Origin of the sequence: Paenibacillus sp. LjRoot56, assembly GCF_964253335.1 — a bacterium.
GTDB lineage: Bacteria > Bacillota > Bacilli > Paenibacillales > NBRC-103111 > Paenibacillus_E > Paenibacillus_E allorhizoplanae.
Genome location: NZ_CAXURV020000001.1, coordinates 805,001 through 862,671 on the forward strand (window position 1 = coordinate 805,001; position 57,671 = coordinate 862,671).

Annotated in this window: 48 protein-coding genes, 12 tRNA genes, 2 rRNA genes and 1 pseudogene (2 of these 63 running past the window's edge); 53 read left to right on the forward strand and 10 right to left on the reverse strand. The window is 44.7% G+C overall.

The genetic code is table 11. The features are described from left to right. The 23 genes from ACSQ8O_RS03695 to ACSQ8O_RS03805 form a co-directional block, all read left to right on the forward strand. A 23S ribosomal RNA gene (locus ACSQ8O_RS03695) occupies window positions 1-2,835 on the forward strand (it extends 80 nt beyond the left edge of the window). Window positions 2,836-2,906: 71 nt separating this feature from the next. Further along, a 5S ribosomal RNA gene (gene rrf / locus ACSQ8O_RS03700) occupies window positions 2,907-3,023 on the forward strand. A 5-nt stretch (window positions 3,024-3,028) separates the two neighbouring features. Next, window positions 3,029-3,104: transfer RNA gene (locus tag ACSQ8O_RS03705), tRNA-Asn, on the forward strand. 2 nt (window positions 3,105-3,106) lie between these two features. Continuing rightward, a tRNA-Thr gene (locus ACSQ8O_RS03710) sits at window positions 3,107-3,182 on the forward strand. A gap of 16 nt (window positions 3,183-3,198) precedes the next feature. Beyond that, window positions 3,199-3,273, forward strand: a tRNA-Glu gene (locus ACSQ8O_RS03715). Between the two features lie 14 nt (window positions 3,274-3,287). Then, window positions 3,288-3,363, forward strand: a tRNA-Val gene (locus ACSQ8O_RS03720). Between the two features lie 12 nt (window positions 3,364-3,375). Next, a tRNA-Thr gene (locus ACSQ8O_RS03725) sits at window positions 3,376-3,448 on the forward strand. Between the two features lie 9 nt (window positions 3,449-3,457). Continuing rightward, window positions 3,458-3,532 (forward strand) — tRNA-Gln (locus ACSQ8O_RS03730). Between the two features lie 16 nt (window positions 3,533-3,548). Further along, window positions 3,549-3,624: transfer RNA gene (locus ACSQ8O_RS03735), tRNA-Lys, on the forward strand. Between the two features lie 19 nt (window positions 3,625-3,643). Continuing rightward, window positions 3,644-3,723: transfer RNA gene (locus ACSQ8O_RS03740), tRNA-Leu, on the forward strand. 38 nt (window positions 3,724-3,761) lie between these two features. Further along, a tRNA-Gly gene (locus ACSQ8O_RS03745) sits at window positions 3,762-3,836 on the forward strand. A gap of 9 nt (window positions 3,837-3,845) precedes the next feature. After that, a tRNA-Arg gene (locus tag ACSQ8O_RS03750) sits at window positions 3,846-3,922 on the forward strand. Window positions 3,923-3,948: 26 nt separating this feature from the next. Beyond that, window positions 3,949-4,022: transfer RNA gene (locus ACSQ8O_RS03755), tRNA-Pro, on the forward strand. Between the two features lie 19 nt (window positions 4,023-4,041). Next, window positions 4,042-4,112, forward strand: a tRNA-Gly gene (locus ACSQ8O_RS03760). Between the two features lie 336 nt (window positions 4,113-4,448). Next, window positions 4,449-7,235: a phosphoenolpyruvate carboxylase gene (ppc, locus tag ACSQ8O_RS03765; protein ID WP_436240476.1), complete on the forward strand. Its 2,787-nt coding sequence runs from the start codon at window positions 4,449-4,451 to the stop codon at window positions 7,233-7,235. 118 nt (window positions 7,236-7,353) lie between these two features. Then, window positions 7,354-8,223 carry a DMT family transporter gene (locus ACSQ8O_RS03770; RefSeq protein WP_436240477.1) on the forward strand — a complete coding sequence of 290 codons (870 nt, stop codon included), beginning with the start codon at window positions 7,354-7,356 and terminating at the stop codon, window positions 8,221-8,223. Window positions 8,224-8,303: 80 nt separating this feature from the next. Next, window positions 8,304-8,900: an RNA polymerase sigma factor SigW gene (sigW, locus tag ACSQ8O_RS03775; RefSeq protein WP_436240478.1), complete on the forward strand. Its 597-nt coding sequence runs from the start codon at window positions 8,304-8,306 to the stop codon at window positions 8,898-8,900. 73 nt (window positions 8,901-8,973) lie between these two features. Further along, a complete protein-coding gene (locus ACSQ8O_RS03780; protein ID WP_056618184.1) occupies window positions 8,974-9,579 on the forward strand; it encodes a zf-HC2 domain-containing protein in 606 nt (201 codons plus the stop codon). A gap of 168 nt (window positions 9,580-9,747) precedes the next feature. Next, window positions 9,748-10,569, forward strand: a complete 822-nt coding sequence (gene cdaA, locus ACSQ8O_RS03785; RefSeq protein WP_056618181.1) for a diadenylate cyclase CdaA — start codon at window positions 9,748-9,750, stop codon at window positions 10,567-10,569. Further along, entirely contained in the window at window positions 10,562-11,806 is a 1,245-nt protein-coding gene (locus tag ACSQ8O_RS03790; protein WP_056618178.1) for a CdaR family protein, read from the forward strand. The genes cdaA and ACSQ8O_RS03790 overlap by 8 nt, the downstream gene beginning before the upstream one ends. A 30-nt stretch (window positions 11,807-11,836) precedes the next feature. Then, entirely contained in the window at window positions 11,837-13,177 is a 1,341-nt protein-coding gene (glmM, locus tag ACSQ8O_RS03795) for a phosphoglucosamine mutase (RefSeq protein ID WP_436240479.1), read from the forward strand. Window positions 13,178-13,639: 462 nt separating this feature from the next. Next, window positions 13,640-15,469: a glutamine--fructose-6-phosphate transaminase (isomerizing) gene (gene glmS, locus ACSQ8O_RS03800; protein ID WP_436240480.1), complete on the forward strand. Its 1,830-nt coding sequence runs from the start codon at window positions 13,640-13,642 to the stop codon at window positions 15,467-15,469. A 167-nt stretch (window positions 15,470-15,636) separates the two neighbouring features. Next, window positions 15,637-15,783, forward strand: a complete 147-nt coding sequence (locus ACSQ8O_RS03805) for a helix-turn-helix domain-containing protein (protein ID WP_436240481.1) — start codon at window positions 15,637-15,639, stop codon at window positions 15,781-15,783. Window positions 15,784-16,186: 403 nt separating this feature from the next. Here ACSQ8O_RS03805 and ACSQ8O_RS03810 read toward each other — a convergent pair whose 3' ends face one another. Both ACSQ8O_RS03810 and ACSQ8O_RS03815 read right to left on the reverse strand, forming a co-directional pair. After that, window positions 16,187-17,023: an alpha/beta fold hydrolase gene (locus ACSQ8O_RS03810; RefSeq protein WP_436240482.1), complete on the reverse strand. Its 837-nt coding sequence runs from the start codon at window positions 17,021-17,023 to the stop codon at window positions 16,187-16,189. 76 nt (window positions 17,024-17,099) lie between these two features. Beyond that, window positions 17,100-17,738 (reverse strand): hydrolase, encoded by a 639-nt coding sequence (locus ACSQ8O_RS03815; RefSeq protein ID WP_436240483.1) that lies wholly within the window; start codon window positions 17,736-17,738, stop codon window positions 17,100-17,102. A 310-nt stretch (window positions 17,739-18,048) separates the two neighbouring features. Here ACSQ8O_RS03815 and ACSQ8O_RS03820 point away from each other — a divergent pair, with 310 nt between their 5' ends. From ACSQ8O_RS03820 to ACSQ8O_RS03840, 5 genes are all read left to right on the forward strand, one after another. Beyond that, entirely contained in the window at window positions 18,049-18,210 is a 162-nt protein-coding gene (locus tag ACSQ8O_RS03820) for a DUF1427 family protein (RefSeq protein ID WP_436240484.1), read from the forward strand. Window positions 18,211-18,303: 93 nt separating this feature from the next. After that, entirely contained in the window at window positions 18,304-20,136 is a 1,833-nt protein-coding gene (locus ACSQ8O_RS03825; protein WP_436240485.1) for an amidohydrolase, read from the forward strand. Window positions 20,137-20,177: 41 nt separating this feature from the next. Then, window positions 20,178-20,372 (forward strand): CDGSH iron-sulfur domain-containing protein, encoded by a 195-nt coding sequence (locus ACSQ8O_RS03830; RefSeq protein WP_436234198.1) that lies wholly within the window; start codon window positions 20,178-20,180, stop codon window positions 20,370-20,372. Window positions 20,373-20,444: 72 nt separating this feature from the next. Further along, window positions 20,445-20,882 carry a Dps family protein gene (locus ACSQ8O_RS03835; protein ID WP_436240486.1) on the forward strand — a complete coding sequence of 146 codons (438 nt, stop codon included), beginning with the start codon at window positions 20,445-20,447 and terminating at the stop codon, window positions 20,880-20,882. Between the two features lie 124 nt (window positions 20,883-21,006). Next, window positions 21,007-21,231: a DUF896 domain-containing protein gene (locus ACSQ8O_RS03840; protein WP_436240487.1), complete on the forward strand. Its 225-nt coding sequence runs from the start codon at window positions 21,007-21,009 to the stop codon at window positions 21,229-21,231. 93 nt (window positions 21,232-21,324) lie between these two features. Here the strand turns inward: ACSQ8O_RS03840 and katA are convergent, their stop codons facing one another. The 3 genes from katA to ACSQ8O_RS03855 form a co-directional block, all read right to left on the reverse strand. After that, complete coding sequence (gene katA / locus ACSQ8O_RS03845; RefSeq protein WP_436240488.1) at window positions 21,325-22,782, reverse strand: catalase KatA; 1,458 nt, start codon at window positions 22,780-22,782, stop codon at window positions 21,325-21,327. Between the two features lie 67 nt (window positions 22,783-22,849). Next, window positions 22,850-24,076, reverse strand: a complete 1,227-nt coding sequence (locus ACSQ8O_RS03850; protein ID WP_436240489.1) for an MFS transporter — start codon at window positions 24,074-24,076, stop codon at window positions 22,850-22,852. Window positions 24,077-24,199: 123 nt separating this feature from the next. Then, window positions 24,200-24,610: a hypothetical protein gene (locus ACSQ8O_RS03855; protein ID WP_436240490.1), complete on the reverse strand. Its 411-nt coding sequence runs from the start codon at window positions 24,608-24,610 to the stop codon at window positions 24,200-24,202. Between the two features lie 293 nt (window positions 24,611-24,903). On the opposite strand from ACSQ8O_RS03855, the gene ACSQ8O_RS03860 reads away from it, so the two are divergent. The 8 genes from ACSQ8O_RS03860 (at window position 24,904) to ACSQ8O_RS03895 (ending at window position 35,049) form a co-directional block, all read left to right on the forward strand. Continuing rightward, window positions 24,904-25,851: a ring-cleaving dioxygenase gene (locus ACSQ8O_RS03860; protein ID WP_436240491.1), complete on the forward strand. Its 948-nt coding sequence runs from the start codon at window positions 24,904-24,906 to the stop codon at window positions 25,849-25,851. Beyond that, window positions 25,848-26,459: an alpha/beta hydrolase gene (locus ACSQ8O_RS03865; RefSeq protein ID WP_436240492.1), complete on the forward strand. Its 612-nt coding sequence runs from the start codon at window positions 25,848-25,850 to the stop codon at window positions 26,457-26,459. Before ACSQ8O_RS03860 ends, ACSQ8O_RS03865 begins: the two co-directional genes overlap by 4 nt. 37 nt (window positions 26,460-26,496) lie before the next feature. Further along, a complete protein-coding gene (locus ACSQ8O_RS03870) occupies window positions 26,497-27,108 on the forward strand; it encodes a flavin reductase family protein (protein ID WP_436240493.1) in 612 nt (203 codons plus the stop codon). A 304-nt stretch (window positions 27,109-27,412) separates the two neighbouring features. After that, window positions 27,413-28,357, forward strand: a complete 945-nt coding sequence (locus tag ACSQ8O_RS03875; protein ID WP_436240494.1) for a LysR family transcriptional regulator — start codon at window positions 27,413-27,415, stop codon at window positions 28,355-28,357. Window positions 28,358-28,622: 265 nt separating this feature from the next. Next, window positions 28,623-30,302 (forward strand): extracellular solute-binding protein, encoded by a 1,680-nt coding sequence (locus ACSQ8O_RS03880; protein WP_436240495.1) that lies wholly within the window; start codon window positions 28,623-28,625, stop codon window positions 30,300-30,302. Window positions 30,303-30,340: 38 nt separating this feature from the next. Next, the gene (locus ACSQ8O_RS03885; protein WP_436240496.1) at window positions 30,341-32,239 is read left to right on the forward strand and encodes a sensor histidine kinase; all 1,899 of its coding nucleotides are present in this window, start codon (window positions 30,341-30,343) and stop codon (window positions 32,237-32,239) included. Between the two features lie 6 nt (window positions 32,240-32,245). Next, the gene (locus ACSQ8O_RS03890) at window positions 32,246-33,811 is read left to right on the forward strand and encodes a response regulator transcription factor (RefSeq protein ID WP_436240497.1); all 1,566 of its coding nucleotides are present in this window, start codon (window positions 32,246-32,248) and stop codon (window positions 33,809-33,811) included. A 341-nt stretch (window positions 33,812-34,152) separates the two neighbouring features. Next, entirely contained in the window at window positions 34,153-35,049 is an 897-nt protein-coding gene (locus ACSQ8O_RS03895) for a LysR family transcriptional regulator (protein ID WP_436240498.1), read from the forward strand. Between the two features lie 322 nt (window positions 35,050-35,371). On the opposite strand, the gene ACSQ8O_RS03900 is transcribed toward ACSQ8O_RS03895, so the two are convergent. Next, the gene (locus ACSQ8O_RS03900) at window positions 35,372-35,962 is read right to left on the reverse strand and encodes a hydrolase (RefSeq protein ID WP_436241935.1); all 591 of its coding nucleotides are present in this window, start codon (window positions 35,960-35,962) and stop codon (window positions 35,372-35,374) included. A 915-nt stretch (window positions 35,963-36,877) separates the two neighbouring features. Between ACSQ8O_RS03900 and ACSQ8O_RS03905 the strand changes: the two genes are divergently transcribed. The 6 genes and pseudogenes from ACSQ8O_RS03905 to ACSQ8O_RS03930 form a co-directional block, all read left to right on the forward strand. Next, window positions 36,878-37,816, forward strand: coding sequence for a ring-cleaving dioxygenase (locus tag ACSQ8O_RS03905; protein WP_436240499.1), 939 nt, complete (start codon window positions 36,878-36,880; stop codon window positions 37,814-37,816). Between the two features lie 37 nt (window positions 37,817-37,853). Next, window positions 37,854-38,480 carry a nitroreductase family protein gene (locus tag ACSQ8O_RS03910; RefSeq protein ID WP_436240500.1) on the forward strand — a complete coding sequence of 209 codons (627 nt, stop codon included), beginning with the start codon at window positions 37,854-37,856 and terminating at the stop codon, window positions 38,478-38,480. Between the two features lie 26 nt (window positions 38,481-38,506). Then, on the forward strand, window positions 38,507-39,205 hold the full coding sequence (locus tag ACSQ8O_RS03915; RefSeq protein ID WP_436240501.1) for a pirin family protein: 699 nt from the start codon (window positions 38,507-38,509) through the stop codon (window positions 39,203-39,205). A 20-nt stretch (window positions 39,206-39,225) separates the two neighbouring features. After that, on the forward strand, window positions 39,226-39,552 hold the full coding sequence (locus ACSQ8O_RS03920; RefSeq protein ID WP_436240502.1) for a hypothetical protein: 327 nt from the start codon (window positions 39,226-39,228) through the stop codon (window positions 39,550-39,552). A 54-nt stretch (window positions 39,553-39,606) separates the two neighbouring features. Beyond that, window positions 39,607-40,605, forward strand: a complete 999-nt coding sequence (locus ACSQ8O_RS03925; protein ID WP_436240503.1) for a type I glyceraldehyde-3-phosphate dehydrogenase — start codon at window positions 39,607-39,609, stop codon at window positions 40,603-40,605. Between the two features lie 106 nt (window positions 40,606-40,711). After that, window positions 40,712-41,139 (forward strand): annotated as a pseudogene (locus ACSQ8O_RS03930) (low temperature requirement protein A); the annotation flags it as partial. Window positions 41,140-41,336: 197 nt separating this feature from the next. On the opposite strand, the gene ACSQ8O_RS03935 reads toward ACSQ8O_RS03930, so the two are convergent. Then, a complete protein-coding gene (locus tag ACSQ8O_RS03935; protein ID WP_436240504.1) occupies window positions 41,337-42,533 on the reverse strand; it encodes an MFS transporter in 1,197 nt (398 codons plus the stop codon). 187 nt (window positions 42,534-42,720) lie between these two features. On the opposite strand from ACSQ8O_RS03935, the gene ACSQ8O_RS03940 reads away from it, so the two are divergent. From ACSQ8O_RS03940 to ACSQ8O_RS03960, 5 genes are all read left to right on the forward strand, one after another. Then, complete coding sequence (locus ACSQ8O_RS03940) at window positions 42,721-43,299, forward strand: TetR/AcrR family transcriptional regulator (RefSeq protein ID WP_436240505.1); 579 nt, start codon at window positions 42,721-42,723, stop codon at window positions 43,297-43,299. 456 nt (window positions 43,300-43,755) lie between these two features. Next, on the forward strand, window positions 43,756-44,340 hold the full coding sequence (locus tag ACSQ8O_RS03945; protein ID WP_436240506.1) for a TetR/AcrR family transcriptional regulator: 585 nt from the start codon (window positions 43,756-43,758) through the stop codon (window positions 44,338-44,340). A gap of 317 nt (window positions 44,341-44,657) precedes the next feature. Then, window positions 44,658-45,368: an SDR family oxidoreductase gene (locus ACSQ8O_RS03950; protein WP_436240507.1), complete on the forward strand. Its 711-nt coding sequence runs from the start codon at window positions 44,658-44,660 to the stop codon at window positions 45,366-45,368. A gap of 60 nt (window positions 45,369-45,428) precedes the next feature. Beyond that, window positions 45,429-46,634, forward strand: a complete 1,206-nt coding sequence (locus ACSQ8O_RS03955; RefSeq protein ID WP_436240508.1) for an MFS transporter — start codon at window positions 45,429-45,431, stop codon at window positions 46,632-46,634. A gap of 349 nt (window positions 46,635-46,983) precedes the next feature. After that, window positions 46,984-47,307, forward strand: a complete 324-nt coding sequence (locus tag ACSQ8O_RS03960; protein ID WP_056618141.1) for a metal-sensitive transcriptional regulator — start codon at window positions 46,984-46,986, stop codon at window positions 47,305-47,307. 83 nt (window positions 47,308-47,390) lie between these two features. Here ACSQ8O_RS03960 and ACSQ8O_RS03965 read toward each other — a convergent pair whose 3' ends face one another. Then, window positions 47,391-47,549 (reverse strand): hypothetical protein, encoded by a 159-nt coding sequence (locus ACSQ8O_RS03965; protein WP_436240509.1) that lies wholly within the window; start codon window positions 47,547-47,549, stop codon window positions 47,391-47,393. A 415-nt stretch (window positions 47,550-47,964) separates the two neighbouring features. On the opposite strand from ACSQ8O_RS03965, the gene ACSQ8O_RS03970 reads away from it, so the two are divergent. The 3 genes from ACSQ8O_RS03970 to ACSQ8O_RS03980 are packed head-to-tail and all read left to right on the forward strand — an operon-like array spanning window position 47,965 to window position 51,522. Beyond that, on the forward strand, window positions 47,965-48,165 hold the full coding sequence (locus ACSQ8O_RS03970; protein ID WP_056618135.1) for a copper ion binding protein: 201 nt from the start codon (window positions 47,965-47,967) through the stop codon (window positions 48,163-48,165). 11 nt (window positions 48,166-48,176) lie between these two features. Then, window positions 48,177-50,627, forward strand: a complete 2,451-nt coding sequence (locus tag ACSQ8O_RS03975; protein ID WP_436240510.1) for a heavy metal translocating P-type ATPase — start codon at window positions 48,177-48,179, stop codon at window positions 50,625-50,627. 25 nt (window positions 50,628-50,652) lie between these two features. Continuing rightward, window positions 50,653-51,522, forward strand: coding sequence for a hypothetical protein (locus tag ACSQ8O_RS03980; protein ID WP_436240511.1), 870 nt, complete (start codon window positions 50,653-50,655; stop codon window positions 51,520-51,522). Between the two features lie 91 nt (window positions 51,523-51,613). Here the strand turns inward: ACSQ8O_RS03980 and ACSQ8O_RS03985 are convergent, their stop codons facing one another. After that, window positions 51,614-52,855, reverse strand: coding sequence for a BNR-4 repeat-containing protein (locus ACSQ8O_RS03985; protein ID WP_436240512.1), 1,242 nt, complete (start codon window positions 52,853-52,855; stop codon window positions 51,614-51,616). 188 nt (window positions 52,856-53,043) lie between these two features. On the opposite strand from ACSQ8O_RS03985, the gene ACSQ8O_RS03990 reads away from it, so the two are divergent. From ACSQ8O_RS03990 to ACSQ8O_RS04000, 3 genes are all read left to right on the forward strand, one after another. After that, a complete protein-coding gene (locus tag ACSQ8O_RS03990; protein ID WP_436240513.1) occupies window positions 53,044-54,054 on the forward strand; it encodes an aldo/keto reductase in 1,011 nt (336 codons plus the stop codon). A 71-nt stretch (window positions 54,055-54,125) separates the two neighbouring features. After that, the gene (locus tag ACSQ8O_RS03995; protein WP_436240514.1) at window positions 54,126-54,764 is read left to right on the forward strand and encodes an SGNH/GDSL hydrolase family protein; all 639 of its coding nucleotides are present in this window, start codon (window positions 54,126-54,128) and stop codon (window positions 54,762-54,764) included. A 26-nt stretch (window positions 54,765-54,790) separates the two neighbouring features. After that, complete coding sequence (locus ACSQ8O_RS04000) at window positions 54,791-57,634, forward strand: family 78 glycoside hydrolase catalytic domain (protein WP_436240515.1); 2,844 nt, start codon at window positions 54,791-54,793, stop codon at window positions 57,632-57,634. 33 nt (window positions 57,635-57,667) lie between these two features. Here the strand turns inward: ACSQ8O_RS04000 and ACSQ8O_RS04005 are convergent, their stop codons facing one another. Next, window positions 57,668-57,671, reverse strand: partial view of an AraC family transcriptional regulator gene (locus tag ACSQ8O_RS04005; RefSeq protein ID WP_436240516.1) — the final stretch only. 881 nt of this gene lie beyond the right edge of the window; 4 of the gene's 885 nt are visible here — the last part of the coding sequence; the start codon falls outside the window, past its right edge; it ends in the stop codon at window positions 57,668-57,670.

A 57,671-nucleotide genomic window follows, 5' to 3' on the forward strand; every position in this document is an offset into this window, starting at 1 on the left:
GGGAGCCGTAAGCAGGCTTTGATCCGGGGATGTCCGAATGGGGGAACCCAGCTGTGGTAATGCGCAGTTACTCTAAAGTGAATACATAGCTTTAGTAGAGGCAGACCCAGGGAACTGAAACATCTAAGTACCTGGAGGAAAAGAAAACAAAAGTGATTCCGTCAGTAGCGGCGAGCGAAAGCGGAATAGCCCAAACCAAGGAGCTTGCTCCTTGGGGTTGTAGGACCTCGTTATGGGGTTAGTTTGGTAGGCGAAGTGATCTGGAAAGATCCGGCATAGAAGGTAAAAGCCCTGTAGCCCAAACTGAACGAATCCCCTAGAGGTATCCTGAGTACGGCGGGTCACGTGAAACCCCGTCGGAATCCGGCAGGACCATCTGCCAAGGCTAAATACTCCCTAGTGACCGATAGTGAAGCAGTACCGTGAGGGAAAGGTGAAAAGCACCGCGGAAGCGGAGTGAAAAAGAACCTGAAACCGTGTGCTTACAAAAAGTCAGAGCCCTCTATATGGGTGATGGCGTGCCTTTTGTAGAATGAACCGGCGAGTTACGTTCCCGTGCGAGGTTAAGTTGAAAAGACGGAGCCGCAGCGAAAGCGAGTCTGAATAGGGCGCTTTAGTACGTGGACGTAGACCCGAAACCGTGTGATCTACCCCTGTCCAGGGTGAAGGTGAGGTAACACTCACTGGAGGCCCGAACCCACGAATGTTGAAAAATTCGGGGATGAGGTGGGGGTAGCGGAGAAATTCCAATCGAACTCGGAGATAGCTGGTTCTCCCCGAAATAGCTTTAGGGCTAGCCTCGGATGTTGAGTTGTGGAGGTAAAGCACTGATTGGGTGCGGGGCCCGCCAAGGGTTACCAAGTCCAGTCAAACTCTGAATGCCACAAACTTAAATCCGGGAGTCAGACAGTGAGTGCTAAGATCCATTGTCAAAAGGGAAACAGCCCAGACCATCAGCTAAGGTCCCCAAGTGTGTGTTAAGTGGGAAAGGATGTGGAGTTGCACAGACAACCAGGATGTTGGCTTAGAAGCAGCCACCATTGAAAGAGTGCGTAATAGCTCACTGGTCGAGTGACTCTGCGCCGAAAATGTAACGGGGCTAAACACGCCACCGAAGCTATGGCTTGCACGTATGTGCATGGGTAGGGGAGCGTTGTATGTACGTTGAATTCTGACCGTAAGGACAGGTGGAGCGCATACAAGTGAGAATGCCGGTATAAGTAACGAAAAGATCAGTGAGAATCTGATCCGCCGAAAACCTAAGGGTTCCTGAGGAAGGCTCGTCCGCTCAGGGTAAGTCGGGACCTAAGGCGAGGCCGAAAGGCGTAGTCGATGGACAACAGGTGGAAATTCCTGTACCACCGTAGCCGTTATGAGCAATGGAGTGACGCAGAAGGATAGTGACGCGAGCTGATGGATGCTCGTCCAAGCAGTGAGGCTGATGTGTAGGCAAATCCGCACATCGTAAGGCTGGGCTGTGATGGGGAGGGAAATTTAAGTACCGAAGGTCATGAGTTCACACTGCCAAGAAAAGCTTCTAGCCAGGCGAAGGTGCCCGTACCGCAAACCGACACAGGTGGGTGAGAAGAGAATTCTAAGGCGCGCGGAAGAACTCTCGTTAAGGAACTCGGCAAAATGACCCCGTAACTTCGGGAGAAGGGGTGCCTCGGTAGGGTGAATAGCCCGAGGGGGCCGCAGTGAAAAGGCCCAAGCGACTGTTTAGCAAAAACACAGGTCTGTGCGAAGCCGCAAGGCGAAGTATACGGGCTGACGCCTGCCCGGTGCTGGAAGGTTAAGAGGAGTGGTTAGGGGCAACCCGAAGCTATGAATTGAAGCCCCAGTAAACGGCGGCCGTAACTATAACGGTCCTAAGGTAGCGAAATTCCTTGTCAGGTAAATTCTGACCCGCACGAATGGCGTAACGACTTGGGCGCTGTCTCAACGAGAGATCCGGTGAAATTTTAATACCTGTGAAGATGCAGGTTACCCGCGACAAGACGGAAAGACCCCATGGAGCTTTACTGCAGCTTGATATTGGACTTTGGTACGATCTGTACAGGATAGGTGGGAGCCTTTGAAGCCTGAGCGCCAGCTTGGGTGGAGGCATCGTTGGGATACCACCCTGATCGTATCGGAGTTCTAACCTAGTACCGTGATCCGGTATGGGGACAGTGTCAGGTGGGCAGTTTGACTGGGGCGGTCGCCTCCTAAAATGTAACGGAGGCGTTTAAAGGTTCCCTCAGAATGGTTGGAAATCATTCGCAGAGTGCAAAGGCATAAGGGAGCTTGACTGCGAGACCTACAAGTCGAGCAGGGACGAAAGTCGGACTTAGTGATCCGGTGGTACCGAATGGAAGGGCCATCGCTCAACGGATAAAAGCTACCCTGGGGATAACAGGCTTATCTCCCCCAAGAGTCCACATCGACGGGGAGGTTTGGCACCTCGATGTCGGCTCATCGCATCCTGGGGCTGAAGTAGGTCCCAAGGGTTGGGCTGTTCGCCCATTAAAGCGGTACGCGAGCTGGGTTCAGAACGTCGTGAGACAGTTCGGTCCCTATCTGTCGCGGGCGTAGGAAATTTGAGAGGAGCTGTCCTTAGTACGAGAGGACCGGGATGGACGTACCGCTGGTGTACCAGTTGTCTCGCCAGAGGCATCGCTGGGTAGCTATGTACGGAGGGGATAAGCGCTGAAAGCATCTAAGCGCGAAGCCCCCCTCAAGATGAGATTTCCCAGTATGTAAGACCCCTTGTAGACGACGAGGTTGATAGGTTCGAGGTGGAAGTGCGGCAACGTATGCAGCTGACGAATACTAATCGGTCGAGGGCTTAACCAAAATTCCTAAGTAAGTACTTTACGTTGAAGTTTCGTATCTAGTTTTCAAGGCGCAAACAAACGCTTTGACTGTTTGGTGATGATGGCGGAGGGGACCCACGCGTTCCCATCTCGAACACGACCGTTAAGCCCTCCAGCGTCGATGGTACTTGAACCGCAGGGTTCTGGGAGAGTAGAACGTTGCCAAGCATTGTTCCCTGATAGCTCAGTTGGTAGAGCACTCGACTGTTAATCGAGTTGTCACAGGTTCGAGTCCTGTTCGGGGAGCCATTGCTTCCATAGCTCAGTCGGTAGAGTGCATCCATGGTAAGGATGAGGTCACCGGTTCGATTCCGGTTGGAAGCTCCAGTAATTTTTTAAGTAAGGCCCGTTGGTCAAGTGGTTAAGACACCTCCCTTTCACGGAGGTAACAGGGGTTCGAGTCCCCTACGGGTCACCATTTTCAGATCCCATGGAGGCTTAGCTCAGCTGGGAGAGCATCTGCCTTACAAGCAGAGGGTCGGCGGTTCGATCCCGTCAGCCTCCACCATTAACTTTATATGCCGTTGTAGCTCAACTGGTAGAGCAACTGACTTGTAATCAGTAGGTTGGGGGTTCAAGTCCTCTCGACGGCATGTTTATATTGGGGATTAGCCAAGCGGTAAGGCAACGGACTTTGACTCCGTCATGCCAAGGTTCAAATCCTTGATCCCCAGCCATTTTTTCACAACACATGAGTCATTAGCTCAGTTGGTAGAGCACCTGACTTTTAATCAGGGTGTCGTAGGTTCGAATCCTACATGACTCACCATTTGCCTTATTTACAACATGCGCGTATGGCGGAATTGGCAGACGCACTAGACTTAGGATCTAGCGGGTGACCGTGGGGGTTCAAGTCCCTCTACGCGCATTAAATCCTCACTTGTATTCATACAATTGAGGTACCCTGCGGAAGTGGCTCAGCGGTAGAGCATCGCCTTGCCAAGGCGAGGGTCGCGGGTTCGATCCCCGTCTTCCGCTCCAAAGTTTTATGCGCCCTTAGCTCAGCTGGATAGAGTATTTGACTACGAATCAAAAGGTCGGGAGTTCGAATCTCTCAGGGCGCGCCATTCTTCATTATAAGTTATAAACGTATCGGGACGTAGCTCAGCTTGGTAGAGCACCTGCTTTGGGAGCAGGGGGTCGCATGTTCAAATCGTGTCGTCCCGATCATTTTTTTCTAAACTACGCGGGCGTAGTTTAATGGTAGAACTTCAGCCTTCCAAGCTGATCGCGCGGGTTCGATTCCCGCCGCCCGCTTATAAGAAAAGGACCACCTTCGGGTGGTTTTTTTCTTTTATCAAGAGACAGTAACAAAAAGATCGGCACCGAGTGAATACCAATGGTATTTCGCACATTGAATGAGCGTCTAAATATACCGTCTAACTCCTTCTAATTAGGAAATAATACAAATCAAAGCATCGCAGAATCTTACCAATACATTAATTACCACCGAAAAACGTACGGTTTTTTTATTTTAATACTATGTGTAGCGGTTAGATTGTGGTAAAATATTCTGAAATGAGTTTTTATAGCGACTAGCTTTTGCAGAGAGAAGCATTAATGCATCATAGTGAATAGATGGGGTGGAGAGTCATGGTAGAGAGTGAGATCGTCCAACAAAAACAAAGTACGAATAACCTGCTGCGTAGAGATATTCGGTTTCTTGGACACATACTAGGTGAAGTTCTTGTACATCAGGGCGGAAATGATCTGCTGGATGTCGTTGAACGAATTCGCGAAATGAGCAAGTCGTTAAGAGCACACTATGTTATTGAGATCTATGATGAGTTTAAGAAAACGATATCTTCACTAGATCCGGAAATTCGCCATCAAGTGATACGCGCCTTCGCTATATACTTCCAGCTAGTTAATATTGCAGAACAAAACCATCGTATTCGCCGTAAACGTGACTACGAGCGCTCTTCAGGGGAATCTGTACAACCAGGTTCGATTGAAAGCATCGTACAAGAGCTGAAGAATACGAATATTCCTTATTCCGAGGTACAAGAAATACTTAAAGCGATCTCTCTTGAGCTCGTAATGACGGCTCATCCAACGGAGGCTATGCGTCGTGCAGTGCTCGATATTAATTTGCGCATTTCTGACGATATGATGAAGCTGGACAACCCTAATTTAACGTACCGTGAGCGTGAGCAATTGCGCGAGAAGCTTGTGGGTGAAGTGCTTAATTTGTGGCAAACCGATGAGCTGCGTGATCGTAAACCGACGGTAATCGACGAAGTGCGTAACGGATTGTACTATTTTGACGAGACATTATTTGACGTATTGCCAGAAGTTTACCACGAGCTTGAGCGTTGTTTAAATAAATACTACCCAGAAGACAAATGGCATGTGCCATCCTTCTTGAAATTTGGATCTTGGATCGGCGGAGATCGTGACGGAAATCCATCTGTAAGAGCGAATGTGACATGGGAGACGCTTGGTCTGCACCGTCAATTGGCTTTGCAAAAGTATGAGGAAATCCTGAGAGAATCTTTAGCACACATGAGCTTTAGCAAGAACATTGTGAATGTGAGCAAAGCTCTGATCGAATCGATCCAATGTGATCGTGAAGCGATGGGGAATGTTCAGGATGTTTGGCGTAATGAGAAGGAACCATACCGCATCAAGACGACTTATATGATCGAGAAGATTCATAATACGGGCAATGCAAATGTATCTTCTACGCAGAAGTACAATAGCCCTGAAGAGTTTATTCAAGATTTGCAAGTTATGGAAGCTAGTTTGCGTGCGCACTTTGCAGATTATGTCGCGGATAAATATATTAAGAAGCTAATTCGTCAAGTTGAACTCTTCGGCTTCCACTTAGCTGCTCTGGATATCAGACAGCATAGTAAAGAGCATGAGAATGCGATGACGGAAATTTTGGCGAAAATGGGTATTACGCCGGATTACAGCAAGCTTTCGGAAGATGAGAAAATTTCATTGCTCACGAATGTCTTGAACGATCCACGTCCTATCACGTCTACGTACTTGGACTACACGGAAGGTACGAAAGAATGCTTAGACGTTTATCGTACAGTTGGTAAAGCGCAGAAGGAATTCGGACGTAATTGTATTAACAGTTACTTGATTTCGATGACGCAAGGTGCAAGTGACATGCTTGAAGTTGTTGTATTTGCCAAAGAGGCGGGCCTATACCGCAGAGAGAGCGACGGAACTGTTACGAGTACTGTTCAGTCTGTTCCGCTTTTTGAAACGATTGACGACCTTCACGCGGCGCCTGGTATCATGAGCACGTTGTTAGCGATTCCTGCTTACCGATTAAGCCTTGATCCAGAAACACAAATGCACGAAATTATGCTAGGCTATTCCGACAGTAATAAAGACGGTGGTGTGATAACAGCGAACTGGGAGCTGCGCATGGCGCTTCAAGATATCACAGAAGCGGCGAAGAAATTTGGCGTGAAGTTGAAGTTCTTCCATGGTCGTGGTGGGGCATTGGGTCGTGGCGGTATGCCATTGAACCGAAGCATTCTAGCTCAACCTGTTGAAACACTTGGTGGCGGCATTAAGATTACGGAGCAAGGTGAAGTTCTTTCTTCGCGTTATTCCTTGCAAGGTATTGCTTACCGCAGCTTAGAGCAAGCGACGTTTGCGTTGATTACAGCTTCCAAGCTGTCCCGTTCACCACAAAGACACCCGCTTGAAGATAAGTGGGAAAATATTATGCGTGGTATTTCGGAGCAAGCACAGACGAAGTATCAGGATCTTATTTTCAGAGACGAAGACTTCTTAACGTTCTTCAAAGAATCTACACCGCTGCCGGAAATTGGCGAGTTGAATATCGGCTCCCGCCCATCCAAGCGTAAAAATAGCGATAAGTTCGAAGATTTGCGTGCGATTCCATGGGTATTCTCATGGACGCAAACGAGATACCTGCTACCAGCATGGTATGCTGCAGGTACAGGCTTGCAAAGCTTTGCTCAAGGTAATGAAAGCAACCTAGCAGTCCTCAAAGAGATGTATGAGGATTGGTCCTTCTTCCGCACGATGATTGATAATCTGCAAATGGCTTTGGCAAAGGCAGATCTTCTTATCGCGAAGGAGTATGGCAGCTTGGTGAAGGAATCCGCGATTGCAGAGCGTATTTTCAATCTGATCAAAGACGAGTATGAGTTGACGTCTTCGATTATTTTGCAAATTACAGGTCAGCAAGAGATTCTGGATAATGTTCCTGTCATTCAAGAATCGATCAAATTGCGTAATCCATACGTGGATCCGCTTAGCTACATGCAGGTTGAGTTGCTTACAGAGCTACGCGCACTAAGAGAAAACAATGAAGATGATGCGATTCTGCTTCGTGAAGTACTACTTACAATCAACGGGATTGCTGCGGGACTTCGGAATACGGGCTGATCCTTTCGACAACATAAGAAAACAACAGGATGACAAAGTCGAGGGCTTGCAGCAATGCAGGCAGCTCGGCTTTTTCTGTAATTACGGGAATTGCCCAAGTCAGGAGGTGCGCGGCAGCATGGGGCGATGGTTGGCAATAGTTCTTGTCCTTATTGGGGCTTCAAGCTACGGCTTGCTTTCTTCATTTATTAAAATGGCCTATGATCAAGGTTTCACAGATGGACAAATTACACCTGCTCAGATGACGATGGGGACCGTATTCGTATGGGGTTTGATTCTTTTTCACAAAAAGTCGTGGATAAATCCGTTTAGGGGTCCTTGGATTAAGCTGGGGTTGATTGGGATTTTCGGACTGTCGTTAACGACGGTCGTATATAATATTGCGCTGCAAGAGTTAGATGCTTCCTTATGTATTATTCTTCTCTTTCAATTTACGTGGATGACGATTGCCATGGATTGTATCGTGAAACGGAGATTACCGAAACGAATGGAAGGGATTGCGATTGCGCTAATTTTGGCGGGGACCATCCTTGCGGTGAATGTGTTTGATACCAACTGGGGAGAGCTCAGTATTCTGGGTATACTATATGGGCTTATCTCTGCGTTAGCGTATAGTATTTTTCTGTTTTTCACGGGACAAGTCGAAAGTTCACTGCCTCCGCTCATGAATTCTGCAATTATGCTGACGGCTGCGCTGCCGATTATGTATATCTTGTATCCACCTACGGTTTTTGTTCATGATAATGGTGGTATGCTGTTGCTATGGGGATTGCTTCTCGGGTTCCTAGGCCAAGTTGTACCGACTGTTTCATTTAATATCGGAATACCCAAGATCGGAAGCGCACTTGCAGCAATGCTAGGATCTGTGGAGCTTCCAGTGGCTATTCTTGCAGCTTATCTGCTCATCGGGGAACCGATTACCGGGTTACAATGGGGAGGCATGGCCCTAATTCTAGGTGGAATTATAATTTCTGAAAACAAATCGTAATTTGTGCGTATATAGTAGAAGTGGGAATTTTGTTATCATTAAATTGTTGTTGAATTGTCGAGAAGCCGGAGGAAAACCAATTGAACTTTGTTGAAGCACGACTGGCTAAGCTGGCCAGTAATGGGGATCGCAATGCTTTTGCAGAGCTCGTGGAGCTCTATAAAGACAAGATCTTTCATTTGGCTTACCGCATGCTGAATAACAAGCAAGAAGCCGAAGATGCCGTGCAGGAAACGTTCTTGCGCGTGTATACGAATTTACATCGATATGATGAGAATCAGAAGTTTTCGACGTGGATTTTTCGAATCGGGACAAACTTATGTATTGATAAGCTGCGACGAAGAAAGCAAACGTATTCGCTGGATGCCGAAATGACAGATGGCGAAGGCAATGATTATTATGCAATGCTACCTAGCGATGAGGATACACCTGAGAAACAGCTGATTGTTTCTGAAACGCAGGCACAGATTCACCGAGCGATTGAGACGCTGCCAGAGAAATATAAATCAGTTGTCATTCTCAGATATCTGCATGATATGTCACTTCAGGAAATTAGCGATGTGCTTGACATGCCCGTCACCACGATCAAAACGCGTGTACACAGGGGGCGGGAGTACTTACGAAAAAGACTGGAGCAGGAGGAACAAGTTGTTAGTACAAATTCTGTTCGAATCTGAAACATATTTGTAATCGAAACGTATGGTATATCACAACATGCTCTACTAATTAAAGAAAGGGGTGGCTGTAAACGTGAATTGTAAAGAAGCCCTCCCGCTCATACATGAATATCTCGACGGTGATTTACCAAAGACGGAAGCTCTACCTTTGAAAGAACATTTGATAGCCTGTCAGGCGTGTCATAACACTTTCAAGCAGCTGGAGAAAACCGACGCTTTGGTTAGAATGCTGCCCTCCATTAAAGTACCTGATACGTTAACTGCACAGATTATGAGCGGCTTACCACCGATGAAAAAGAAGAATACCTGGACGGATTGGATTCGCAGACACCCTGCTGTATCGGTTGCTGTGGTTTTTGGAACGGTCATGTTCGGAAGCTTCATATCGATGTGGGATGACGATCAGAATCTCATGGTGCAGGGAAGTAACCTTCAGGATGTCGTTATTCAAGGGGATACAGTGATTGTACCGCAAGGACATACTGTAAATGGTGATCTTGTGGTCAAACGCGGGGAACTGAAGGTTGAAGGCGATGTAACGGGGAATGTCGTCGTGATCGATGGTTCAGTCAACCTAGCCTCAACGGCACACATTTCTGGAGAAGTCAAACAAGTCGATGAAGCATTGAGCTGGGTCTGGTACAAATTAGGTGAATTCGTAGGTAAAATCACGCCATAACGGAATATCCCCTTATAGCTGAGACTATAGGGGGCTTTCTTCTTTTTTTACATAGGAAAAATGAACCAATTCTCACGCGATGAGTCTAGATAAATAGAAGTATACTTAGCTTTATGTTATGATTCCTATATAGAGAGAACTTTGTTTAGTCGCCTGGGGGAGAATACAATGGATTTGCTCACGAGCATCTCGGCTAAGGATATTGTCGATATACTCATCGTTAGCTATGTGATTTATAAATTGATCCTAGTGGTGCGTGGGACAAGGGCTATTCAACTGATGAAGGGTATCCTCGTGGTCGTCATTACCTGGGTCATTAGTATTTGGTTTCAGTTAAGTACACTGCAATGGATGGTGAATCAAGCCTTTACGTTCGGAGTGCTTGGGGTTATTATTATTTTTCAACCTGAGCTAAGACGAGCCTTGGAGCAATTAGGACGAGGTAAGTTGTTCGGAAGTAGATCTTCTTCAGAAGAAGATCAAGATGTGAATAAAAGAATCAGCGAAGTGATTCGGGCTGCGAATTATTTGGCAAAACGTAAAATTGGGGCTTTAATTGTTTTTGAAAAAGATACGGGACTTACCGACTATGTCGAATCCGGTATTGCGATAGAGAGCAAAATCAGCGGAGAGCTGTTAATTAATATTTTCATCCCAAATACCCCTCTTCATGATGGCGCAGTTATTATTCGGCAAGGGCAGTTGATGGCCGCTGGTTGTTATTTGCCTCTGTCTGAAAATCCTTTCATTTCGAAGGAACTGGGGACTCGGCATCGTGCAGCGATTGGTATGAGTGAAGTTTCGGATGCGATGTGTGTGATTGTTTCGGAAGAGACAGGTCAAATATCACTAACAATGAACGGACATATCGTACGGGATATTAAAGAGGAATCGTTGATATCTAAGCTATTTGAAGAGTTGAAACCCAAAGCGAAAACAAATGAGAAGAACCCTTTCATGAAATGGTGGGGAGGGCGTTCGAATGGATAAATGGTTACGTAATACAAACGTGGTACGGATCGTTGCGCTTGTTGTCGGGATACTGCTATGGGTAGTTGTCCATATGGAAGAAACGAATATATCCGGGAACACAGCGCTGCGCGAGCGAGTGGAAACGATTAATAACGTCTCCATCACAACCAAATATGATGAAACGCATTATTTCATCTCGTCGATGAATCCCGCGAATGTGCAGGTGATTCTGAAAGGGAAGGAATCTTCCGTTAAGAAAGTGACGGCTAGCAATACGTATCAGATTCAATTGGATTTGACGCAGGTCGGCAAAGGCGACCATCAGGTTACCCTAGCACCGGTAGGGATACCGTCAGATGTGGATGTGGAGATCGTTCCTAGAACGGTTCACGTCATGATTGAAGAGCTACAAATGAAAGAGGTACCTGTCGTTATAAATGTCAAAGGAACGCCTGCTGCAGGCCTCAAAGCGGGACAACCTATTGTGAAGCCAGGTAAGGTGTACATTACGGCACAAACGAGTAAACTCGATCAGATTGAGAATGTCCGCGGTGAGGTATCTGTGGATAAAGCACAATCAGCGGTGACGAAGCAGGTCAGACTGCAGGCTTTTGACAAAGAAGGCAAAGAAGTAACCCTTAACATCAATCCTTCGGTTGTCGATGTTGAGGTGCCTATCACTAGCCCATTCCAAACCATTCCGTTACAGATCAAAGTAAGCGGTGAACCTCCTGCAGGATTTGCCATCGCGATGATCACACAAACCCCTGATAAGGTGACCGTATACGGAGCACAAGACGTCGTAGACCGCATGGAATTCTATCAAGGGCCGCAGCTTAGTCTGCAGGATGTGAAGGAAACGAAAGATTTCGCACTGGACATTCCTCTCAGGAATAAAGTAACTCAATTAGATCCTGCGAAGGTGACGGTCCATGTTGAGGTTGTGCCTTCAATCACGAAAGCTGTAGAAAATGTACCGATTACGATTATTGGTCAAAATGAAAATTACGAAACCAAAGTGACGCAGCCAGCGTCGGCTACCTTGAATATTACGGTAGAAGGTGCTCCTGCCATAATTGATCAATTGAAAGTTCAGGATATTCAAGCGATACTAGATGTTAGTAATTTACCGCCTGGTAAGCATGAATTGAAAGTAACTTTAAATCTGCCTACTTTCGTGAAGTTAGGACTTCCACAAGAAGTGAAGGCGATCGTAGAAATTAGTGAGAAAAATGTTAAAGCAGCAAATCCATAATGGGGAATAGAGAAAGAGGAGAATACAAAAATGGGGAAATATTTTGGTACAGATGGTGTGCGCGGTGTCGCGAATGGCGAACTCACACCAGAATTGGCTTATAAGGTAGGACGCTGCGGCGGGTATGTGTTAACAAGACAGGCAAAACATCCGAAAGTCGTGATCGGGAGAGATACACGTATTTCGGGGCCGATGCTTGAGGCATCCCTTGTAGCAGGATTGTTATCGATTGGTGTTGAGGTGATTCGTATTGGTGTGGTGAGCACACCAGCGGTTGCTTATTTGACGAAAAAGCTAGGCGCAGACGCAGGCGTTATGATCTCTGCTTCACATAATCCAGTTGAGGACAACGGGATTAAGTTCTTTGGCGGCGACGGCTTCAAGCTATTGGATGAGACGGAGCTTGAGATTGAACAGTTGCTCGATGCAGCTGTAGATGAACTGCCTCGCCCGGTTGGCGGCGAGATTGGTACGGTTTCGGATCAGCCAGATGCGAAGCACCTTTATCTGGCTTTCTTGAAGGAGACGGTGTCGAAGTCCTTCGACGGCGTGAAGGTTGTTCTTGATTGTGCGAATGGCTCAGCCTATGAGCTGGCGCCTTTGATTTTCCGCGAGCTCGGAGCGGAAGTAATCACCATCGGTGCGGAGCCGAATGGGCGCAACATCAACGATGATTGCGGATCCACCCACCCAGAGACGCTACGCGACGAGGTGGTTAAGCATGGCGCAGCCATCGGGTTGGCTTTTGACGGCGACGCAGATCGTCTGATCGCGATCGATGAGAAGGGCGATGAAGTCGACGGCGACTTCATCTTGAGCATTCTTGGCGATGCGTTGAATCGTCAAGGGAAGCTGAACCACGGCACCATTGTGACGACGGTGATGGCGAATATTGGCTTTTTCAAAGGGATTGAAAAAGCGGGCTTGAAGGCTCTACAAACAGCTGTAGGCGATCGCTACGTGATGGAAGAGATGCGTAAAGGCGGCTACAACCTAGGCGGCGAGCAGTCTGGTCATGTGATTTTCCTGGATTACATCTCCACTGGTGATGGTATTCTAACTGCGCTACAATTGGTGAATACCCTAGTAGAATCCCGGCGTAAGCTGAGTGATTTGAAAGGGATTATGCGTAAATTCCCGCAATTGCTTGTTAACATCCGCGTAGCGGATAAAAGCAAGTTGAAGGACAATGCGGTAATCGAAGAAGCGATCCGTAAAGTCGAGGATGAGCTTGGCGATAACGGTCGTGTGTTGGTTCGTCCATCCGGTACAGAATCCTTGATTCGTGTTATGGCAGAAGGCCCTGATAAAGAGCAAGTAGAAGCATATGTTCATGATATTGCGAAGGTTATACAAGAGCAATTGGTATAATTATAGGCTGCTAGTCCCTCATTTTTGCTGGAAAATGGCGAGATGGGGGATCAGGTATGCCAAAAACAAGTTGCATTACTGGGGCAAAATGCATATGATGAAGTTACTCAAGAAGGAAAGGCAGGGCAGAGGTTATTCGTAATAAATAGCGCCAGAACTCGCAAGCGGGACGGAAATGTAGCCGAACGGCTGCTACTACGCGGTGAGTTGACGAGGTGAAGGTGTTCGAAACATTCGGCGGGGACCTTCCGGCACGAGGAGTGCCGTTAAGTTGGAGAGCAAAATCGTTCGGGCGACCGAGCAGACAAGTATCCAACATCTATTAACGATTTATTGAATCTTACACGTAAAGAACGCCCTTATAGATGGTTTATTTCATTATGATTTATGACTGATTGAAAATCAGATCCTTGACAAACAGCCCTTGTAGAAGAGGCTTATACAAATTTGGAGGTTGTAACTATGTGCGGTATTGTTGGTTATATTGGAAAGCGTAATTCTCAGGAGATTCTATTGGATGGCCTTAAAAAGCTAGAGTATCGAGGCTATGATTCTGCTGGGGTAGCGGTGTATACGGCGGATGGCTTGCAAATTAAGAAGGCCAAAGGCCGCATTGCGAACTTGGAGTCGAAGCTGGGTGAAACGCCGCTTAACGGAAGCGTTGGCATCGGGCACACACGTTGGGCGACACATGGTAAGCCTTCGGACGTGAATTCGCATCCACACACCGATAATTCTTTGAAATTCTCCGTTGTGCATAACGGGATTATTGAGAATTATATTACGCTGAAAGAAGAACTAATCGCGAAAGGCCATGTTTTCGTATCGGAAACGGATACAGAGGTTATTTCGCATTTGATCGCGAGTTTGTACGAGGGGGATATCCTCAAAGCTGTTCAGAAAGCCGTGAAGCACATGACAGGTGCGTTTGCGCTTGGTGTTTTGACAGAGTTCGAACCGGATCGCCTCGTTGCTGTGCGTCAAGCTAGCCCGCTGATTATCGGGATCGGCGAAGGCGAGAACTTCATTGGTTCAGATATTCCAGCAATTCTAGAATATACACGTAATGTGTTCATTCTAAATGATGGCGAAATGGCGCTATTGACGCGGGATGCTGTCGAATTAATGACGTTAGAGGGGAATTTTATTTCCAGGGAAATGTTCCATGTCGATTGGGACATTGTTACGGCGGAAAAAGCCGGATTTGACCATTTCATGTTGAAAGAAATCTATGACCAACCGAAAGCATACCGCGATACGATGGGGAGTCGTATTTCCGCTGACGGTAAAAGTGTGACGTTGAATGAACTTACGATTACGCCTGAGGCAATTCGTAACATCAGCCGCGTGCATATCGTAGCTTGTGGAACAGCATTCCATGCTGGTATGGTTGGGAAGTATGTTATTGAGAAAATGGCGCGTATTCCGGTGGAAACGGATGTAGCGTCTGAATATCGTTATCGTTCCCCAATCATCACAAAGGATACGCTCGTGATTGTTGTGAGCCAATCCGGTGAAACGGCGGATACGTTGGCAGCACTTCGTGAAGCAAAACGTTGCGGAGCACACGTGTTGGCAATTACGAATGTTGTAGGCAGTTCCGTTGCGCGTGAGGCGAATGACATCATTACAACATGGGCTGGACCGGAGATTGCGGTAGCTTCGACGAAAGCGTACACGTCGCAATTGATTGGTTTTTATTTGCTAGGTCTTCACTTAGCGCAAACACTCGGCACGCAAACGCCGGAGGAAATCGCCGAAGTGATTGCAGCGATGAAGGAATTGCCAGCGCAGGTTAGCGAGATCCTTGAGCAAGCGGAAGCATTAAAAGTTGTTGCTGAAGAGATGGCGAAGCATGATAATCTGTTCTTTATCGGCAGAGGTTTGGATTATGCGGTAGCGCTTGAAGGCTCCTTGAAGTTGAAAGAGATCTCTTACATTCACTCTGAGGCGTATGCAGCGGGTGAGCTGAAGCACGGTACGCTTGCGCTGATCGAGGATGATATCCCGGTGATCGCGTTAGCGACGCAGCATGAGTTACTTGAGAAAACCGTGAGCAACATTAAAGAAGTGAAGGCGCGCGGCGCGAACGTATTAGGTATTGCTGTGGAAGGTGAAACGGAGCTGCAGAAGTCAGTTGATAGCACGTTCATTATTCCAAAAACGTTGGATGTATTAACGCCTGCATTGTCTGTAATTCCTTTGCAGTTGCTGTCTTACTACGCGTCGTTGGCTCGTGGGAATGATGTTGATAAGCCTAGGAATTTGGCGAAAAGTGTAACAGTGGAGTAGGCGTAAAGTAATTCTCCTTAATAATGTCTGGTGATATAAAAGTTTGGAACCAGTAACAAAAGTATGGAACCGCAATAATGACTTCTTATTTATACTAACAACTTTCATTCATGTGACCCGATCAATAAGATGTTCGGGTCACTTATTATTTAATTGGATGTGAAAAAATGATAAATATTGGGCCCAATATTCGTAGATTACGAAAATTAAATAATATGAATCAAGTGGAGTTCTCGAGTAGAATAGGCATTTCTCAAGGGAATTTAAGTGAGATTGAGCAAGGGAATTGTAATCCATCTTTTGATACCTATTAGCAATAAAGAAACAATTTAATTGCAATATTGATGTTTTAATATTTATTGAGAATGATCTAGTTATATCAAATAATTCTTCTGTATTATCAGAAGGAAAATTAAGCATGATTTCAAACTATAGGTTGTTAGATGGGTTAGATCAAAAAGAAATAGATGAAATCATTAAAATAAAGATTTCTATAAATAAAGTTAGTCCCAGTGAGCTATTACAGCCATCTGGGACTATTTTTTTTTGCGATCTGTCATTAAGCTGAAGAAAGCAGTAGTGGATGCTAAAAACGAAAGAGCTAAGCGCTAATAGGGCGCTTAGCTCCCTTTTTCATTTCAAATATTCACTTTTTACGATGAGATCTCCCCCGAACCATCTATAATTGTTACTTTTGGAAGAGCTTCTTCATTCAATTTAGTTTTTAAGGAAGTTAATCAAAGCAGTATTGAATTGTTCAGGGTGAGTCGCGTTCAAGCCATGCGGTCCACCTTCAATTACAACGAGTTGACTACCTGGAACAGCTTCGTAGGAAAGTTGACCGCTTACTTCAAGAGACACAATCACATCGGAATCGCCATGGATAACAAGCAATGGAATATCAAATTTAGCCAAATCGCTACGGAAATCCGTCCGGCCGAAGGCATCAACGCAATCCAGTGTCCCTTTTGGTGAAGCGTAAGAAGCAATTTCAAGGTTGTAAACACGGAATGACTCACTGACCAGGTCGGTTCTATCCCCTGCTTTAAAGAAATTGTGAGAGAAGCTGTCAAGGAAAGCGATGCGGTCTTTTTTCAAACCGTCTTGGAAGCCCTGAATGGTGCTTTCATCAAGGCCACCTTCCGGATGCTCATCGGATTTGAAGAAGAACGGTGGAACTGCAGCAGCCAAGACAGCTTTTTTGACACGACTTGTTCCGTAGGTACCAACGTAACGAGCAACCTCTCCGCCACCCATCGAAAATCCGACCAGCGTCACATCCTTAAGATCCAGATTTTCGATTAGCTTATGAAGATCTGCTGCAAACGTATCATAGTCGTAACCGGTCCATGGTTGGGAGGATTGTCCGAATCCACGGCGGTCATATGTAATCACGCGGTAACCTGCATCGATAAGTGCTGGAACTTGACTCTCCCACGAGCGCCCGCTCAGCGGCCAGCCATGGATCAATACGACAGGTTTGCCTGCGCCAAGATCCTCAAAATATAATTCAATGGGTTGCCCGTTTTCTGTTCCTACTGTTAGTTTAGCCATTTTCATAATTCCTCTCGAATTGGTTTTGGTTAAGCTGAGACAGTCAAAATTAATTGACTGTCTTTTGATAAATAGGTTACCCGCCGTGGCCCCCAAACATTGTTTGAGCATAAACAACACCCGCACCGTAGGCGCCACTGTGTTGCATAGCAATGTCCAGAACGGCATCATACGTTTCTTGATGTGCCCAATCGCGCTGATACTCAAGGAGAACGGATAGCCAAGTCACGGGAATGGCTCCTGCTTGAATCATACGTTGAACGGACATGTTATGCGCTTCCGTCGTCGTCCCGCCTGAAGCATCCGTTACAATATATACTTCATATCCATCTTTAATGGCTGAAATGGTAGGGAAAGCAAGACAAACCTCTGTCCACAGTGCTGCCATAATTAGTTTCTTGCGACCTGTTTTCTTTACTGCATTCACGAAGTTTTCGTCTTCCCAGGAGTTCATTGTTGTTCGGTCAATTGGCTTTTGATCAGGAAATACTTCTTGAATGTGCGGATGAATAGGGCCAGAAAATGATTCAGCAGCAACCGTTGTAAGAATAATTGGCGCATTGAAAACTTTAGCTGTTTTAGCCAATGCAACCGTATTGTTAATAATCGTTTGGCGATCGGCGCTTTGTACACCAAAAAGCATTTGAGGCTGATGGTCTACTAGGATAATAGCGGAGTTCTCAGCTGTTAGTAAATCGGACTTGTCATTAAACATGTAAAAATCCCTACTTTCTATTTATGGTTACAACAGATTTACAAATGTGAATCTGAACCCGCTGCACATACAAAGTCTATTGAAATGTAAACGAATGAACAATCTTCATTTTTCTATATTGCCCATAGGTAAAAACTATAGGTTACACAAAAAAGCTAAAAATAATGTATAAGCATTTCCTATGGCTGTTATAGAGAAAGTCTTATTGATAGAAAGAATCCTGACTTATAAACTTAAACAGAAGGTAAGGGTTAAACAAAAACATCATTAATGACAGGATTGAAGGAGGAAAGTTAGTATGTGGGGTCCAATGCTTATCGCTTTAGCTACAGGTATCGTCATTGGCGTTGTTTTTCAATTTTTGAAGATTCCTTCTCCGGCGCCGCCTTTTTTGGGATTACTTGGTCTCTTAGGAATGTTTTTAGGACAACGGTTGATGCCTTGGATACAATTTTGGTTAAACCGCAAATAACACAATAACAAAGGAGAACAAAATCATGTCTGAGAAGCCGACAATTGTTGAAGTAAACCTAGTTCCTAATAAATAACAAAGGAGAACAAAATCATGTCTGAGAAACCAACGATTGTTGAAGCAAATCTAGTCATTCATAATGCCCGTATCGTGACGATGGACGACGCTAATCCATCAGCCACAGCAGTTGCAGTTAAAGGCGGCCAATTTCTGGCCGTGGGGGACGATGCCGAAATCATGAAATATGTTGGGCCTACCACGCAGGTTGTTGACGCAAATCAGCGAATGTTGATTCCAGGTTTGAACGATTCTCATATTCATCTCATTCGAGGCGGTCTCAATTATAATCTCGAGCTTCGATGGGATGGCGTGCCATCGATTGCGGATGCCTTGCGGATGCTGAAAAAGCAGGTGGATCGTACGCCAGCACCTCACTGGGTTCGTGTTGTTGGCGGTTGGACAGAATTCCAATTCGCGGAACGCCGAATGCCAACTTTGGATGAAATTAATCGAATTGCTCCGCATACACCGGTATTTATTCTCAATCTTTACCGTCAGGCTTTTTTGAATAAAGCAGCCTTGCGAGTCATCGGATATACGAAAGATACACCGAATCCGCCAGGCGGAGAAATCCAAAGGGATAGCCAAGGGAATCCGACAGGAATGCTCATCGCTAGACCTAATGCTACTATTTTGTATGCGACCTTAGCGAAAGGACCGAAGCTTTCATACGAGGATCAAATTAATTCAACCCGATTGTTTATGAGGGAGTTGAATCGATTCGGAGTCACAAGTGTTATTGACGCTGGTGGGGGCTTTCAAAACTACCCTGACGATTATCAGGTATTTGATGAGCTTGATAGACGTGGAGAAATTACGGTTCGCACGGCGTATAATTTATTCACCCAGCATCCCAAGAATGAACTGAATGATTTTAAAGCATGGACCTCTACAACGCAGCCGTATACAGGCAGTCCCTACTATCGTCATAACGGAGCCGGTGAAATGCTTGTTTATAGCGCAGCAGACTTTGAAGATTTTGTAGAACCTCGTCCGGAACTTCCAGCTGTACTGGAAGATGATCTCTTCGGAGTTACCCAGCACCTTGTAGAGCAGCGTTGGCCATTTCGTCTTCACGCCACTTACGGAGAATCTATCACACGTTTTCTCGACGTATTCGAGCGCGTGAACAAAGAGGTTCCCTTTAAAGACTTACGCTGGATTTTGGATCATGCCGAAACAATTCAGGAGAAGGATTTGGAGCGAGTTGTTGCATTAGGCGGTTCGATCGCCGTTCAAAGCCGAATGGCTTTTCAAGGAGAATATTTCGTTGATCGGTACGGGGCCGAAGCAGCAGAAAATGCGCCTCCAATCACCAAGATGATTAAAGCCGGCTTGCGTGTTGGGGTAGGGACAGATGCAACCAGAGTAGCCAGTTATAATCCATGGGTTGCCTTATATTGGTTGGTAACGGGCAAGACACTTGGTGGGCTAATCTTGTACCCTGCTTCCAATCGTGTAGAGAGGCATGAAGCGCTTCGCATGTATACGGCAGGAAATGCATGGTTTTCAAAAGAGGAAGATGTGAAAGGGCAAATTAAAGAAGGTCAATATGCCGATTTTTCGATACTTTCTGATAACTTCTTTCTTGTTTCCGAAGAAGCTATTAAGAAAATTGAAGCTGTCTTCACTGTTGTAGGAGGCAAGATCGTCTACGGCACTAACGAGTTTCAATCTTTGTCGCCGCCAGCACCCCAAGCAAGTCCAGACTGGTCTCCGCATAATATCTTTGGAGGCTACTACAATGGATCAAATTACGGAGGAGGCGGAGCGGGAGTTCAGGCAACACAAAAGGCGCACCATCATCATGGATGCAACCATCACCATGGCAGTGGCTTCTGTGACCTGGATTGCTTCGTTTTCTGAGTACGTTTCACCAAAATAATCCCAAAAGAGGCGAGATTATCATGTCTGAAGTTACAATTAAAGTAAACGATAATGGACCATTGCGTATTACAGGCAAAGTAGAAATGGTGGATGCGGTGGGAAATCGCTTTGAGACCAAGGAAAGTTTTATTCTTTGCCGGTGCGGTTTATCCAGTCAAAAACCGTTCTGCGATTTGGCTCACAAAGGTAAGTTTGAAAGCGCACCTCGAGCTTAATTACTTAGATTAAAAGAATATGCAGCTAAGCTCATAGTTGGAAATGTTGCTAAATTCGAAAGGAGTTTTGTGATGACTGAAAAACTAACGGAAGTGCTTAACATTCAAATCGCTAATTGGAGTCTGTTATTTACCAAACTTCATAACTATCACTGGTATGTTAAAGGGGCGCAGTTCTTCACTTTACATCTAAAGTTCGAAGAACTTTATACAGAAGCTGCACTTCATGTGGACAATCTTGCCGAGCGTCTGCTGGCATTAGGCGGTAGTCCAGTAGCGACACTTTATGAAATTATCGAAAAAGCTACAGTGAAAGATGCAGCGGGCAATGAGGATGCAAATGAAATGGTCCGCACGCTTGTAGCTGATTTTGGGATTATTGTGGGTGAGCTTAAAGAGGGGATGAGTATTGCCTCCCGTGAAGGCGATGAGACAACTAGTGATATGCTTTTGGCTATTCATAGCTCCCTGGAAAAGCATGTATGGATGTTAAAGTCGTATTTAGGATAATTGAATTCTATCTAAAAGAATAATGGATTGTTGGAAGACCTGAAAGAGAGCGGCCTTAAAAAGCTACCTTTCTTGAAGGTCTATTCCTTATAATATAAAATTTTTTGTCATTGAGGTGAAGAAAATGATCCCTATTCTTGGGCGTATCAACCAGCTAAGCAGGAAACAACGCGAAATTGGTTTGACAGAAGAGGAGAAATCTGAACAAGCAGCATTGCGTCAAGAGTATTTGCAGCTTATTAGAGGCCAAGTTTTGTCTACCATGTTAAGCTTATCTGTTGTCGACCCTGAAGGTAATGACGTAACTCCGTTAAAGCTGGTGCACGAGAAAGAAGAGCCAAAAATTTAGCTGGCTCGTGTAATGGAGAATTCCTTCAGTAAAAAAAGAGCAGTTCCCCAGCTATCATTTACTGGGTGAACTGCTCTTTTTTAATAGTTCGTATTAAGTCAGTTGTGGAACTCTCAAACCAAGCCCCTCGGCGATCGCTTGCCCCCATTCGGGATCTGCTTGATAGAAGTGAGAGATTTGAAGGAGTTTGATTGCATCCTTCTCCACCGGTTTCATGGTAATTACAATGTTATTTATTAAACGGCCACGTTCCTCTACATTAAGTAATCGATACAGGTCGCCAGCTTGCGTGTAATGATCATCCTGGTCATACGGCACGCTATCGGCTGTACCGATTACTTCGAACGGGGCTGTCTTATGCGCTGCAGATTCAACAGCTCCGTCATAACTGTTTGGTTCATAGTATAACGAATTTCCCCCATTGCGATCGAAACGCATTTGGCCATCGCGCTGATTGTTATTTACTTCAACAATAGGTTTATTAATAGGAAGGGTATTGTGGTTAGTCCCAACCCGATATCGGTGAGCATCAGCATAAGCGAATAATCGGCCTTGCAACATTTTATCCGGCGAAGCTTCAATACCGGATACGAACGCTCCAGGGGAGAAGGTGGCTTGCTCTACTTCGGCAAAATAATTGTCCGGATTTTGGTTGAGAACCATGCGTCCAACCTCGATAAGAGGGTAATCTTTTTGCGACCACACTTTCGTTACATCGAAAGGATCGAAACGATAGGTCTTGGCATCTTCCATCGGCATCATTTGTACATACAGCTTCCATGCAGGGAAGTCACCTTTGTCAATGGCGTTAAATAAATCATTAATATGATAATCTGGGTTTTCTCCGGCCAACTTGGCAGCCAGCTCGACATCCAGGTTCTTCACGCCTTGTTCCGTTTTAAAATGATATTTGACCCAAATGCCTTGTCCACCCGCATTGACCCACTTAAACGTATGGCTTCCAAAGCCATGCATATGACGGAGAGTCGCAGGAATACCACGATCGGACATTAAGATAGCGACTTGATGTAAGGATTCGGGAGACAAGGACCAGAAATCCCAAACAGCATTGGGGTTTTTAAGATGAGTTTGAGGGTGGCGTTTCTGGGTATGAATGAAATCCGGAAATTTAATGGCATCCCGAATAAAGAAGACAGGCGTGTTATTGCCCACCAAATCATAGTTTCCTTCTTCCGTATAAAACTTTACTGCAAAACCGCGCGGATCACGTACGGTGTCTGCAGATCCCAGTTCGCCTGCTACCGTGGAGAAGCGTATAAATACCGGTGTTCGTTTGCCAACCTCAGACAAAAAGCTGGCCTTTGTATAGGCGGAGATATCGTTGGTTACTTCAAAATATCCGTGTGCGCCAGCACCTTTGGCATGAACAACACGTTCGGGGACGCGTTCCCGGTTGAAATGAGCAAGCTTTTCCAGTAGGTGTACGTCTTGAATAAGGGTTGGACCGCTTAAGCCAGCAGTCATAGAGTTCTGGTTATCTCCAACAGGAGCGCCCCAACTTGTAGTTAAAAGGCCATTTTTGGTATTCATGTACAAATAAACCTCCAAAGTAATAAATAAGTACAATGATAAGCTAATGTGAACCGGTATTATCCGGCTAATTCTTGTTGATTTCGTTTTGGGATGATGTTGAGTAACTGCGAGAAGGCTCTTCTAAACGAGTGAAAAAGGGAACAATTATGCTCAAACATAATAATCCAGCGGATACTTCAAAAGAGAGTACATGGCCTCCGTGATTTATTAGATAAATCGAGAGAATCGGTCCAAGCGTTGCACCTATGAACACCATAAACATGTGGAATGAAACCGCAATCGCCCGGATTTCCCCCGCAATTTGGCCAATTAAAGAGATTAAAGAGGGAAGCGCCATAGCAATTCCCGTAATAAACACAACGCTCATCGTTACTAGAAAAATGAGATTAGCCCAAAGGCCCAACATTCCCAAGCCAATTGCAGCCAAAACCAAACCACAACTTAAAACGGTTTTGACTCCAAATTTTGCGACCAATCTTCCGCAAAAAGGCGATACTATCATTCCGATTATACCTACCGCACGGACCCATAGAATATCTTGATGGCTTAATCCGAAGAGCGGACTGGTTAAATAACTTCCAAGTGTTGTGAAAAATCCGACAAGCGAAATAAAGAGCGTAACTGAGATGACGTAGCAAAGAGGCAAACTCTTTTTCTTGAAAATATAGCCGATTCTTAAAAAGGCAGAAAAGAAGCTGCCATTCGATTGCTGAGTTTTATCTTTCGGAATAAAGGTAATCAAGATCGTAGATATGAAATAAACCACAAAAAGGATATAGAATGCATAAGACCAACTCATGTATAAAACAATATAGCTGCTATATATTTGACCTACGATAGTTGCCATTAAAAACGCCGTACTGATGAACCCAATAATGGTTACTCTTCTTTTAATCGGAAACATTTCCATTGCGTAGGCCAAAACAGACGGAGGGAACATGGACGCTGCCAAACCTTGTAAAGCTCGTAGGCCAACAAGCCAGTAAAAGCTACTGACACTCCCGATTAGAGGAGTTATTACAGTGAGCAATAGCAACCCTGCCAACATCATTTTTTTTCGTCCAAAGCGATCGGATAAAACGCCAAAGAACAACCCCCCACCTGCAAAAGCAAGCGAAAATGCACTGCCAGCCCAAGCAGCTTGAGAAGAAGACACCTTGAATACGTCTGCAAAAAGCGTTATCAATGGAATTGTTAAATATACGCAAGATACTACAACTAATGTACACCAGAAAAGTATACCGGTAATAAATGATAAATTTGACGGCTTGGACACCGGTTTATTAATCAAAATAGCTCCTCCTTGTTTTTAGATTTTTTCATTTGGATTATTTATGTTCTGCTAACCAAACGGCCACCTTTTGAGCATAATAATTATCACCCGCAACCACTGTATTAATTACGTATCTGAGTATTACAGGGAGATATCATGCTTATGGTTAGCATGAATGTCCATTGCTTTTATGTTAGTAAAAACATTGACAGCAAAAACAAAGATGCCGATTCCAGCTACAGCTTCACCAATGTGTTTTAGTGTTGTAACCCAATTCGGAGAGTATCCATGGGCCATTAAAGTGAGGGGAATAAGCATGACGGGCAGGCCGAGGCCTTGCAACCAGAAGTGCCACTGCGCTAAAGTAGATTCCGCCGCTTTGGGAAAACGAAGATACGTAAATCCGCAAAGAGCCAATGTTGCCCACCCAAAAAGATTTGTATGAGCGTGTACGCTTGTTAATGCAAAGTTAAGTGTTGTACCCATGTAAATACCGATGCAAATACCAACCAAAATATAAACGACAGCCATTTTTAAAAAACGTACTCCCATAAAACTTCCCCCTTATTAATGTAATAAAGAACAATTCATCCGGCCGGGAATTATCCTTAAACTTAAACTTCTTTTAATTGGAAGTTTATTCAGCTTTATCTTATAAGCCCTGATAGACAACTATCAATATGAATTTGACTATATCTAGTATAGATATTGCTTATATTAGCTTCGCCCTTGAAGATATAGCTAATGACTATACATGATATAGAAATAATGGAATTGTTCATGAATAATGATTTCAATATGATAGGACATAAACAGGTAAAGATCATGCGAGGAGTGTTTGCAAAATGGAAAGACATACAGATGGGATCCACCATATAACGGCTTTTGTAATGAATGCGCAAAAAAATGTGGATTTTTATGCAGGCGTACTAGGTCTGAGACTTGTAAAAAAAACGATCAACTTCGACGCCCCGGAAGTATACCATTTATATTTCGGTAATGAAGCAGGAAGTCCAGGCACCATAATTACATTCTTTCCCTATGAAGGTCGTAAAGGGCGTATTGGTGGAGGGCAGGTTGGTATTACTACATATGTCGTTCCTTTAGGTGCAATCAATTTTTGGAAAGAGCGCCTAGAAAGCTTTCATGTTTCTTATTCTTTAAAGACGAGGTTTAATGAGAATTACTTAACATTTTCAGATCCGGATGGCTTACAGCTAGAGATTGTGGAGCGCGAGGAAGGGGATATGAGTCATTGGTCGTTCGGTGGTGTTTCAATAGATAAAGCTATCAAAGGTTTTGGCGGTGCTGTTCTTTATAGTACCGATCCTGAAAAAACGATGAATGTACTAGAGCAGGTCTTAGGTCTTCAGAAGATGGAACAAGAAGGAGACTTTATTCGCTATAAATCGAAGGGAAGTATCGGTAATGTTATTGACGTAAACATTGCGGCAATGGGGTGGGGCATAAGTGGAGCCGGTACGGTTCATCACATTGCATGGCGCGCAAAGGACAATGAAGATCACGCTTCATGGAGAACTCATGTTGAGCAACATGGTCTTCATCTTACACCTATTATCGACCGGCAATATTTCAATGCGATTTACTTTCGTGAAAAAGGCGGTATACTGTTTGAAATTGCCACGGACCCACCTGGCTTTGCAGTTGATGAGCAGCCAGATGTATTAGGTGAAAAACTGATGCTGCCAGAATGGTTCGAAAGCAATCGTGCTGAAATTGAAAAGAACTTGCCTCCTATTCAAGTGCGTGAATTGGAGTCGTTCAAGCCATGAAATATATTTTTCGAAAAGGCTCAAGTCCGAAGCTGCCAACGCTTCTTTTATTACATGGCACGGGCGGGACGGAATACGATTTATTACCGATTGCTCAAATGATCGCCCCGGACTCCAATGTTATAAGTATTCAAGGCGAGGTTCAGGAGAATGGAATGGCACGATTTTTCAAGAGATTGGCTGAGGGTGTGTTTGACGAGGAGGACCTTTTGTTTCGAACGGAAGAGTTGAACGAATTTATTGATCAAGCAGCGAACCAAAATGAATTCGACCGTCAGAATGTCGTGGCCGTCGGGTATTCTAACGGTGCCAACATTGCAGGAAGCCTCTTGTTTCATTGTAAGAATTCATTAAAAGGTGCGATTCTATTCCATCCTATGGTTCCTCGTCGGGGTATAATACTTCCCGAATTAGCTCAAATCCCTATATTTATTGGTGCCGGAACAAATGATCCAATCTCTTCTCAAGAAGAAACCAGAGAACTGCAGTCGCTATTCGAAGGTGCAGGATCTTCCGTTGAAATACACTGGGAGCATGCGGGTCATCAGGTAACGCACCAAGAAATCAATGCGGCAGCTCAATGGTTCAAAAAGCATTTCTATTCCTAACCTGTTCGCATACTTTATATGTGGAAGAAGGGTAACTATGATATCGATTAATCCTAACAATCAAACGGAACGGGACAATTATAAGCTGCTAATCGGAAGTATTCTTCCTCGGCCGATTGCGTTTGTGACGACTCTATCGACAGACGGCATACTGAATGCTGCTCCTTTCAGCTATTTTAATATTGTTACTTCGAATCCGCCCATGCTGTCAATCTCCGTACAACGGCAACAGGGCAAACAGAAAGACACCTCAAGAAATGCGATAGAAAAGGGAGCGTTTGTCGTTCACATCTCGGATGAGTCGAATATTGAGGCGGTCAATCAAACGGCGGTCAATTTGCCATCGCACGAAAGTGAAGTCGAATGGGCCTGCTTAACTCCTGTTCCTAGTACGGCAATTGATGTTCCAGGTGTAGCTGAAGCTAAGATTAGAATGGAGTGTGTCCTCGAGCAGGCGATACCCCTTGGAGGGAATACAGCAATGCCAGGTTGCGATCTATTGATTGGGCGCATCGTTCATTTCCATATTCATGAATCTTTATATCAGGAAGGCCGGATTGATCCAAATAAACTTCAGCCGGTAAGTCGGCTCGCAGGAGATTTCTATTCGAAGCTCGGAGAACGATTTTCAATAAAGCGGCCCCAGTAGGCCCAATAGGATGTCCAAGCAAAAACGCAGGGTTATGAAAGCCGTTAGATTATATAAAAACCTAGTAAAAGAAGAGCCTGCTTCCTATCGAGAAGCGGGCTCTTCATATTTTTAGTCTACACACGTAGTATTTCCAACGCACCACCCCTAAAATCTAGTAACCTTAACCTGAAATCTAGCGGATATATTGCATGACAGGTTCCTTGATATAATGTTTACAAAGGTCTAACAATCACCACGATACGGGAATTTTGGATACAAAATATGCTAGTGTACCTTGAGAACAGGGAGGTGTTCGCCTAGAATGGGCACCTGGAGGCAGTTTTATACATCAGTACTTTTCTATTCTGGGATGATCGGAGGGATCTATATAGAGCTTCGCCAGCTTGAGTATTTTATTCAAATATGCAAATCAGGAAGTTTTACCAAAGCTAAAGAAGAACTAGGTGTGACTCAGCCTACACTAAGTCAGCAAATGCGGGTATTAGAAGATGAGTATAATATTCCATTGTTCGATCGGGTAAGTAGGGGAGTTGAAGTAACGGAAGCGGGGAAAATTCTCTTGAATAAGGGTAGCGCTATTATGAATCTTCTTGAAGAGGCGCGAAATGAAATATTTGGCCAAAACAATATATCTAGAGAAACAATTTCTATTGGATGTTGTCCTGCTGAGCTTGGATATCTAGCTCCTTATTTCATGAGATTTCGCGAAAAGTACCCGAATATTTTATTGGAGATTATTGCTGCAGAGGATGCCGAGAAAAAAGTTTTGGAACAAAGGGTAGACATTGGAATTACTGCAAATCCGATTTTAGATGCTTCGGTCATTTCGACTTATTTGTATAGACAAGAAATGGCGCTATTGATTCACTCAGAACATCCTTTGGCCGATAAATCTTCGATTCCTTTTCGATCCTTGATGCAAATGAATTCGATTATGTTTCGAGAACAAAATAAATCATTAATTGAAATGTATTGTTTCTCTTATGGGTTTACCTTGAAGTCTATAATAGAAACGTCCTCCATTGCAGTATTGATTCATGGGGTTCGATCTGGACTTGGAGTAGCTCTTATACCAACATCTTTGCTTGAAAGTCTAAAGGACGATTCTTTGCGTATTGTAAAATTGGAAGGCAATGTTCCATGTTGGGATATCTCTCTTGTATATTTTAATTCCGTTACTATGAGGTCTACTGTACGCAAATTCATTCAAGAGATGAATCCATATGTCCAAGCGGTGCTGCAATAATGAAGAATTAGTTACAACATCATCGCTAACGAATGCGAGCAAGACGAAGGAATAATTCCTTGTCGTGCTCGCTTATTACGTTGGCGGCTTAGAAAACCTGAGTAACCCTACCTAAAATGTAAGCTTTATTTTTCTTGTAGTAACCTATATACTAGCTGGAAGGGTTCTGCGCAGCAGTAAGCTTGTTTGCGTATGGCAATATTACCGCTTTCTCCTATACATAGGATATTAAGTACACCATTGCACAGACGAAGGAGAATTATGAATGAAAAAAATACGTAAAACAGCAATGCTTTTACTAACTCTGATGATGTGTTTGATGTTAACAGCTTGTTTTGGGAACACTGGTACACCGAGTAATGGCACTGTGGAGGGTCATACAAACTCGAACGCTATGCAGGCAGAGGCTTCTCGAAAGAAGCCTTCTCCGGATGTGCCTGCCTGGAAACTGGACACGACACCGATTACGTTTGACTGGTATATCAATTTCGATTGGTTCACCAGCAAGTGGGGAGGAAACGTCGTTTCCGATTATGTAACGAAGAAGACGGGCGTCAGCTTGAACTTTATCACTCCTGCTGGCGACGCCAGCGAGAGGCTCAACACGATGATGGCAGCAAGGACCCTCCCTGACTTCATCACGCTAGGTTGGTACGAGGATGCCGTGTTGAAGATGATTAAGGGAGATATGGTACTTCCATTGAATGAGCTAGCGGATCAGTATGATCCTTATTTTATTAAAGTCGCAGACCCCGCGAAGCTTAGCTGGTATACACAGGCTGACGGCAATGTGTATGGCTACCCGAATGCATCTTCATCCCCTGCGGATTATCGAAAATATGGTAAGCTTATTACGTCTAATCAGACTTTTGTTGTTCGGAAAGACATGTATGAAGCACTTGGGAAGCCGGATATGAGCACGCCGGAAGGGTTCCTCGGCGCGCTGAAGGCTGCGAAGGAGCGTTTTCCGGAAGTGGACGGCCAGCCGCTCATTCCGATCGGCCTGCATGAATTTACGGAAACTGGTAACTTTTCGCTGGATACGTATCTTCAGAACTTTCTAGCCATTCCGCAGCAGAAAAACGGCAAACTGTACGACCGCAGAAGCGATCCAACCTATCTGAAATGGCTGAAGGTGTTCCGCCAAGCGCATGAGGATGGACTGATGCCGACAGATGTCTATATTGATGAAAAACGACTGGAAAAGGATGAAAAAATATCGCAAGGGCGCTATTTTGCCATGCTGTATCAGTGGTCTGATTTTACAGAGATAAATCAAGCGTTGTATCAGAAGGACCCGAATAAGGTGTATATCGCGATTGATGGTCCGGCGAATGATGCGAATGATGCGCCAACACTTGCAGGAAATGGCGTCTCCGGTTGGACGGTGACGCTCATCTCGAAGAATGTCAAGGATAAGAAACGGGCAATTGCCTTCCTTAGCTATTTGCTCAGCGAAGAGGGAAACAAGGATCTGTACTTAGGAGAGAAGGGCATTACCTACGATACGATAGACGGTAAAGATCAGTTCCTGCCGGAAGTCATGCATCTGCTCAACACCGATCGCAAAGCGTTCGATAGCAAGTATGGCGGTTCTTATATGTACTGGATGTTAATGGATACGAACATGAATTTAGCATGGATGACGGGAATGGATGTTGAGCCTGCCAAACAAATTGCCGATTGGACGAGGGGCAAGACGATCAGCATGACCGAGTTCGACAATCTGGATCCAGACCCGACGACGAAGGAAGGTATTGCGGAAGAACAAAACGTGCGGCTCTGGGCCGAGACGCTGCCGAAGCTGCTGATGTCCAAGTCGGATGCTGAATTCGATCAACTGTTCACCGAATTCAAGAAAAGCATTACCGAGGATCCAGAGTATGAAGCCCTCGTTGCTAGCCGCCAAGCAGCCTATGAACGAAATGTACAGAAGCTGAAGTAGGCGCTCAATCAATAGTTCTATAGAGGAAGCAGCAGGATGTGAAACAGGAGATGGGATTCGCGGCAATCCGTTGGCTATTAGGGATACGTGCATTTACGTTCAAACTTTCGCTTCAATTCAAACTGATTCTGTCATTTGTGTTCGTTATCTTCATACCGGTTGTTCTATTCTCCTGGTATACGCTCAATGAAGAGTCCTCCAAGGCAATGGAAGAATTGACGAAGAACAATGAGAATGTGCTGGCAGTCGAAAAGATAAACATTGAGAATAACATGGAGCTGATGGGATGGACTGATCAGCTTGCGTTATCCAATCGCGAAATGAACAATTATCTACAAATTAAACAAATTCAGGACACAGCGCGTGTTATTCATATTAAGCGTGATGTTGTCAACAACTTTCAATATTTTCTGTTCAACAATCCACGAATTGCGAATGTCCGGTTATTCACTGACAACCCTTATGTGAATGAAATTTGGCCAGTCATTCTAAAGGAATCACGTATTCAGGACAAGCCTTGGCATGATGAGGTGATAAAGCAGAGCGGTTTGCCTTGGTGGGAGATACAGGAGAACGTCTCCCTCACCGGTATGCCATCCGAACCATCGCAGAATGAGCCTTTCATGACGTATTTGCAGGAATTTAAATATGCGGATAACGCAACACATAACGGGATTCTAGAAATATCGATGAAGTTGTCGGATTTCTTCTCTCGAACGTTCAGTAGTGTGCAGGACAAGAATTCCCAGCTGATCGTAGTAGCAAGGAGCGGACAGGTATTCAGCTTGAAGGGTTCACCTGTGTTCGAACAACACAGTTCGGAGCAATTGATGAACAGTGTGAAGCTGACGAGTAATACAGATTTCGAGAAGGTACATTTCAAGGTTAATGGGCACTCCTACTTAGCATTTCAGAGCTACATTCCATCGATCGACGTACATCTGGTCAATATGGTTAGTCTTGCGGACACGATGGAAGGGATTAACCATTCGAGAATTCTTTATTTTTTACTCATTTCGTTACTAGTGGCCTTTCTTGTACTGCTATCTTACTCCATGCAGGCGATAATTTTGCGCAGGCTTAAAGCGTTAAGAGAATCGATGCAACAGGTAAGAAGCGGTAACTTCAACGTAGAGCTGCCGCCGATAACTGGTACCGATGAGGTAGGAGAGCTAGGCTTGCATTACCATAAGCTCATTCTGAAGATTAACGAGCTTATTCAAGAGCAGGCAGCTAGGCAGGCGGCAGGCAAAGAAGCGGAACTTCGGGCGCTGAAGAACCAAATCGATTCCCACTTTCTCTACAATACGCTGGAGAATGTCAAGATGCTGGCGGAGATTGAAGGGCAGTACCTCATATCGGACATAATGACTTCGCTAGGCGGTATGATGCGGTATTCGATGGAATGGAAGCAGGATCACGTGATGCTCAGCGATGAGATTAAGCAGGTCCAGCATTATGTATCCGTCATGAACATTCGTTATGATGGAAGACTTGATCTCCGATTGTCGATTGTACCGGAATGCCTCATGCAGGAATCGCTCAAAATGTCACTGCAGCCCGCAGTCGAGAATGCAATCAAGCATGGGATGAGCCGGATGCATTCCAGCGACGGGAATCTTGTCATTATGATCTCTGCCGTCCGGCGTGATCAAGCTTGTGTCATAGAGATCACTGACAGCGGATGCGGGATACCGGAAGAGAAGCTGGGCTTATTGAATCGAATGCTTCGAATGGAAGAGTCAGCATACCAGGATGTTCGGCAATTAGTCGTTTGCAAAAATAACCAGGAAAGCAATGGAATCGGTCTGCGTAATGTGGACCAACGCTTAGTGATGAGCTATGGGAGTGAATATGGGATTCAGATCGAGAGTCAGGAAGGAAGCTATACACGCATAATCATGACTTTGCCGTATCGGGTCATGGAAGGGGATTAGAAATCTATGATTAGCTTGCTAATCGTCGACGACGAGAAGATCATTCAGAGGGGCTTGCAATCGGTGATTGAGAGGCAATTTCCTAATCTGTTCAACTACCGATTTGCCGAGAATGGACAAGAGGCGCTGGAGCTGCTTAGCCAGGAGCCTGCGGATATTATGTTCACAGATATCCGAATGCCAATTATGGATGGGATCGAACTGCTCGAGCAACTGCAAGAGCATTCCGTAAGGCCCGAGATTGTACTGCTGTCTGGCTATAATCAGTTCGTATATGCGCAGAAAGCGATTCGCTATGCTGTGAAGGATTATCTCGTGAAGCCTGTGATACGGGAGGATTTGTTTGCCGTCCTGGAGCGATTAATTAGGGAGATAAGGATGAGAGAAGAGCGAGCAGACAAGGCGGGCGTAGATGCCAGCCTTGTTGCTGCCGAGCTAGTTACCCAGCATTTGACCCAGAAGGATGTGTGTGATGCGATAACACAGAACAAGCTGGAGCTGGCAGGCTTTAGCTGGTTGGATGCAGGATATACGCTGGGCTTGCTCACGCGACGCGGTGAAGGATCACAGGCTAGCAGTACGGATGCTGCTTCTTTCAGGAATCAAATCGCTGATCTGTTACAAGGGCATATGGATTGGATGCTTACGCGTGATGGAAAAGGCGGAACGATTATGATCGCACGCGATCCGGCTATCTTTTACCAGTTGACGGAACGGTGGAGGTTGAGTGTAGACGAGTCGCAGCTGCGAATCGCGATTAGCGAGTCTGTTCAAGGAATACAGCAGATAAGGTTGGCATATAGCCAAACGAAACAAACCTTGAAATACAGTATTGTACTTCCAGAACTCGATGTGCTGGATTACACCAGCGTAAGTAAGCGCAATGAGCGGCATGTCGTTCCTGTTGAGTTGATTCAACGATTGTCGAATCTGATGGGAATGGGAAAAGGTAACGAAATGAAGCAGCTTCTCGATCAAATTCTAGATGTTCGTATCATTAGCTGCTGTGAAATCGGCTACCTGGAACGGATTAGCCAGCTGCTCAATGAAGAGCTGTTCGACAAGGTATTCGGCATATATGGAAATAAAGTGCTTGGCCTATTAAGTGACTACGCCTCTGTTGGCCATATCGGGAATTTCGATCGATTTGAACATTATTATGCAGTTGCTGAGCAGCTTCTCAATAATCTGGATCGATTCATCCAAGATCGGAGAGAGCAAGCGCCTACGGAGCCAAATACGATGCAAAAAGTTCTCGCCTACTTGCAGACGCACTATGCCGACGATTTGAACATGGCGGTCGTGTCCAACCACTTCTCACTCAATTACTCGTATTTCAGCCAAGCCTTCCAAGAATACTACGGTGAGAGTTTCTCGAACTATGTTCGCCGGTTAAGGCTGGACAAGGCGAAGGAGCTGCTGGTGCACTCTGATTTGAAGGTGTACGAAATCAGTGATCAGGTTGGATTTGAAAATGTGAAGCATTTTACGAGAATATTCAAGGATACCGAAGGCATCACAGCACTGGAATACCGAAGCCAGCGCAGGCTGTTTGAAATCCAAGAGAGATAAGAATGCACTGAACTTAGCAGGCCCTCTTTGTATAAAAGTAAGGTACAGATTTCTTCGTTTTTGAAGAGACTGTACCTTTTTTCTGTATAATTAAGAGTATTAACTAAGCGGGTGGTTAGGGATAATATAAAACCAAATTGATGATATTGCATAGTGTTCTTAACGCACCAGCCCTAAAATCTAGCAACCCTTACCTGAAATCTAGCGGATATATTACATGACAGATTCCTTGATATAATGTTTACAAAGTTGAGCAACATCTGATCACGCTCATCACCACAGCGGGCAAATGCTTAAGTGCGATACAACTTTATTGTAAAAATAGGAGTGAATTAATCTTCATGTTCAGACAATTAGAATATTTCATTCAAATTTGTAAACAAGGTAGCTATACTAAGGCTGCAGAAGTTTTAATGATTTCTCAACCTACATTAAGTCAACAAATCCGATTTTTAGAGGGGGAAGTTGGAACTCCTTTGTTTGAGAGAGAGGGTAGAGGGGTTAAGATTACAGCTGCCGGGGAAATACTTTACGAAAAAGCTCTTTTCGTGATGAGGCTCATTGAAGAATCGAAGAAAGAAACTTATGAGTTACGCAATACTCGAACAAAAAAACTTTTACTAGGCATCCCATCTATGGATTTTTTTTATTTAATACCCTGGCTTTTAAAATTCCATGAACAATATCCTGATATCACATTGAAATTTGTCAGTGCAGAGAATACATCACAGCAATTATTAAATGGTAGTATCGATATTGGCATTACCGACAATCATGAAGCAAATAAAGAAATTCATATGATGCACCTATATAAAGAAGAACAAGCATTGGTCGTTTATGAGGATCATCCGTGGGCAGATCGAACCGTTATTTCTTTTCAGGAGCTAGAAAATTTAGATTCTGCCTTGTTTGTTAGGGAGATAAGTTTAATCGATCAACTTCATATATGTAGCGATAAGATTACCAAATCTTTGCAATCAAAGTTCGAGTCAACTTCTGCGGAAATTCTTCTTTTTATGGTAATGCATAAGATGGGGGCAGCTATTTTACCTGCTTCTTTAATTGAAAGCTTTTTTGGTCAGAAATTGAAAATGATTCGTCTTGTAGATCCAACGCCAGTTCGTGAGATCAAGCTTATTTTTAAGAAGCATCATTATAACAATCCTTTGGTTCAAACATGTATCGACTTTTTTCTAGAACAATCGAAAAAGTTGGCCGACTATGGCCATTACAAATAGGAATTAAAAAAAAGCTTCCTCAAATTGCTCTCTAGCCCAGCACAAACATATATTTTCATGCTCTCCAATATTTCTTTTGCTTCGTCAGAATATGTTTGATCACCGAACATTTTATGGAGCAGCATATAGTCATTGTATTCGTCTAGCCATTCGTTTACCTGAATTGGTTTCACTTTTCATCCAATCCCTTCCTATGGCTTCATTTATCAATTTATATAATTTCCTAGTATCTTAAATTTAACACGTATTGAAACCATTCAATTGATTGATGAAAAAAATTCACGAAGTAATATTTACTTCGTGAATTTTGAATGCTTATCGATTAATGTCCCTCATTACCGCCAAACATTTCTTGGGAGTAAATAATACCTAATCCATAAGCGCCACCGTGTTCTTTAGCAATATCTGTTGTCGCTTTGTACGTTTCAGAACGTGCCCAATCACGTTGCAATTCAAGCAGGTACTGTTCCCATGTAATTGGTGTTACACCAGCTTGTATCATTCGCTGAATGGCCATGTCGTGAGCTTCTTTTGATACACCACCTGAAGTATCGGTAACAATATATACTTCATATCCTTGATCAATCGCGGAAAGAGCAGCAGATAAATCACAAACCTCTGTCCATAGACCAGAAATGACTAGCTTTTTATTACCATAGCTGTTCACTTTATCTACAACACGTTGATCCTCCCAAGCATCCATTGTTGTACGGTCGATTGGCTGCTGATCAGGGAATACTGCTTGAATTTCTGGGAAAATCGGTCCGCTGAATGACTTTGCAGCTACCGTTGTCAAAATGGTTGGAACATTGAAAGCCTTAGCTGCTTTAGCAAGTCCAGTTACATTATTACGTAACTCTTGGATGTTAATCGACGATGTACCAAATGCCATTTGCGGTTGATGGTCGATCATAAGCAACGTATGGTTCGTTGGTGTCAGCAGTCTTGGAGACGGAACCGCCTTTGCCTGAATGGCTTGTTTGTCTTTGCTAGCGGCAGTCGCAGCAGACGTTTCTGCCTTTGCAACGATCATATTTCCGAATGCGCTTGTCGATACGACAGCAGTTAAAAGTGCTAGCGTTGTTACTGTACGGCTTGTAAGTATTTTTTTCATGGTTGTTGGCTCCTTTTATATTGAAATATTAGACACTTTATTGACTTGTTCATATTTTGGTAATTATGCTGCCCCTTCGTGCCTCAGAGGTTCCAACCGAGTGTCTGCTACAATGGGTCATTAAATATTTTTACTGTTTTAGCCATTCCCTGTCTTTCTGTTCTTTGCACAGTAAATAACATTAGTGGTTAATGGTCAATAAGGATGATGGCAGAGTCACCTGAAGTAAGCAAATCGATTTTGTCATTTATCATGTAGAATCCCACCTTTCATTTTATTAGTTACGACAGCATCTGAAACAACTAGTTATGAAGTCCGTTGCATGTTTCTATCGTATTGAAACGTAATATATCAATCAATTCTCTTTTTTCTATACGTTCGATAGATTAAAATTATAGTATCGTTCCTCTAGAGGAAAACCATATTGAAAGATATTTTGTTCTGCTAATAAAATTAGTTGTATTATCTATCTAAGTGAGAGGCTGTCCTAAAAGTCATTTAAATGACTTTTGGGACAGCCTCTTATAAATAAAATTATAAGCTGATTTCAATATGAATCTATCTATATAAAATATAAATATGCTTATATTAACTTCGCCACTGAAGATATAGCTAATGACTATACATGATATAGAAATAATGAAATTGTTCATGAATAATAATTTCAATATGATAGGACAAACAGTTAAAGATCATGCGAGGAGTGTTTACAAAATGGAAAAACATACAGATGGGATCCATCACATAACGGCTTTTGTAAAGAATGCGCAAAAAAATGTGGACTTTTATGCAGGAGTACTAGGTCTGAGACTTGTAAAAAAAACGATCAACTTCGACGCTCCAGAAGTTTACCATTTATATTTCGGTAATGAATCAGGTCGTCCAGGTACAGTAATCACCTTTTTTCCATATGAATTGGGTCGTAAAGGACGTATAGGTGGTGGACAGGTCGGTATAACAACATATGTCGTTCCTTTAGGTGCAATCGATTTTTGGAAAGAGCGCCTAGAAAGCTTTCATGTTTCTTATTCTTTAAAGACGAGGTTTGATGAGAATTACTTAACATTTTCAGACCCGGATGGCTTACAGCTAGAGATTGTGGAGCGCGAGGAAGGGGATTTGAGTCATTGGTCGTTCGGTGGTGTTTCAATTGATAAAGCTATCAAAGGTTTTGGAGGCGCTGTCCTTTATAGTACCGCTCCCGAAAAAACGATGAATGTACTAGAGCAGGTCTTAGGTCTTCAAAAGGTGGAACAAGATGAAGACTTTATTCGCTATAAATCGAAGGGAAGTATTGGAAATGTTATTGACGTAAACATTGCAGCAATGGAGTGGGGCATCAGTGGATCCGGTACGGTTCATCATATTGCATGGCGCGCAAAGGATAGTGAAGATCATGCTTCATGGAGAACTCATGTTGAGCAACATGGTCTTCATCCTACACCCATTATCGACCGGCAATATTTCAATGCGATTTACTTTCGTGAAGAAGGCGGTATACTGTTTGAAATCGCGACGGATCCACCCGGATTTGCAGTTGATGAGCAGCCTGATGAATTAGGTGAAAAATTGATGCTTCCGGAATGGTTTGAGGTTAACCGTGCAGAAATCGAAAAAGGTTTATCACCTATCCAAGTACGTGTGATAGAGTAATAAATTTGATGCTTTATCCCGAGAGGAATGTGTTCAATTGACCGATTTTACTTCAGTGGTTAAAGAGCGAAGATCTGCAAATAAATTTATCCCAGGAAAAGAAATATCTGAACGAGATCTTGACGAGATTTTTAATCTTGTGAAATTTTCCCCTTCGGCATTTAATTTACAGCATACTCATTATGTGGTGGTGAATGACCCCGATGTCAAAGAAGACGTATATCAAGCTGCATTTAAACAGTATAAGGTTCAATCGGCATCGGCAGCAATTTTAGTGCTTGGCAGCATGGATGCCTATAAGGATGTAGCAAGAATAAATGAAGGATTTCTTAATCTAGGAGTTATTAATAAACAAGAATACAATATGACAATTGAATCTGTTACAAGATTTTATGAAGATAGAGGGGAAAGCTTTATGCGGGATGAGGCGATTCGTAACGCTTCCTTATCCGCACAATTATTTATGCTCGCTGCAAAGGAAAGAGGTTGGGATACATGTCCAATGATCGGTTTTGATCCTGAATTAATGCGGCAAGCACTCCACATTCCTGATCGTTATGTGCCTGTCTTATTGGTTGGAATAGGTAAGGAGGATACCTCCAAACAACGGCCACGAGGTTATCGTAAACCCGTTCGTGAGTTCGTTAGTTATAATCAATTTTAAAAATAACTAATAAGGGGAGCTCTAAAATGATCCAAGTATTCCCGGCCGATTCCCGGTTTAACGTAGATCATGGATGGCTGCGCAGCCGTTTAAGCTTTTCGTTCGGCAATTATTATGATCTAAATAACACCGGGTTTGGGGTTTTGCGAGTATGCAATGACGATGACGTAGATCCCGGCAAAGGATTTGGTGCCCACCCGCACAGTGATATGGAGATATTGACAATCGTACTTGCAGGGTCCGTTCGTCATGAAGATAACTTGGGTAATATGGAAGTAACAACAACTGGGGAAGTACAGCGAATGAGCGCGGGGTCCGGAGTCGTTCATGCTGAATACAACGCTTCGCAGAGTGAGCCGATGAGAATTCTTCAATTGTGGTTCATGCCAAATGAACGGGGATTAGATCCTTCCTATGAAACTCGTAGGTACAATTCGGAGAAGTTAAAGAATGCCTTGCTCCCCATCGTTGATCCGCAGGGATCAGAGCAGATTGTTAAAATCCATCAAGACCTAACGCTCTATTTATGCAGGTTGGATAAAGACAAAAATATCATCTTTCGGCAGGAAGAGGAACGCCGTATATTTCTATTCGTCATTGAGGGACGAATAGCAGTGAATCATACTCGTTTAGGTGAAGGGGATACGGCCCGAATCGAATCATTGTCTCACTTGAGTATCACGGCGGAGGAAGATGCATTTCTAATGCTGATTGACCTTCCCTAAGAACGAATAGGAGGGTTCTTATGAAAGAGGTAATTGTTGTAAGGCATTCCGTTGGAGGCAGGACATTTATTCATACCGGACAAAGACCCACGGAATATTCGGTGACACCTATTGGTCAGGGTTGGAGAATTACTTTAATCATTACACAGGATGTGGATATTCAAGAGATTCTCCGTTGGAAACAGGAACTAAATGTGTTTCTTTTTCGCGAATTCGATGATCAAACTGTGAAAAAAATTTGGTTTTATGTTAAAAATGGTCCTGTGACGTACAACGATCGGCTCAAGCAGATTACTATTTTCGCCGAGTCTCGGATCGAGTATATTCCGAATGAATTTGGCATTTAATTCATGGATTGCTAAGAAAACTTTATTAAACAATTTATGGAGGTTAAATGAACTATGGGCAAAATAGGGATATTCGGATTTGGGCGTATTGGAAGGCAATTATTAAGAGTCGCTTTGCAGAATCAACTTTTTGTTCCGGTTTCAATTTCAGATATTAAAAATGAAGCGATGCTTGCTGCTCTTTTCGAAGTGGACACTAACTATAAACGCTGGCCAGAATATGTCTCCGGACGGGATGGTCTAATGGTTATCGGGGGACGGGAAATTCAGTTTATCAATTCGTCTAAAGAAGTTCCAGATTGGAAGGCCCTGGATGTAGATCTGGTAATCGACTGTACAGGCCGAGCCGTTACCCGTGCTATTGCTCAACTGCATTTGGATCGAGGTGCAAATCGAGTACTGGTTAGTGGGCCAAGTAAGAGCCTTGAAGATTGTGATGCTGTATTGCTAAAAGGGATAAATTTGGATAGCTTCGACCCGGAAAAACACAAAATCATAAGTATGGCGAGTTGTACGACAAATGCATTGGCTCCAGTCGTCAAAATCGTAAGAGAAAACTTCGGAATCAAATACGGTCTATTTTCGACCGTCCATTCCTATACAAACACGCAATCACTTACGGATCAGCCTATGAAGGATCGTCGGGATTCGTGGGCCGCTGCGGAAAATATCATTCCATCTTCATCTGGAGCCGCAAGGGCCCTTAAATTCATATGGGATGATTTACAGATTACAGGTAAGGCATATCGAATTCCGACTCGTACTGGAAGCATTGCTGAATTAAACCTTGTTACGGACAAACCGTGTACGGCACAACAAGTAAACGATATTTTCCGTAGTGCCGCCACAGATGGCCAGTTGAAGGGAGTCTTGGATGTTTTAGAAGGTGAATGGGCATCTTCCCGTATCGTAGGCGATTCCCATTCCTCCATCATTGACCTTCCTCTGACGCAAGTACAGGGAGGACTCCTATCTGTCGCAACATGGTACGATAACGAATGGGGATACGCTTCACGATTAGCTGAAGTTGCGGCTTATTTAGTAGATAAATGATAATGCTAAATCAATAAATAAATTGAGGGCTATCGAACATTACACCGATAGTCCTTTACCTCATTATTAAGTGAACATCGCGTCAAATAAACGGAGTTTTGAAGTTATGGTTGAGAAAAAAGTAACCTGGTTGGAGCTTTTTTACGAACTACTTTTTGTATCAGCAGTATCAAAAGCGAACAGTGTCTTAACGCATGCCGATTAAGGTACCATTTCCATTGAATATTTAACTAAGTTTGTTCTTATTTTCATTCCAATCTGGTGGGCCTGGGTAGGACAAACTCTCTTTAATAATCGTTTTGGGAAAGATATCGTTACTCATAGAGCATTTATGATCCTCCAACTATTTTTGTTTTAATTATGACAGCAAGCCTATCCATTAATTTCGATCACTTCTATATTCCCTTCTCTGTAGGCTATATTGGCTCGACAGCACTGACAGCTACTCAATATCTGACGATACACAAAGCAACAGGCACACATCAAATGACCGCTCGATACTTAGGGACTCGCTTTTGGATTAGAATATTGATGCAATTATATAAGCAAACAATTTTTCTTCGAAAAGTTCATCCAATTTCATAAATTTTTGGATGCTTTCTAAATTAAATACAAATACTTTTCTAAAGTTCATAATTTAATTAATAATTAAATTTATAAAAAGGCAAATTGACTGCTATTGATGCAGTCAATTTGCCTTTTTTCTTTGTAGTTGAGTTTGGCCTATAACTTTAAGCTTTAGCTTTAGACTCAGTAAAAAAGTATAAGAGGGCAAGGAATGGAAGCAATGCACCGAACCAAGTTGTTACCACCCAACCCCCATGCGCATAGGTCAGGCCACCTACGAAAGATCCTACGGCTCCCCCGATAAAGAAGATAGCCATGAAAAGGCCGTTGAGCCGCCCTCTAGTTTCATTCCCCAACGAATAAATCGCTCGTTGTCCAACAACAAGATTACCGGAAACGGCCATATCTAGTGTAATCGCTGCAATGAAAAGCAACACGAGTGAAACATTTGATTTGCTGTGAACCAGAGCAAGGATGATGAAGGATACAACAGCAATGGTTATGGCGCTGAGCGTAAGGGCTCGACTCCAGTTTTTATCAGCCAACCTTCCTGCAATAGGAGCTGCAATGGCTCCGGCAACACCTACTAAGGCAAACAGGGCTATACCTTGTTGGGACATCCCGTATTGGTCCGCTAGTCGCAATGGCACTGTTGTCCAGAACAAGCTAAAGGCTCCGAATAGACAAGCTTGATAGAAAGCACGACGACGGAGTATAGGGGTTTGTTTGAATAATTTGAGCAGAGAGACCACCAATTGACCATAGGTCAGACCTTTCCCAGGCTGCCGCTCGGGCAATCGACTTATTAGTAAAATCCCCAACAGTACCATGAGTCCAGCTGAAATGGCAAAGATCGCTTGCCATCCCCACACGCCGGCAATTAAGCTTGCAACCGGACGTGCCAACATGATGCCGAGCAAGAGACCGCTCATCACATTGCCGACCACGCGGCCACGCTGTTCTTCGGTTGATAAATAAGCGGCGAAGGGTACTAGAATCTGCGCGGCGACAGAGCCTAGCCCAATCATGAGCGATGCGGACATGAACAGAAAAGTCCCTCGAGAAAAGGCAGCTACAGATAAGGCAAGAACTATAAAAGCAAGTAGAGCAACGATAAGTCGGCGATTCTCCAACATATCGCTCAAAGGCACGATGAATAGTAAGCCAGCGACATACCCAATTTGCGTAATGGTTACAATAAGGCCCGCGCTTCCTGAAGGAAGACTCAAGTCAGAGCTGATCGGGCCTACTAGTGTTTGGGAATAATATAGGTTGGCAACAATAAGACCGCATGCCGCGGCTAGAAGAAACATCATTCCATTTGAAATGCTTTTCTTATTATGAACATTTGATTGAATCATAGTCATCATCCTTTGTCAGCTATAATTTAATGCTCGCTAATTACTGAACGCTTCGTCTACTTATTAGGATGAAATTAATATATACTGAACGTATCGTTTTGTAAATAGAAAAATATATAACTTTATCAACTTTAACAAAATTATTATACTAAGTTAGAGATATTTGCCGGGCGAAGGAGAGGACACAATGTCATCGAAAAGAGGAAGACCACGAGATCCGAATACTCAAAAGTCCATTCTGGTTGCTTCCTACGAGCTTCTTTTGCTGCATGGATTCAAAGGTGTCACTGTTGAAAAGATTGCGGAGCATGCGGGAGTCAGTAAAACTACTATCTATAAATGGTGGCCTAATAAAGCCGCTGTGGTGATGGATGGTTTCTTAGACGCGGCAACCGACAGGCTGCCAGTCCCAGATTCAGGAAAAGTATTCGAAGACGTGTTAATCCATGCTACGAACCTATGTAGATTCATGGTTAGTCAAGAAGGGCATATAATTGCAGCGCTAATCGGTGAGGGTCAAGTTGATCCTATCTTAATGGAAGCTTGCCGGACCCGTTACATCCTCCCTCGCAGATCAGAAGCGCTTACGATCTTGCATAAGGGGATAGAACGAGGAGAGCTAAGACAAGAGCTTGATTTAGCGATCTGTGTTGACTTAATTTATGGTCCTCTTTTTTATCGTCTGCTGGTTACAGGTGAACCTTTGCATGATACGTTTGTAAAACAATTGGTTGAAGCTGCATTTTATGGACTAAAGCATCGCTGATGGTTGGATAAGCAGGTTCATGAAAAAGTAAAAGTGCTAAGTGTAGGAATACTATATACGACGTTCGGTCGTTTTATTCGGATACCAAGTAATATCCTTACATAGAGATAATAAAATTAAAAAGAAGCTATTGCGTTACCCAGTGGGTGTACGGAATAGCTTCCTCCAGGGACGCCGCTAGGCGTTTTTTCCTAAAGTAATCCAAGAAAGTTTATCTAATGCACCAACTGCGCTAAATCCGGTTGTAGTTTATTCCGCAGCACATAGAGCATGACCGCCCCGACGAGGAAGGCAACCGCATCCGCGATGACGAGTGTGGTTAGAAGTCTAACCATTAGAACACTAACTAAATGTATTGATTTGGATTTCGTTTGTCAAATCGTTTTTTTGTCCATTCTTTACTGAGCATTCTTAAACATGTATGATAGCAAGTATTAGGGAAAGGAGGTTATTCAGATGGCAAGACCTAAAGAGTTTGATCAGGAAGCTGCGCTAGATAAAGCGTTGGAGGTGTTCTGGGAGAAAGGTTACGAACGAACATCCATTCAAGACTTGGTGGAGCATACTGGTGTTCATCGCGGAAGCTTGTATGATACGTTCGGGGATAAGCACAAATTATTCTTAACCTGCTTGGACCGTTTTCGAATGGTTGCGAAAGAGCGCGTGTATTACATTTTGGAGGAGGAAGGTGAACCCAAAGAGGTTTTGCAGCGCTTTTTTACGAAGCTGATCGATGTATCACTAAGCGATGAGCATCAGCGCCGCGGATGTTTTGTGACGAACACGGCAATGGGCATAGGTACCAGCGATCCTGTTATAGCATTGCGTGTGGAAGCTCATACACTCGATTTGGAAACGACGTTCTATCATTTCCTGATTCGAGCGCAACAAAAAGGGGCACTCAAGAGTAAGTTTGGCATTCGTGAGCTTGCACGGTTTCTCGTAAATACAAGACACGGTCTGCACGTTATGGCCAAAACAGCAACAGATCGCAAAATGTTGGAGGATGCAGCTGCGGTGGCTATGTCGATCTTAGTGTAAAGATGACATAGTCGTCGGTGTTTGCTTGTTGATTAAAGAATGATTATTCTTTAATTTATCTCTTTTTTCCGCGGGTGCTATGCAGATATATGAAAGAAATTCGATTGGATAAGGAATGGTTAGAAATAGTTATTGACCGATCATTCTTAAATGAGGTATGCTATATGGCGTAGGGGAGATGTAGAACGCTTGAAAGGTCGAACGCTAAATCTGCACTGAAGTGTAAGAATTTCATGGTGGACTTAAAGGCATTTTTTTTGATCTTTTAAAGAACGATCATTCTTAAATAATTATAAATATGAACTGGAGGAATTACAATGAACATGACAAATCAAATTGCATTAGTAACAGGAGCGAACAGAGGTCTCGGCCGTCAATTAACGATTGAATTGATTGCTAGAGGGGTTAAAGTGTATGCGGGTGCTAGAAACCCTGAAACCATAGATATCCCTGGTGCTATTCCGCTCCAATTAGATATTACGGATCCGAAATCGGTCGCTGCGGCCGCGGAGGTAGCAACGGATGTGACATTGTTGCTTAACAACGCAGGATCCTCGACGGGTGCATCGTTGCTTGAGAGTGATTTGGAAACTATTCATCTTGAATTCGATACGCATGTGTTCGGTACGCTTGCTATGACTCGTGCATTTGCACCTATTATTGAACGTAATGGAGGAGGCAGTATATTGAATGTGCTATCTGCCCTGTCTTGGTTCAGCATCGGAGACGCTGGAGCTTATACCGCTGCTAAATCGGCAGAGTGGGGGTTGACTAACGTACTGAGACTGAATTTGGCTCCTCGTAACATAAGAGTTGCTAGTCTGCACGTCGGGTTTATGGATACGGATATGACTGCGGATATTCAAGCGCCAAAAGTTAATCCTACGGATATCGCCAAAATTGCTATTGACAGCATTGAAGCCGATAGTTTGGAAATCGTAGCTGACGATACAAGTCGTAAAGTGCAGAAAGGTCTTGCAGGTGGAGTGGCAAGCTTGTATCCGCAGTTGTTTCAGGCTAAGGAGTAAATCATAAAAATCGAGTAGATTAAACAAGATATGAAAATACTATTGAAGGAGGAAACGTGAATGAAAACTTTGTCAACAAAAGCGGCTTTCTGGGCTGTAGCCTGGATCTTAATAGTTAGCTTGTGGGCAAGTACAGCTCCTTCGATTGTTTTTCCTATTTATGCTTCGGAGTGGCATCTTTCTAAGGCAGTAACGACAGGAATTTTTGCAACGTATCCGATCGTACTTATTCTGGTCCTTATTCTATTAGGAAATATCTCAGATTACATTGGCCGTAGGAACACGTTATTAATCGGACTTATTTTTCTACTCATAAGCGCACTAGCTTTTGCTTCAGCTCCGAATGTATTTTGGCTATTTGGTGGTCGTATACTGCAAGGAATTGGAGTTGGACTGACAGCAGGATCTGGTGCCGCGGCACTTGTCGAATTTAATCCGAAGTCTAATCAGAAATTCCCTGGATCCATTAATACAATCACACAAGCTAGTGGGCTGTTTTTTGCAACGATTATCGGTGCAGTTCTTATCAAATATGCCCCATCACCGCTGCATTTTAGTTACTGGGTTTTGACAGCCATTGTGTTGATTAGTATGATCTTATGTTTCTTCATTCCTCAAAATAAAACTGTCAGGAAAACGGGCTGGAAGCCGCAAGGCATTCAAATCCCGCCAGGACAATGGGGGTTATACGCATTAGCCGCATTAGCAGTAGGAGCGGGTTTCGCAAATGGTGCCGTATTTTTATCGTTAGGAGCGCAGATTGCACGTGATGTCGTTGGAACGAATGACATTCTAGTGATCGGAACGGTTCTGTCGATATCGTATCTGCTTGGTGCTGTTAGTGCAACAATTGCAGGGCGCTTAGGCCCAAGAACATCCATTCGTGCTGGTATGATTGCTGTCTTTTTGACAGTCGTTATGTTGGTTACCGCTTCGGAATTACATTCTTTCGCTCTGTTCATGGTCTCGTCGGTCCTAGGTGGACTTGGCTATGGGTTCTCTGCAGCAGGGGGAATCGGGATTGTCGTTATCAACTCGCCTGTTCAGTATCGCGTACAGTTTATCTCAGCAGTGTTAGTTGTGGCTTATTTGTTCCAAGGCCTTAGCGCCTATGGTGGCGGGGTAGCTTCTACAGCGTTCGGCTTCAACAACGCGATATGGATTCTGGCTATCGTTGTGGCATTCCTTGCCATCTTTACTTTATTCCTATCGATGAAAAACCGGTTGGCTATGGTGTCACCATCTATTGCGCCTAAGGTGGGATAAAAGAGCCAGGTAATGCCAATGCCTACAAAAAAGTAGAAATACGTAATATCGGTTTAACACAGCAAAATATACGGTATGTAAAAATGTCAGGCACACAACGTAATACGCAATATGGTTACTCGTTATGGGAAATGGAAGTCTATCCATAAAGAAGAGATAGCATAGGGACCGGAAGCACTTGTAAGAAGTGTTCCCGGTCTTTTTTAACGTATTAGGCTAAGGTCTCTAGAAATTTTCTTATCTGGCTCGGAGTTTTGAATCAATTGCATGGAGCTATTATTCATTCCTTTTGTCGTTTGCATAGGGTGGGGGGCTATGATAAAATGCAATCAACAAAGGAGTGATTGGGATGACGGAGGAGAGCCACTCACACGACATGTGTGCAACTTCAAGCGAACGAAAGAGTCACCATTCCGATAAAGCCAAGAGTAATCTAATCACCCGATTGAACCGGATCGAGGGGCAAATTCGTGGTGTTAAGGGGCTTATTGAGAAAGATACGTACTGTGACGATGTGCTGAATCAAATTTCATCCATCCAATCCGCGTTAAATGGGGTAAGTAAGCAATTACTTGAGCATCATATGAAAAGCTGTGTGATTGATCGCATTCAAGAAGGCGATGAAGAAGTAATAACCGAGTTACTAACAACGATAAATAAACTCATGAAATGATGGATCTGGAGATCCTACCAACGTAGGTAAAAGGACTTCACCAAATAGGTGAGGTCCTTATGTGAGTTAGATGCTATGTGTCCCTATTTCTTGATAAGGTTCAAATTAATCGCCTGTTGTTCCGTTAGAATAAACTCCTGTTGAGGCCAAATATCCTCATCTGCATCTCTGCCGAAGAGACGAAGGAGCTCTAGCCAAACCCCTTTTTCTATAGCCTCTGCAGCTGTGATCATGATCTTCATAAGAAAACACCTCCTGTGTTTAATTACACGGATCTATTGCTTTTTAAACGAATTAGGCAGGATGTTCCGAAGGTGCTTTATTGATAGGATATGCTCTAGGGTACGAATTCATCCTCTAAAAGTTAGATATAATCGATATTCGTATACGATGTAAATAAGTTTCCGACTTGACTTATATAGGGTAGGGGGGTATACTAAAAGTAAGATCAGGTTGTTGAACAATTTCGAGTTGGCCAAACTGAAGTAGTCGGTAACCTTTTACCACATAAGAAAGTATAAGTTTTCGTCTCCCGAAAACAGCTTTCTTATTGGCGATAAAACCTACATATAAACGCGGTCGCTCATCATTGAATGGCCTCGATATAGGTTTTCTCACAAAGATGAAATAAATCTAATATATAAAGGAGAATGAACGATGCAAAATGTAACGTTGAAAGTAGCTGGCATGTCCTGTAACCACTGTGTGAATTCCGTTGAGGGAGCTTTGAAAACGATAGGCGCTACAGGGAAAGTTGACTTAGCGAACGGAACGGTCCATGTGGAATTTGATGAAAATAAGCTGACGCAAGATGCGATTAAAGAAGCGATTGAAGATCAAGGCTACGACGTCAACTAAAAGAGGTGTAGATGATGGAAACTGCTGATGCTGCAACAAATACCAAGCAAACATCACTGCAGATAACGGGAATGACATGCGCCGCTTGTGCTAATCGGATTGAAAAGGGTTTGAACAAGTTGGAAGGGGTCACGGAAGCCAACGTCAACTTCGCGATGGAGCGAGCCACGGTAATTTATGACCCTAGTCGTATCGATGCTGCCAAGATGGAACAAAGCATTCAGAAGCTAGGCTATGATACGGCGAAGGAAGCCGTTGATTTACAGCTTGAAGGCATGACCTGTGCGGCTTGTGCCCAGCGGATAGAGAAGACTTTAAACAAGTTACCTGGTGTGAGAGCGGCTACCGTAAATTTTGCAATGGAAACGGCCCATGTCGTGTACAATCCTGCTGATCTTACGGTATCTGATATGCAGAAGCGGGTTGAGAAGCTTGGCTACAAAGCTGTTCCTAAACAAGAGCAAAGCGACCCCGCTGAACACAGGCAGCAAGAGATTGGAAAGCAGAAGCGAAAGCTTTTGTTATCTGCGATCTTATCATTGCCGTTGCTGTGGTCGATGGTCAGCCACTTTTCGTTTACCTCATGGATTTGGATACCGGAATTGTTCATGAATCCGTGGTTTCAATTGATGATGGCAACGCCGGTTCAGTTTTACATCGGAAGACAATTCTACGAAGGTGCTTATAAAGCGCTGCGCAATGGCTCTGCCAACATGGATGTACTGGTTTCACTAGGAACGTCAGCAGCTTACTTCTATAGTCTGTATTTAACGATCGATTGGGTGATAGGTGGAGCCGGCATGCATCATGGACCGTCTCTGTACTATGAAACAAGCGCTGTACTGATTACGTTAGTCATCATGGGGAAATTGTTTGAAGCTTTGGCTAAGGGACGGACATCGGAAGCGATTAAGTCTTTGATGGGGCTGCAGGCGAAGACCGCGATGGTTATCCGTGAAGGTCAAGAGCTCAACATACCCATTGAAGAAGTGATAACTGGGGATGTCCTGCTTGTCCGCCCTGGAGATAAAATACCAGTCGATGGAGAAGTACTCGAGGGCTTATCCTCGGTGGATGAATCGATGCTCACTGGCGAAAGTCTGCCCGTAACTAAGAAACCTGGTGATGCGGTAATAGGAGCAACCATTAACAAAAATGGCATGCTTCGCATCCAAGCAACGAAGGTAGGGAAAGATACTGCACTGGCACAAATTATTAGAGTTGTCGAAGAAGCGCAAGGTTCGAAAGCGCCGATCCAACGGGTGGCCGACGTTATTTCAGGGATTTTTGTCCCTATCGTTGTGGGAATATCCCTTATCGCTTTCCTAGTCTGGTATTTTGTAGTGACACCGGGCGATTTTGCAGGGGCTTTGGAAAAAGCTATAGCCATCTTGGTTATTGCCTGTCCTTGTGCGCTGGGCTTAGCGACACCGACTTCGATTATGGCGGGATCAGGGCGCGCGGCCGAACTGGGCATTTTGTTCAAAGGCGGCGAGCATCTGGAGAAGACCCATCAGATTGATGTGATCATTTTAGATAAAACAGGTACAGTCACCAAAGGAAAGCCAGAACTTACCGATGTATACGCGGAAGGTGACGAAGCGGAATTCCTACGACTTGTAGGCGCGGCGGAGAGAAACTCGGAGCATCCCCTCGCAGAAGCGATTGTAGCAGGGATTAGAGAAAAGGGTGTTGAACTGCCCACGGTAGAATCATTCGAAGCCATCCCAGGCTATGGCATTAAAGCTGTCGTTGAAGGGAAAGAGCTGCTCATCGGAACACGACGTCTCATGGAGCAATTCGGTGTAGATGTGAAGGGTACTGAAGACGACACGATGTCGAAGCTGGAGGAGTCCGGTAAAACAGCTATGCTTGTTACCATCAATAAAGGGTACGGGGGTATAGTAGCTGTAGCGGATACCGTCAAAGAGACATCACATGCCGCGGTTAGCCGTTTGAAGGCTATGGGCATTCAGGTCATCATGATTACCGGTGATAACGAACGGACAGCCAAAGCGATCGCAGCTCAAGTGGGTATTGAGCATGTTCGTGCGGAGGTTCTACCCGAAGGCAAAGCGGAAGAAGTGAAAAAACTTCAAGCGCAAGGAAAGAAAGTGGCGATGGTTGGAGATGGTATTAACGATGCACCAGCGCTAGCGACGGCTGATATCGGGATGGCGATCGGAACGGGCACGGATGTGGCCATGGAGGCTGCCGATGTGACACTCATGCGCGGGGACTTAGCCAGTATTCCGGATGCGATCTACATGAGCCGCCAAACGATGCGCAACATCAAACAAAACTTGGTCTGGGCACTCGGATACAACACGTTAGGTATACCCATTGCTGCGCTTGGCTTATTGGCACCTTGGGTGGCGGGCCTAGCCATGGCATTAAGCTCGGTTTCTGTTGTTCTTAATGCACTGCGTCTTCAACGTGTGAAGATTCGTAACGAATTGTGACCTTAGATATAGGAGAGAGAAGCGCGTGAATATTCATAAAATAGGGCTTATCACAGCTATGCTCGCGGTACTGTTACTTAGCGCATGCGGCAGTGCGAGAGAAGCCTCCTCGAGCAAGAGTCAGCATGGCAGTCACGAGACAGCCTCTAGCCCAGCAAGTGGCGATGAACACAGCGGACATGGGGGCAAAATGCCTGAGGCATCCACGAACCTGAAAGCATCGTTCACCTTCGGATCGACAAGTCTGCAAGCGAATGAGAAATCGGAACTAACGATCCAAATTGCGGACGGTGCCGGCAAACCAGTTACTGATTTTCAAGTGAATCATGAGAAGTTGCTGCATTTGATAATTGTGAATCACAATCTATCGTCCTTTCAACATATCCATCCGACCTACCAAGGAAATGGCAAGTTTACGGTTAGCACAAGCTTCGATGCAGGTGGGGATTATAAGCTCATTGCTGATTTTATTCCTAGTGGCGGAACGAGCACTACGCTCAGTCAATGGGTGAAGGTTGTCGGTAAAGAGGCGGAGCATACGGTGCTCAAAGCGGATGCCAAGCTGCGGCAGGAGGTTAGCGGTAAGGCTGTTGAACTTTCCTTGAGCAGCTTGAAGACCAAAGAAGAGGTAACGCTCAGTTTTACAATTCGAGACGCTCAGACGAACAAGGAGATCACAAATCTGCAGCCATACTTAGGCGCCGTAGGCCATGTTGTGATTCTGTCAGCCGATGCTGAGCAGTACATTCATGTACACCCCCTTGAGGAGAAGGCGACAGGTCCTGTTGCTAAGTTCGCGACCTCATTCCCAGAAGCGGGAGTCTATAAGTTGTGGGGACAGTTCCAGCATAACGGAGAAGTGTTTACAGTGCCTTTCGTCGTTGATGTAAAATGAGCCCATCATTATTCGCATGAATAAGCCCTTGCATCCTTCAATAGGAAGGATGAGGGGCTTATTTGTTGTGATCGGTTTATGAGGTGAAACCCTACCGTTTCCTCCTGACCAACTTCATCTTCAAAGCTGTCTCGTAGTTGGTAAAATGCACATAATCCCCATGCATCCATAGAAGGAGCGCGTCTTCTTGCCCGTTGCTCCTAGCTAGGACGGGTCTTACGTTGTTGTGAGAAGACCCAGTGGTTACGGCAGTCGATTCCCATGTTTTACCGTAATCTGTCGTATGCCAATGCTCGATTTCGAATATACCATTGACCGAACGCGATAGATACACGTTGGCCGGGTTGGCATGATCGAGAATAAGACCGCCTGAGTAGAAGGGTTCCCGTTCCACGGCGCCTTGCTCGGTTTGCGGGAACCAGGAGCCGCTGGCTGTCATTTCATGGTTCTCCCAGGCATCGCCGTTCCAATAGCTGTACCAATAGCGGTGATCCGTATTTGAGTGGAAGACGGCGTATACGATGGCAGGACGACCGTGGGCATCCACCGCAATATCCCAGATCCATGCCTTCGTATCGTGCAGGATTCCGTCGAACACCACATCGGCTTCACGGGGAAGCATAGGCAGGTCGGATAGCGGTTTAATGGTTGAACCGTCCGAATGAGTGATGATGCCATCTTGGATGCAAGCACAGTAGATGCTGTTGTGCGGTTCTATATTGGGGTGTCCATCGGTAAAAGCAAACCAGATGGTATCCTTCCCATTGCCAGCGTATTTGACGTAAGGGCGCGCTCCGTCTCCCCTTATTAAGGTTTGGGGTTCCGACCATGTCCCCTCTTTATCGGGTAAAGAACTGAAATTGGGTTTGAAATTACCGCCACGCCAGAACAAATATTGCTTTTGTTCCTGGTGGAGATAAATCGGATTGGGATATGTATATCCATGCATGCCGCTCGTATTCTCCGGAAGTTCTTGTTCAGCGCCAAAGGATGCGATATCCTCTGCCGTTTCCATTTGACGGTAATACATCGTCTTCCCATTATGAGCAGAGTAGTAGATGATCGCACGTCCATCGGTTGGGACAAATAGCGAGGGATTCGCATGATCATCCTTCTGTAGACTTGGCTTTATCGTTGCGGCGTGGAGTGTCCCATCACGATGATCGTAGGTGCCGATCATGACGTCGCCGTGCTTCGTTAACCAACCGACATAAGTACGGTCATGCTGCCCGACATAACGGACTGCCCGTGGATCAGCGAAGAAACACCACGCCCCATCCTCGGTAAAACTTAAATGATGTTCGCCTCGCATAGAAATCAATTCCTCCTTCATATACGTTTCGTCCCTCCATGTATTCGGACGCAGATACGTGGGAATGTCCGGAATTTCCTACATTCTACCTCATCCGTTCTGAGCTGTGAAGTTCGAATTTGGCGTGCTTTTTCTGGCAGATCGACCAAGAAAATCGCTTCGTAAACGCCTTATACTGAAAGGTGATTCGAGGGAGGAGAATGCTTCTTATGCAATATCGGAAATTTGGCAATACGCAATGGGACATTTCAGAGGTTGGTTTCGGAGGCTGGCAGATTGGGGGTGGCGGGGCTTTCGGTCAAGTGGATGACCGTGATTCAGTTAAGACGCTGCTTGAAGCCTGGGATCGGGGAATCAACCTGGTAGATACAGCTCAAATGTATGGGAAAGGCCACTCTGAGGAAGTCATCGGTCAGGCACTCAAGGAATGGCACCACAATCATATCTATATAGCTTCCAAGGTGCAGCCCGTTCAATGGCCACATCCGAATGAGCTTAATCCAGCTATGATAGGGCGCTATCCCAAAGCTCACATTCGCAAGCAGTGCGAAGACAGCTTGACAAGGCTAGGTGTGGAAACCATTGATTTATTTCAGCTGCATGGTTGGTTCCCTAAGGGGTTAGAGGATCTAGAATGGCATGAGGCATTGATGGAGCTCCAGAAGGAAGGCAAAATCCGTGAATTCGGTGTGTCCATTCGGGATTATCGTCCGCAGGACGGCATTGCGCTAGCAGAGGCTGGGCTGATCCAAGCTGAGCAGGTTGTTTATAATATTTTTGAACAGAGGCCGGCAGAGGAACTGTTACCTGTATGTAAGAAGAATGGCGTGGCTATTCTTGCCCGGGTCCCCTTTGACGAAGGTTCACTGATCGGCAGCTGGACACCGGAAACTTACGATACGTTCGCACCAGGCGATGTTAGACGTACCTATTTCAATGGCGATCGTTTCCTGCGGACACTGGAGAAGGTGGATGCGATCAAACGGATGATCCGTGAATACGATGCGACGATGACGCTTGCTGAAGTGGCGCTTCGTTTCTGTCTGTCGGATGAAGCTGTAAGCTGCGTCATTCCGGGGATGCGCAACGTGAACGAAGTGGAAGTCAATCTCAAAGTGTCGGACGGCAAGCCGTTGCCGCCAGAGTTGCTGCAGCAATTAAAGCCGTTCAATTGGCCACGTAACTATCATAATCCGGATACGTTGGTCGATCCGTTATGAGTGCTTTTGCCAGATTCCATAAGCGTCTAAAGGAGAAAGCAGAAGATGTGCGGGCTCGTCCCGTTACCTACGTGGCCTTCGGTGATAGTGTGACCCAAGGATGTATGGAATACGCTACCATCGAGCATGTGCAAGTCTACCACAATCTGCTAAAGAGTCGTATCGTTAAACGGTATCCTACGACGATTATGAATGTCATCAATGCTGGCGTATCGGGTGATACGGCTGTTAAGTCGGAAGAGAGATGGCAGCGAGATGTGATTGCGTATCAACCGGATCTTGTGACCATTGGCTTCGGCGTAAATGATTGTCATGCTGGGGAGGCAGGGCTTAAGCCATATTTGGAGAAAATGGACGCGTTAGTGCGAACTGTGAAGCGAGATACAGAAGCAGATCTCCTTTTACTTACGCCAAACATGATGATGTTGCAGGACAACGATAACATTCATGAGAAGGATCGAACCGTATTGCCTCGCTTTACAGATACGGCAGAGAAAGGATATTTACGGCTGTATACCCTAGCGCTGAAGGAGTATTTAGAGCAAGAAAAGCTGGCTTACGTGGACATATATGCACTATTCGAAGACTGGTTGCTGAAGGGGCAAGCACCTCATGCTAGATTGGCCAATGGCATCAATCACCCGGATCGCGCACTGCATGTCCAAATAGCAGAACGAATCGAAGCACGGATATTCGAAGAATACGAATAACTTTTACAGAAAGTGGGGAGCGCCGCATGTTCGAACAGGCGAATTGGATATGGAAGTCGGGAGACCGAAGACCGATTAATGAGCACATCCTTTTTCGGAAAACGTTTACATACGAGTCAGACGTATCTAATCGAGCGATACTGTCTATCTCTGCGGATACTAGGTATAGGCTATGGGTAAATGGAACGGAGCTTGGAGAAGGACCTATTCGTTCCACAGCGGATCACTGGTATTACGATGAGTTTGATATTACTCACCTATTGCAACCAGTTACGAATGTCATTGCCGTGCAGGTCTGGCACTATGGTCATTCCAATTATCAATACATTGAGAATGAAGCGGGTCTTATTGCTGAATTATGCTTGCAGGGCAGCGAAGGTATTCAAGTGATCGGCACAGATGAAACATGGCTCTGTCAGCGGCATGAGGGATATGATGCTGATGTCGTCAAACGAAATGTGAATTTGGGTTGGATGGAAATATACGATGCCAATGCGATGAGTGAACAATGGGTGTTTCCTTCCTACGATGACGAGAGTTGGGTGAGGAGTGAGGTTGTTGCTCCCTACGGCGGCGCACCTTGGGGAAGACTGTATCCCCGAGTCATTGAGCCGTTGTCCACACAGATCGTCAGGCCGAAGCAGATCCTTGCACTTAGTGAAATTGCACCCATCCTCCAAGTGATATCCATCAATATGCGGGATAATCTGTATCCAGGCTCGCGCGATGCGAATGCGAAGATATTCAGCGGGTTTTTGGCCGTTAGGCTGGTGGCTGAGACAGAAGCCAAAGGTCGTTTAACATTTGCACATTCCAAATGGAACGGTGTTCAGGGACGGTTCAAGATCGATGACCGCTGGTATGTTCATAATGACGAGATACAGCTGGCTGCCGGAGAGCATCTGTTCATGATGGAAATTTGCGGCGTTCATAATGATTTGTTCTGCCATATGGAATTCGATTTCGATTCGGAGCTACAGTTTGCTCATCCAATTAGTGGTGTTCAAGATGCCTCATTCGTAACCATTGGCCCATTCGAGACGATAGAATCGTATGCCGATGGTTTTAAGCCAGTATACGGGGGCGTTGAGAAGAGAACAGGTCTGAATCACGAACATGCGCTGCTGCTGGAAATCGGGGCTTGCTCCACTTTGAAGGCGTTCGAGGCGTACCATGACATGTGCAAAAATGTTCATCCTAGGCATGTGCTCGTTAATCAAATGATCTATTCGTTGATGATGCGTAAACGATTCGTCAAGCACTATCCCATTACGAACCAGCTGGAGCGAATGCTCCATGATCATCTGCTGCCTACAGTACTTCCTGATACCGTAGAAGGCGGAGATCTCGAAATCATATTGGATTTCGGGAAAATTTATGTAGGTACGATTGAACTAGAAGTTGATGCACCCCAAGGGGCGGTGATCGATGTTTATGGCTTCGAGAACCGCGTCAATGGCGCCAATGCCTATACATCCGGCTGCAATAATTCATTCCGATACATATGCCGTGAAGGTAGACAGGTGTTCAAGAGCTTCACCCGGATGGGCTTCCGATATGTGATCGTGGCGGTGCGTAACGCTAATATGCAGATAAGGATTCACCGAGTTCAGCTGCACCAATCTAGTTACCCTGCCACGGATAAAGCGTTATTCCGCTGTTCAGATCCCTTGCTGAATGACATTTGGGAAATCTCCAGACATACATCGCACATGTGCATGGAGGATACGTTCGTCGATTGTCCCACCTATGAGCAGGTATTCTGGGTAGGAGATTGCCGAGTGAGCGCACTTGTTAACTATCAGTTGTTCGGTTCCTATGAGCTGGTCAGGCATTGCTTGGAAATGGTACCTCGTTCGCGGCGTCAAAGTCCACTTCTGCTTGCCTTATTCCCTACGGATTGGCAGGCGGCGATTCCGATGTGGACCTTTAGTTGGATTATCGCCTGTAAGGAGTATGTGGATTACAGCGGTGATCATACATTCATCGAGGTCATCTATCCGGAAATCAGGATAACACTTGAAGCGTATAGGGGCTTTCTCAACAAAGATAGCCTGTTTGATACTAGTTCTTGGAATATGCTAGATTGGGCGCCAATCGATATTCCATCGGTTGGTGTCGTCACAGCGCAGCAGGCGCAGTTGGCCCAGTGCCACCAAATCGCAGCAGAGATGGCGGAATCGTTGGGACTACACACCGAGGCGAGAACGCTGCATGATCACGCAGCGAGTTTGAAGCGGGCGCTTATTGAACATTTATGGGACGATGAGGCTCAAGTCTACCTAGACGGTATTCACCGTAACGGTAAGCCTTCGACAACGACAAGTCTCCAGACACATGTGTTGCTGTATCTGGCGGGCTGCCTGGGAGAGCGACAGGCAGCGGTTATCGAACCTCTGCTGCTGAACCCACCAGAGGATTGGATTCAAATTGGCTCTCCCTTTTTCTCGTTCTATTTGTTTGAGGTGTGGAAGCGTTTCGGTGAACTGGATCGCACACTGGCGCAAATTAAGACCGATTGGGGGCAAATGATCCGATATGGCGCCACCACTACGTGGGAAACCTTTCAGGTATTCCCAAGGAGTCATGCGCATGCTTGGTCAGCTGCGCCAGCTTTTGTCCTTGGTAATCAGCTGTTGGGCATTGAGAAATTAGAGGAGGGCTACCGGAAAATTCGAATCGCCCCGCCTGTGACTGAACTGCTCTGGGCAGAGGGGAGCGTTCCGACTGCTTATGGGCGTATCGATGTATCGTGGTCCAAGGAAGAGGGAAAACGAGTGATGCACGTTGCTGTTCCGCTAGAAATTCAAGTAGAGGCGGTCCATGAGCAGTTGGCGGATTGGGATATTCAGATTCGTGCGATCGGATAGATTCGAATAGCTTTGTTTAGGCAGGTGCTGACGTTAA

What these genes read in the sequence shown, in the direction of transcription:
- ACSQ8O_RS03880 (WP_436240495.1), top strand. Translation starts at nt 28,623, where the DNA reads ATGAAAAAAATACGTAAAACAGCAATGCTTTTACTAACTCTGATGATG.
- ACSQ8O_RS03825 (WP_436240485.1), top strand. Translation starts at nt 18,304, where the DNA reads ATGTCTGAGAAACCAACGATTGTTGAAGCAAATCTAGTCATTCATAAT.
- glmM (WP_436240479.1), top strand. Translation starts at nt 11,837, where the DNA reads ATGGGGAAATATTTTGGTACAGATGGTGTGCGCGGTGTCGCGAATGGC.
- ACSQ8O_RS03875 (WP_436240494.1), top strand. Translation starts at nt 27,413, where the DNA reads ATGGGCACCTGGAGGCAGTTTTATACATCAGTACTTTTCTATTCTGGG.
- ACSQ8O_RS03815 (WP_436240483.1), bottom strand. Translation starts at nt 17,738, where the DNA reads ATGTTTAATGACAAGTCCGATTTACTAACAGCTGAGAACTCCGCTATT.
- ACSQ8O_RS03900 (WP_436241935.1), bottom strand. Translation starts at nt 35,962, where the DNA reads ATGATCGACCATCAACCGCAAATGGCATTTGGTACATCGTCGATTAAC.
- ACSQ8O_RS03990 (WP_436240513.1), top strand. Translation starts at nt 53,044, where the DNA reads ATGCAATATCGGAAATTTGGCAATACGCAATGGGACATTTCAGAGGTT.
- ACSQ8O_RS03855 (WP_436240490.1), bottom strand. Translation starts at nt 24,610, where the DNA reads ATGGGAGTACGTTTTTTAAAAATGGCTGTCGTTTATATTTTGGTTGGT.
- ACSQ8O_RS03975 (WP_436240510.1), top strand. Translation starts at nt 48,177, where the DNA reads ATGATGGAAACTGCTGATGCTGCAACAAATACCAAGCAAACATCACTG.
- ACSQ8O_RS03925 (WP_436240503.1), top strand. Translation starts at nt 39,607, where the DNA reads ATGGGCAAAATAGGGATATTCGGATTTGGGCGTATTGGAAGGCAATTA.
- ACSQ8O_RS03935 (WP_436240504.1), bottom strand. Translation starts at nt 42,533, where the DNA reads ATGATTCAATCAAATGTTCATAATAAGAAAAGCATTTCAAATGGAATG.
- ACSQ8O_RS03810 (WP_436240482.1), bottom strand. Translation starts at nt 17,023, where the DNA reads ATGGCTAAACTAACAGTAGGAACAGAAAACGGGCAACCCATTGAATTA.
- ACSQ8O_RS03960 (WP_056618141.1), top strand. Translation starts at nt 46,984, where the DNA reads ATGACGGAGGAGAGCCACTCACACGACATGTGTGCAACTTCAAGCGAA.
- ACSQ8O_RS03835 (WP_436240486.1), top strand. Translation starts at nt 20,445, where the DNA reads ATGACTGAAAAACTAACGGAAGTGCTTAACATTCAAATCGCTAATTGG.
- ACSQ8O_RS03965 (WP_436240509.1), bottom strand. Translation starts at nt 47,549, where the DNA reads ATGAAGATCATGATCACAGCTGCAGAGGCTATAGAAAAAGGGGTTTGG.
- ACSQ8O_RS03860 (WP_436240491.1), top strand. Translation starts at nt 24,904, where the DNA reads ATGGAAAGACATACAGATGGGATCCACCATATAACGGCTTTTGTAATG.
- ACSQ8O_RS03805 (WP_436240481.1), top strand. Translation starts at nt 15,637, where the DNA reads ATGATAAATATTGGGCCCAATATTCGTAGATTACGAAAATTAAATAAT.
- ACSQ8O_RS03865 (WP_436240492.1), top strand. Translation starts at nt 25,848, where the DNA reads ATGAAATATATTTTTCGAAAAGGCTCAAGTCCGAAGCTGCCAACGCTT.
- ppc (WP_436240476.1), top strand. Translation starts at nt 4,449, where the DNA reads ATGGTAGAGAGTGAGATCGTCCAACAAAAACAAAGTACGAATAACCTG.
- ACSQ8O_RS03945 (WP_436240506.1), top strand. Translation starts at nt 43,756, where the DNA reads ATGGCAAGACCTAAAGAGTTTGATCAGGAAGCTGCGCTAGATAAAGCG.
- ACSQ8O_RS03915 (WP_436240501.1), top strand. Translation starts at nt 38,507, where the DNA reads ATGATCCAAGTATTCCCGGCCGATTCCCGGTTTAACGTAGATCATGGA.
- ACSQ8O_RS03950 (WP_436240507.1), top strand. Translation starts at nt 44,658, where the DNA reads ATGAACATGACAAATCAAATTGCATTAGTAACAGGAGCGAACAGAGGT.
- ACSQ8O_RS03905 (WP_436240499.1), top strand. Translation starts at nt 36,878, where the DNA reads ATGGAAAAACATACAGATGGGATCCATCACATAACGGCTTTTGTAAAG.
- cdaA (WP_056618181.1), top strand. Translation starts at nt 9,748, where the DNA reads ATGGATTTGCTCACGAGCATCTCGGCTAAGGATATTGTCGATATACTC.
- ACSQ8O_RS03770 (WP_436240477.1), top strand. Translation starts at nt 7,354, where the DNA reads ATGGGGCGATGGTTGGCAATAGTTCTTGTCCTTATTGGGGCTTCAAGC.
- ACSQ8O_RS03895 (WP_436240498.1), top strand. Translation starts at nt 34,153, where the DNA reads ATGTTCAGACAATTAGAATATTTCATTCAAATTTGTAAACAAGGTAGC.
- ACSQ8O_RS03940 (WP_436240505.1), top strand. Translation starts at nt 42,721, where the DNA reads ATGTCATCGAAAAGAGGAAGACCACGAGATCCGAATACTCAAAAGTCC.
- ACSQ8O_RS03830 (WP_436234198.1), top strand. Translation starts at nt 20,178, where the DNA reads ATGTCTGAAGTTACAATTAAAGTAAACGATAATGGACCATTGCGTATT.
- ACSQ8O_RS03970 (WP_056618135.1), top strand. Translation starts at nt 47,965, where the DNA reads ATGCAAAATGTAACGTTGAAAGTAGCTGGCATGTCCTGTAACCACTGT.
- ACSQ8O_RS03840 (WP_436240487.1), top strand. Translation starts at nt 21,007, where the DNA reads ATGATCCCTATTCTTGGGCGTATCAACCAGCTAAGCAGGAAACAACGC.
- katA (WP_436240488.1), bottom strand. Translation starts at nt 22,782, where the DNA reads ATGAATACCAAAAATGGCCTTTTAACTACAAGTTGGGGCGCTCCTGTT.
- ACSQ8O_RS03890 (WP_436240497.1), top strand. Translation starts at nt 32,246, where the DNA reads ATGATTAGCTTGCTAATCGTCGACGACGAGAAGATCATTCAGAGGGGC.
- ACSQ8O_RS03955 (WP_436240508.1), top strand. Translation starts at nt 45,429, where the DNA reads ATGAAAACTTTGTCAACAAAAGCGGCTTTCTGGGCTGTAGCCTGGATC.
- ACSQ8O_RS03920 (WP_436240502.1), top strand. Translation starts at nt 39,226, where the DNA reads ATGAAAGAGGTAATTGTTGTAAGGCATTCCGTTGGAGGCAGGACATTT.
- ACSQ8O_RS03790 (WP_056618178.1), top strand. Translation starts at nt 10,562, where the DNA reads ATGGATAAATGGTTACGTAATACAAACGTGGTACGGATCGTTGCGCTT.
- glmS (WP_436240480.1), top strand. Translation starts at nt 13,640, where the DNA reads ATGTGCGGTATTGTTGGTTATATTGGAAAGCGTAATTCTCAGGAGATT.
- ACSQ8O_RS03870 (WP_436240493.1), top strand. Translation starts at nt 26,497, where the DNA reads ATGATATCGATTAATCCTAACAATCAAACGGAACGGGACAATTATAAG.
- ACSQ8O_RS04000 (WP_436240515.1), top strand. Translation starts at nt 54,791, where the DNA reads ATGTTCGAACAGGCGAATTGGATATGGAAGTCGGGAGACCGAAGACCG.
- ACSQ8O_RS03820 (WP_436240484.1), top strand. Translation starts at nt 18,049, where the DNA reads ATGCTTATCGCTTTAGCTACAGGTATCGTCATTGGCGTTGTTTTTCAA.
- ACSQ8O_RS03985 (WP_436240512.1), bottom strand. Translation starts at nt 52,855, where the DNA reads ATGAAGGAGGAATTGATTTCTATGCGAGGCGAACATCATTTAAGTTTT.